The organism is Vreelandella sp. EE27 (assembly GCF_968206495.1).
Window position 1 is genome coordinate 1856797 of sequence record NZ_OZ309109.1, and the last position, 57303, is coordinate 1914099.

Annotated in this window: 47 protein-coding genes, 2 tRNA genes, 1 other RNA gene and 2 pseudogenes (1 of these 52 only partly in view); 19 read left to right on the forward strand and 33 right to left on the reverse strand. The window is 57.3% G+C overall.

What is annotated here, in order from left to right:
- Positions 1–400 precede the first annotated feature (400 nt).
- Complete coding sequence (locus tag ACWHVV_RS08930) at positions 401–1138, reverse strand: Crp/Fnr family transcriptional regulator (protein WP_447929014.1); 738 nt, start codon at positions 1136–1138, stop codon at positions 401–403.
- Positions 1139–1398: 260 nt separating this feature from the next.
- Here ACWHVV_RS08930 and ACWHVV_RS08935 point away from each other — a divergent pair, with 260 nt between their 5' ends.
- Positions 1399–1986: a helix-turn-helix domain-containing protein gene (locus ACWHVV_RS08935; RefSeq protein ID WP_447929015.1), complete on the forward strand. Its 588-nt coding sequence runs from the start codon at positions 1399–1401 to the stop codon at positions 1984–1986.
- Here ACWHVV_RS08935 and nfo read toward each other — a convergent pair.
- Positions 1956–2816, reverse strand: a complete 861-nt coding sequence (gene nfo / locus ACWHVV_RS08940; RefSeq protein WP_447895977.1) for a deoxyribonuclease IV — start codon at positions 2814–2816, stop codon at positions 1956–1958. The two genes, ACWHVV_RS08935 and nfo, sit on opposite strands and share 31 nt — an antisense overlap.
- A 32-nt stretch (positions 2817–2848) precedes the next feature.
- On the reverse strand, positions 2849–3613 hold the full coding sequence (locus ACWHVV_RS08945; protein WP_447929016.1) for a glycerophosphodiester phosphodiesterase family protein: 765 nt from the start codon (positions 3611–3613) through the stop codon (positions 2849–2851).
- A 159-nt stretch (positions 3614–3772) separates the two neighbouring features.
- On the opposite strand from ACWHVV_RS08945, the gene ACWHVV_RS08950 reads away from it, so the two are divergent.
- Positions 3773–4750: an NADPH:quinone reductase gene (locus ACWHVV_RS08950; RefSeq protein WP_447929017.1), complete on the forward strand. Its 978-nt coding sequence runs from the start codon at positions 3773–3775 to the stop codon at positions 4748–4750.
- A gap of 76 nt (positions 4751–4826) precedes the next feature.
- On the opposite strand, the gene ACWHVV_RS08955 is transcribed toward ACWHVV_RS08950, so the two are convergent.
- Complete coding sequence (locus ACWHVV_RS08955) at positions 4827–5474, reverse strand: TenA family protein (protein WP_447929018.1); 648 nt, start codon at positions 5472–5474, stop codon at positions 4827–4829.
- A gap of 263 nt (positions 5475–5737) precedes the next feature.
- Here ACWHVV_RS08955 and ACWHVV_RS08960 point away from each other — a divergent pair, with 263 nt between their 5' ends.
- The 3 genes from ACWHVV_RS08960 to ACWHVV_RS08970 all read left to right on the forward strand — a co-directional run bounded on the left by ACWHVV_RS08960 (position 5738) and on the right by ACWHVV_RS08970 (position 9562).
- Positions 5738–7588: an SLC13 family permease gene (locus tag ACWHVV_RS08960; RefSeq protein WP_447929019.1), complete on the forward strand. Its 1851-nt coding sequence runs from the start codon at positions 5738–5740 to the stop codon at positions 7586–7588.
- 78 nt (positions 7589–7666) lie between these two features.
- On the forward strand, positions 7667–8425 hold the full coding sequence (locus tag ACWHVV_RS08965; protein WP_447528735.1) for a DeoR/GlpR family transcriptional regulator: 759 nt from the start codon (positions 7667–7669) through the stop codon (positions 8423–8425).
- A gap of 912 nt (positions 8426–9337) precedes the next feature.
- Positions 9338–9562 carry a hypothetical protein gene (locus ACWHVV_RS08970; RefSeq protein WP_447929020.1) on the forward strand — a complete coding sequence of 75 codons (225 nt, stop codon included), beginning with the start codon at positions 9338–9340 and terminating at the stop codon, positions 9560–9562.
- A gap of 91 nt (positions 9563–9653) precedes the next feature.
- Here the strand turns inward: ACWHVV_RS08970 and ACWHVV_RS08975 are convergent, their stop codons facing one another.
- From ACWHVV_RS08975 to betI, 5 genes are all read right to left on the reverse strand, one after another.
- On the reverse strand, positions 9654–11294 hold the full coding sequence (locus ACWHVV_RS08975) for a glycerol-3-phosphate dehydrogenase/oxidase (protein ID WP_447929021.1): 1641 nt from the start codon (positions 11292–11294) through the stop codon (positions 9654–9656).
- A 264-nt stretch (positions 11295–11558) separates the two neighbouring features.
- Positions 11559–14048, reverse strand: coding sequence for an acyl-CoA dehydrogenase (locus ACWHVV_RS08980; RefSeq protein ID WP_447929022.1), 2490 nt, complete (start codon positions 14046–14048; stop codon positions 11559–11561).
- 377 nt (positions 14049–14425) lie between these two features.
- Complete coding sequence (gene betA / locus ACWHVV_RS08985) at positions 14426–16117, reverse strand: choline dehydrogenase (RefSeq protein WP_447929023.1); 1692 nt, start codon at positions 16115–16117, stop codon at positions 14426–14428.
- A gap of 48 nt (positions 16118–16165) precedes the next feature.
- On the reverse strand, positions 16166–17635 hold the full coding sequence (gene betB, locus ACWHVV_RS08990; protein ID WP_447929024.1) for a betaine-aldehyde dehydrogenase: 1470 nt from the start codon (positions 17633–17635) through the stop codon (positions 16166–16168).
- Between the two features lie 31 nt (positions 17636–17666).
- Positions 17667–18257 (reverse strand): transcriptional regulator BetI, encoded by a 591-nt coding sequence (gene betI, locus ACWHVV_RS08995; RefSeq protein WP_447929025.1) that lies wholly within the window; start codon positions 18255–18257, stop codon positions 17667–17669.
- A gap of 207 nt (positions 18258–18464) precedes the next feature.
- Here betI and choX point away from each other — a divergent pair, with 207 nt between their 5' ends.
- The 3 genes from choX to ffs all read left to right on the forward strand — a co-directional run bounded on the left by choX (position 18465) and on the right by ffs (position 19745).
- The gene (gene choX / locus ACWHVV_RS09000; RefSeq protein ID WP_447929026.1) at positions 18465–19397 is read left to right on the forward strand and encodes a choline ABC transporter substrate-binding protein; all 933 of its coding nucleotides are present in this window, start codon (positions 18465–18467) and stop codon (positions 19395–19397) included.
- A gap of 123 nt (positions 19398–19520) precedes the next feature.
- A tRNA-Met gene (locus ACWHVV_RS09005) sits at positions 19521–19597 on the forward strand.
- Between the two features lie 51 nt (positions 19598–19648).
- Positions 19649–19745: signal recognition particle sRNA small type (gene ffs / locus ACWHVV_RS09010), an RNA gene on the forward strand.
- A 206-nt stretch (positions 19746–19951) separates the two neighbouring features.
- On the opposite strand, the gene ACWHVV_RS09015 is transcribed toward ffs, so the two are convergent.
- The 6 genes from ACWHVV_RS09015 to ACWHVV_RS09040 form a co-directional block, all read right to left on the reverse strand.
- Positions 19952–22606, reverse strand: a complete 2655-nt coding sequence (locus ACWHVV_RS09015; protein ID WP_447929027.1) for a tetratricopeptide repeat protein — start codon at positions 22604–22606, stop codon at positions 19952–19954.
- A 36-nt stretch (positions 22607–22642) separates the two neighbouring features.
- Positions 22643–23908, reverse strand: coding sequence for an alginate lyase family protein (locus tag ACWHVV_RS09020; RefSeq protein ID WP_447929028.1), 1266 nt, complete (start codon positions 23906–23908; stop codon positions 22643–22645).
- Positions 23909–23937: 29 nt separating this feature from the next.
- Entirely contained in the window at positions 23938–24834 is an 897-nt protein-coding gene (locus ACWHVV_RS09025; RefSeq protein ID WP_447929029.1) for a polysaccharide lyase, read from the reverse strand.
- A complete protein-coding gene (locus ACWHVV_RS09030; protein ID WP_447929030.1) occupies positions 24812–26269 on the reverse strand; it encodes an HlyD family efflux transporter periplasmic adaptor subunit in 1458 nt (485 codons plus the stop codon). Before ACWHVV_RS09030 ends, ACWHVV_RS09025 begins: the two co-directional genes overlap by 23 nt.
- A 127-nt stretch (positions 26270–26396) precedes the next feature.
- Positions 26397–27977 (reverse strand): glycosyltransferase, encoded by a 1581-nt coding sequence (locus ACWHVV_RS09035; RefSeq protein WP_447929031.1) that lies wholly within the window; start codon positions 27975–27977, stop codon positions 26397–26399.
- Between the two features lie 8 nt (positions 27978–27985).
- Positions 27986–29332: a UDP-glucose dehydrogenase family protein gene (locus ACWHVV_RS09040; RefSeq protein ID WP_447929032.1), complete on the reverse strand. Its 1347-nt coding sequence runs from the start codon at positions 29330–29332 to the stop codon at positions 27986–27988.
- Between the two features lie 964 nt (positions 29333–30296).
- On the opposite strand from ACWHVV_RS09040, the gene ACWHVV_RS09045 reads away from it, so the two are divergent.
- On the forward strand, positions 30297–30695 hold the full coding sequence (locus ACWHVV_RS09045; RefSeq protein ID WP_447929033.1) for an antitoxin Xre-like helix-turn-helix domain-containing protein: 399 nt from the start codon (positions 30297–30299) through the stop codon (positions 30693–30695).
- On the forward strand, positions 30689–31396 hold the full coding sequence (locus ACWHVV_RS09050; RefSeq protein WP_447929034.1) for an RES family NAD+ phosphorylase: 708 nt from the start codon (positions 30689–30691) through the stop codon (positions 31394–31396). The genes ACWHVV_RS09045 and ACWHVV_RS09050 overlap by 7 nt, the downstream gene beginning before the upstream one ends.
- Position 31397: 1 nt before the next feature.
- Here the strand turns inward: ACWHVV_RS09050 and mntR are convergent, their stop codons facing one another.
- From mntR to ACWHVV_RS09075, 5 genes are all read right to left on the reverse strand, one after another.
- A complete protein-coding gene (gene mntR, locus ACWHVV_RS09055; protein ID WP_447528751.1) occupies positions 31398–31874 on the reverse strand; it encodes a manganese-binding transcriptional regulator MntR in 477 nt (158 codons plus the stop codon).
- 179 nt (positions 31875–32053) lie between these two features.
- The gene (locus tag ACWHVV_RS09060; protein ID WP_447929035.1) at positions 32054–32401 is read right to left on the reverse strand and encodes a P-II family nitrogen regulator; all 348 of its coding nucleotides are present in this window, start codon (positions 32399–32401) and stop codon (positions 32054–32056) included.
- Positions 32402–32436: 35 nt separating this feature from the next.
- The gene (locus ACWHVV_RS09065; protein WP_447929036.1) at positions 32437–33201 is read right to left on the reverse strand and encodes a DUF1538 family protein; all 765 of its coding nucleotides are present in this window, start codon (positions 33199–33201) and stop codon (positions 32437–32439) included.
- Complete coding sequence (locus tag ACWHVV_RS09070; protein ID WP_447929037.1) at positions 33198–33959, reverse strand: DUF1538 family protein; 762 nt, start codon at positions 33957–33959, stop codon at positions 33198–33200. Before ACWHVV_RS09070 ends, ACWHVV_RS09065 begins: the two co-directional genes overlap by 4 nt.
- A 90-nt stretch (positions 33960–34049) precedes the next feature.
- Positions 34050–35444, reverse strand: a complete 1395-nt coding sequence (locus ACWHVV_RS09075; protein ID WP_447929038.1) for a GntP family permease — start codon at positions 35442–35444, stop codon at positions 34050–34052.
- A 220-nt stretch (positions 35445–35664) separates the two neighbouring features.
- Between ACWHVV_RS09075 and ACWHVV_RS09080 the strand changes: the two genes are divergently transcribed.
- Positions 35665–37011, forward strand: coding sequence for a Na+/H+ antiporter family protein (locus ACWHVV_RS09080; RefSeq protein ID WP_447929039.1), 1347 nt, complete (start codon positions 35665–35667; stop codon positions 37009–37011).
- A 60-nt stretch (positions 37012–37071) separates the two neighbouring features.
- On the opposite strand, the gene ACWHVV_RS09085 is transcribed toward ACWHVV_RS09080, so the two are convergent.
- The 4 genes from ACWHVV_RS09085 to ACWHVV_RS09100 form a co-directional block, all read right to left on the reverse strand.
- Complete coding sequence (locus tag ACWHVV_RS09085; RefSeq protein WP_447929040.1) at positions 37072–37809, reverse strand: RNA methyltransferase; 738 nt, start codon at positions 37807–37809, stop codon at positions 37072–37074.
- 148 nt (positions 37810–37957) lie between these two features.
- Positions 37958–39601 (reverse strand): chaperonin GroEL, encoded by a 1644-nt coding sequence (gene groL, locus ACWHVV_RS09090; RefSeq protein ID WP_447929041.1) that lies wholly within the window; start codon positions 39599–39601, stop codon positions 37958–37960.
- Positions 39602–39660: 59 nt separating this feature from the next.
- Positions 39661–39954 (reverse strand): co-chaperone GroES, encoded by a 294-nt coding sequence (locus ACWHVV_RS09095; RefSeq protein WP_447528761.1) that lies wholly within the window; start codon positions 39952–39954, stop codon positions 39661–39663.
- 236 nt (positions 39955–40190) lie between these two features.
- Positions 40191–40673 (reverse strand): FxsA family protein, encoded by a 483-nt coding sequence (locus tag ACWHVV_RS09100; protein WP_447929042.1) that lies wholly within the window; start codon positions 40671–40673, stop codon positions 40191–40193.
- 126 nt (positions 40674–40799) lie between these two features.
- On the opposite strand from ACWHVV_RS09100, the gene ACWHVV_RS09105 reads away from it, so the two are divergent.
- Complete coding sequence (locus tag ACWHVV_RS09105; protein ID WP_447929043.1) at positions 40800–41561, forward strand: SDR family NAD(P)-dependent oxidoreductase; 762 nt, start codon at positions 40800–40802, stop codon at positions 41559–41561.
- Between the two features lie 15 nt (positions 41562–41576).
- Here the strand turns inward: ACWHVV_RS09105 and ACWHVV_RS09110 are convergent, their stop codons facing one another.
- A complete protein-coding gene (locus ACWHVV_RS09110) occupies positions 41577–42569 on the reverse strand; it encodes a hypothetical protein (protein WP_447929044.1) in 993 nt (330 codons plus the stop codon).
- A 79-nt stretch (positions 42570–42648) separates the two neighbouring features.
- On the reverse strand, positions 42649–43278 hold the full coding sequence (locus ACWHVV_RS09115; RefSeq protein ID WP_447929045.1) for a hypothetical protein: 630 nt from the start codon (positions 43276–43278) through the stop codon (positions 42649–42651).
- 884 nt (positions 43279–44162) lie between these two features.
- On the opposite strand from ACWHVV_RS09115, the gene ACWHVV_RS09120 reads away from it, so the two are divergent.
- The 3 genes and pseudogenes from ACWHVV_RS09120 (at position 44163) to ACWHVV_RS09130 (ending at position 47459) form a co-directional block, all read left to right on the forward strand.
- The gene (locus tag ACWHVV_RS09120) at positions 44163–45362 is read left to right on the forward strand and encodes a reverse transcriptase family protein (protein ID WP_447929046.1); all 1200 of its coding nucleotides are present in this window, start codon (positions 44163–44165) and stop codon (positions 45360–45362) included.
- 15 nt (positions 45363–45377) lie between these two features.
- Positions 45378–46136 carry a retron Ec48 family effector membrane protein gene (locus ACWHVV_RS09125; RefSeq protein WP_447929047.1) on the forward strand — a complete coding sequence of 253 codons (759 nt, stop codon included), beginning with the start codon at positions 45378–45380 and terminating at the stop codon, positions 46134–46136.
- A 234-nt stretch (positions 46137–46370) separates the two neighbouring features.
- A pseudogene (locus ACWHVV_RS09130) lies at positions 46371–47459 on the forward strand (IS3 family transposase).
- Positions 47460–47741: 282 nt separating this feature from the next.
- On the opposite strand, the gene ACWHVV_RS09135 reads toward ACWHVV_RS09130, so the two are convergent.
- The 4 genes and pseudogenes from ACWHVV_RS09135 to ACWHVV_RS09150 form a co-directional block, all read right to left on the reverse strand.
- Complete coding sequence (locus ACWHVV_RS09135) at positions 47742–48098, reverse strand: hypothetical protein (RefSeq protein ID WP_447929048.1); 357 nt, start codon at positions 48096–48098, stop codon at positions 47742–47744.
- Positions 48099–48240: 142 nt separating this feature from the next.
- A pseudogene (locus tag ACWHVV_RS09140) lies at positions 48241–49317 on the reverse strand (IS3 family transposase).
- 164 nt (positions 49318–49481) lie between these two features.
- Positions 49482–49850 carry a DUF2513 domain-containing protein gene (locus tag ACWHVV_RS09145; protein ID WP_447929049.1) on the reverse strand — a complete coding sequence of 123 codons (369 nt, stop codon included), beginning with the start codon at positions 49848–49850 and terminating at the stop codon, positions 49482–49484.
- Positions 49851–50026: 176 nt separating this feature from the next.
- Positions 50027–50111, reverse strand: a tRNA-Leu gene (locus ACWHVV_RS09150).
- A gap of 84 nt (positions 50112–50195) precedes the next feature.
- Here ACWHVV_RS09150 and ACWHVV_RS09155 point away from each other — a divergent pair.
- The 4 genes from ACWHVV_RS09155 (at position 50196) to ACWHVV_RS09170 (ending at position 54384) form a co-directional block, all read left to right on the forward strand.
- A complete protein-coding gene (locus ACWHVV_RS09155) occupies positions 50196–50915 on the forward strand; it encodes a ComF family protein (RefSeq protein ID WP_447929050.1) in 720 nt (239 codons plus the stop codon).
- A gap of 28 nt (positions 50916–50943) precedes the next feature.
- Positions 50944–51930, forward strand: a complete 987-nt coding sequence (locus tag ACWHVV_RS09160) for a serine/threonine protein kinase (RefSeq protein WP_447929051.1) — start codon at positions 50944–50946, stop codon at positions 51928–51930.
- Between the two features lie 318 nt (positions 51931–52248).
- Positions 52249–52800, forward strand: a complete 552-nt coding sequence (gene folE / locus ACWHVV_RS09165; protein WP_447528767.1) for a GTP cyclohydrolase I FolE — start codon at positions 52249–52251, stop codon at positions 52798–52800.
- 123 nt (positions 52801–52923) lie between these two features.
- Positions 52924–54384: an NAD-dependent succinate-semialdehyde dehydrogenase gene (locus tag ACWHVV_RS09170; RefSeq protein WP_447929052.1), complete on the forward strand. Its 1461-nt coding sequence runs from the start codon at positions 52924–52926 to the stop codon at positions 54382–54384.
- A 104-nt stretch (positions 54385–54488) separates the two neighbouring features.
- Here ACWHVV_RS09170 and purH read toward each other — a convergent pair whose 3' ends face one another.
- The 3 genes in view from purH to dusB are tightly spaced (at most 44 nt apart) and all read right to left on the reverse strand, a layout consistent with a single transcriptional unit that may run on beyond the window.
- Complete coding sequence (purH, locus tag ACWHVV_RS09175; protein WP_447929053.1) at positions 54489–56069, reverse strand: bifunctional phosphoribosylaminoimidazolecarboxamide formyltransferase/IMP cyclohydrolase; 1581 nt, start codon at positions 56067–56069, stop codon at positions 54489–54491.
- A 44-nt stretch (positions 56070–56113) separates the two neighbouring features.
- Positions 56114–56410: a DNA-binding transcriptional regulator Fis gene (gene fis / locus ACWHVV_RS09180; protein ID WP_447929132.1), complete on the reverse strand. Its 297-nt coding sequence runs from the start codon at positions 56408–56410 to the stop codon at positions 56114–56116.
- 14 nt (positions 56411–56424) lie between these two features.
- Positions 56425–57303: the 3' portion of a tRNA dihydrouridine synthase DusB gene (dusB, locus tag ACWHVV_RS09185; protein WP_447929054.1), read on the reverse strand. It continues 162 nt past the right edge of the window; only the last 879 of its 1041 coding nucleotides appear in the window; its start codon lies beyond the right edge, outside the window; it ends in the stop codon at positions 56425–56427.

Consider the following 57303-nt stretch of genomic DNA (forward strand, 5'->3'; position numbering starts at 1 on the left):
TCCTTGTCTGATTCTTCTCCGGGTTTGTACTTTGTCGGCAGTGAAGCCGATATAAGCCTAGCAAGTAATGCCGAGGGCGCAAGACGTCCGGTTTTTCGTTCTTAAACGTGCCCAGCCGAGGCGTTTTAAGGGAAAGGTCCTGATGGTTTATCGTGATCATCAATGAATATTAAGGTTATTTAGTGGCTTTGTTATATTAGGTTACTTACAACCCTGGGTTTAAAAGCCAATATGGCCTGGGCGGATAAGGATATTCGCCAGGGAGTATCGAATCAGGAAGATTTCCAGGGAGGCGCGGGCAGGATGCCCGCGATGTTCACACGGACGTCGCAGCAAAGCCCGGCCTTATGGCCGGGCTTCTACGTTATAGCCCTGCGCATTAATTAATGGGGGCAAGGCATCAAATTTCCTTGGCCAGGCTTGGCGGGGCTTGATCCAGGTGCAGGTAAGTTGCATCGAAGCCGCTAAAGGCTTTCATCCTTTCCCAGTCGCGAATTTTCATGCGTTTGCTTTCCCAGAAAATCAGCTCTTCAGCGCGGAGCTTGCTCACGACGCGGCTGGTATGTACCGGGGTGATGCCCATGGCCTCGCCTATTTGCTGCTGGGTCAGCGGAAGGTAAAACGAATGATCGCTCGTCAAGCCGGCCGCCCAGGAGCGAACCAGTAATTCGCAAAACAAATGGGCCATGCGCTGGTCGGCCCGCCTGCCGGCAATGTTGAAAACCCATTCGCGTAAGGTGGATTCATCGACGAGCATCGACCAGAAAAGAGCGCGCGCAATTCGCGGGTGGTGTTCGTATATTTTTTCGATATTGTGCTTGGGAATAGACGTGAACGTCGAGGGCACCACGGCGCATATGGAGTGATCCATTTGCTTTATGAGGGTGATATGCACATCGCACGCGTCGCCGGGTACCAAAAACGCGAGCGCTTGAAACTTGCCTTCTGCACTCACCTTGTAGCGCGTCGCCCAGCCTTCGAGCAAAATGTTTACTTCGTAGGGTTTGTCTTCTTCTTGTATGAGGTTTTCGGACTTTTTCAGGGTTCGGATGGGCGTTACATAACCTTCGAGTGCGCTGACTTCCTCTTTAGAAAAAGATTGGAAGTTTTCCAGTTTCCTAATGAAGTTCTTGAGCAAAAGACGTATCCCTGAAATATTTACTCATTAAATATCCGCATTTATAAGCCTGAAAAATAGTTTTGTAAAAACAAATATTTATTTAAAAAGTTAACATTGTTGAAGGTTTTCTGAAAATGGTTTTTTATTTTTAAAGATGATACATCGATAGTCAGCTCAAGCTGCTGACAGGCCTCGCCTCGGCTCTTTTTTTTAACGCCTGTCGAGATTAGAAAAATGAACAGGGGTGTAGTAAAACGTCGTTTTCACAGGAGAGGTCGATGACACGCGAATCACCCGCCATTGCCGGTTACGTTGCCAGTACCGTTAAACGGCTACGCAATGCACGGGGGTGGAGCCTGGGTCGAGCTGCCACGCAAACCGGTGTGAGCAAGGCGATGCTGGGGCAAATCGAACGTGGCGAATCGAGCCCGACGGTATCGACTCTCTGGAAAATCGCCAGCGGGTTTCGGGTGTCGTTTTCCACCTTGTTCAATGGCTCGAAGCCCGCCCAGGGCGAGCTCGAGCGTGATAGCGGGGAGTCGGTGTGGGGGCATGATAGTGCGGGCATGCAGGCGCGGCTGCTGTTTCCGTTCGATCCGCTTTTGGGCTTCGAGATGTTCATGATCGAGCTTGCCCCGGGGGCAATGAGCGAATCCGCACCCCACGCAAGCGGGGTCGTCGAGCATATCGTGGTCGTCGAGGGGGAAATGGAGCTGCGCATCGACGAACGCTGGCAGTGTCTGAAAGCCGGCGAGGGGCTGCGGTTTTTCGCCGACCGGCCCCACGTCATGCGCAATAGCGGAGCGGCGAGGCTTCGCTTTCACGACGTCATTCACTACCTGCCCGGCGCGGCTTCGGGCAACTGAGTACGCAGCCAGCGGATCTCTTCCGGCCAGTTTTCTGGCTCGACGGTTTCCAGTATCAGGGGGATATCGTCGGTGCGAGCATCCTGGATAATGGTCGTGAACGCCTCCAAACCAATGTTGCCCTTGCCCAGGCTATGGTGGCGGTCCACTCGGCTTGCGAACTCGCTTTTGGCGTCGTTCAAATGCATGCCGCGCAGGTAGTCGAACCCCACGATGCTGCCAAGCGCGTCCAGGGTTTGCTCGGTGGCCTTGGCATCGCGCAGATCATAACCGGCGGCGAATGCGTGGCAGGTATCGATACACACGCCCACGCGGGTTTTGTCCTCGACGTTTTCGATAATCGTGGCCAGGTCCTCGAAGCGCCAGCCCAGGTTGGTGCCCTGGCCTGCCGTATTTTCGATCACCGCGGTTACACCCCGGGTTTGTTCGAGCGCGATATTGACCGACTCGGCGATACGTAAAAGGCAGTCGTGCTCGCTGATCTTTTTCAAAAAGCTGCCCGGGTGAAAGTTCAAAAGCGTCAGCCCCAGCTGCTCGCAGCGCTGCATCTCATCCAAAAACGCCGCCCGGGATTTCTCGAGGCCTTCCGCTTGGGGGTGGCCCAGGTTGATCAAGTAGCTATCGTGGGGAAGAATTTGGTGAGGCCCGAAGCCCTGCGCGTCACAGGCTTTTTTGAATGCCTGGATGGCCTCTTCGGTGAGCGGCTTGCCTTTCCACTGGCGCTGGTTCTTGGTGAACAGTGCAAAGGCGTTGGCGCCGATCTCGACGGCGCGGTGTACGGCCTGGTCCGGCCCGCCGGCGGCACTGACGTGGGCACCGATATACTTCATGACGTTTCCTTACTGGGACGTGGTTTCGCCCATTATGCGTTATCCCGATGATCCAAAAAACGTTTGAAAAGCGCCGGTTGATCGGTAATCGCGCTCGCAATTCCCCAGGCCCAGCGGGGCTCGAAGGCGCTGGGGTCATTGGGTGTGTAGCAAAGAAGCTGATAGCCGGCCCCGACCATTGCCTCGGCCTGGGGGCGTTTCAGGCGTGCCCAGTCCGGGTGAATACTAAACGCCTCGAGCTCTTCGCATACCGCCTGCCACCCCTTGGGGATGCTTGCGAACAGCACGCCCAGCGCGAGCGTATCACTACCGGCGAATTCACGGCAGCGGCGCAGCGCCGCCATATCGAAAGAAGAAACGATAAGCCGCTCGGCGGGGATTTGGTTCAAAAGCGTAGGCATTACCGCGTTGACCAACGCGATCGGGTCGCGACCCTTATTGACCTTGATTTCCAGGTTGACGCCCATGCCGAGCTCGTTTAAAAGCGCCAGCATTTCATCAAGAGTAGCCATTTTTTCACCGGTGAAGCGGTCGCAAAACCAACTGCCCACGTCCAACCGCTTGGCGGCTTGCAGGCTCAGGCTTGCAAGCCCGCCGCGCCCGTCGGAGCAGCGCCGGACATCGGCGTCGTGCCAGATCACCGGCGTGGCGTCGGCCAGTAGCTGCACATCGAGCTCTACCCAGGTAGTGCCGGCGTTGTAAGCTTCGCGCACGGCGGTCAGGGTGTTTTCCGGGGCGGCAGCAGAGTAGCCGCGGTGGGCGATCAGCGCCGGTAACAAAATGCCTGGATTCGACATGGTGTATCCGTAATAGTGGGGAATAAAAGGGCAGTTTAGCATGGGCGTATGACAGCGCGATGGCTTCGCCAGAAGGCTTGATTTATCGCCTCTGACGCGGTTGGATAATGCAAGGTAGTCGATCGTTTAATCATCCAGGGAATATGGGAGTGTTCGTTTATGGCCAAGCGGATCGAGTTTGCAACCACCGGTGACTCGCAAGTGCTCGAGGTAAAGGATGTCGACCCTAAGGCGCCGGGCAAGGGCGAGGTTCGTATTGCCAACAAGGCCGTGGGGCTCAATTTTATTGATATCTACTTTCGTACCGGGCTTTACCCGGCGCCCTCCATGCCCTCCGGGCTTGGCACGGAAGGGGCCGGCGTGGTGGACGCGGTGGGTGACGGCGTGAGTCATTTGAAAGAGGGCGACCGGGTGGCCTACGCCCAAGGGCCGCTGGGTGCCTACGCCGAGCTTCATGTGCTCCCCGCCGACAAGGTCATCAAACTGCCCGACGGTATCGACTTCGAAACCGCTGCGGCGAGTATGCTCAAAGGTCTGACCGTTCAATACCTGCTGTGCCAAACCCAAAAGCTCGAAGGCGGCGAGACGATTCTTTTTCACGCCGCCGCCGGTGGGGTGGGCTCCATTGCCTGCCAGTGGGCGAAGGCGCTGGGCGTGAAGCTGATCGGCACGGTGAGCTCGAAGGAGAAAGCCGAGCTTGCCAGGGCCAACGGCGCCTGGGCGACGATCAACTACGCCGAGGAGAACGTGGTCGAGCGCGTGCGCGAGCTGACCGATGGCCAGATGTGCGACGTGGTTTACGACTCGGTGGGTAAAGATACCTGGGAGATGTCGCTTGACTGCCTGAAGCCGCGCTCGCTGATGGTGAGCTTTGGCAATGCCTCGGGCCCGGTCGATGGCGTCAATATCGGTATTCTCAACCAAAAGGGCGCGCTGTTCGTGACCCGGCCAAGCCTTAACGGCTACGCCGACACCCGGGAGCGCTTCGAGCAGATGTGCAGCGAATTTTTCGAGATGATCGAAAGCGGCAAGATCAAGATCGACGTGGCCAATCGCTACCCGCTCGACGAGGCCGGCAAGGCCCAGGATGCGCTGCAAAGCCGTCGAACCACCGGCTCCACCATTCTTCTTCCCTGAGCCTGGGTTGGAGATTTTCGAGAACAAAAGCCGCCCTGGGGCGGCTTTTGTCGTTTGAACGCGGCGGCTTTGAGGGTTACTGGTCGGTATCTTCGTAGACCCTATCGAAAAAGCGCTGCTCGATGTGGCTGGCTTCGACAAAGGGGGCGCGCAGGCTCTCGAAATCGCGTTCGGCACCGACCCGGTTGAGCTCGGTACGTAAAAAGTCCACCCAGCGCACGAAATCCTCATCGCTATGAATTACGATCCAGTCGCGGTGTTCGGCGCGTTCGGGCAGCGGCTGCTCGGCGCGCTGGGCCCAATCGAGATAGAGCCATTCAGCCACCACCAGTACGACCAGAATCAGCGCGTAGTCCTGGGATTGGCAGGCCTTGTCCATAAGCGCAATGAAGGCCTGGGTGGGTTCGGCATGGGGTGGGTTGCGCCACTGCGCCTCGGCGACGCCGAGTGCCTGAAAGGCGTCGATGAAATAGCGGTACTCGCCCCCGGCCACGATGGCTAGCTGGCGCGCGTGGGTGAGCCGCGCCTCGGGGTCATCCGCGGCGCACACCGCCGCGCCCAGTAAGCGTACGAAGGTATCGCAAAAACAAAAGTCTTGAACCAGGTAGCGCGCGAACGCGGGATCAGCGATGTCGCCGCTGATCAGTTCATCGACGAATCGATGATTGACCGAGGCGTCCCAGTACGGGGCGGCGGCTTCGCGCAAACGTTGACACAAATCCATATAACGTCCTTTCAGTGGTGGGGGCTTTGGATGCTCGTAAGGGGAGCGCTCAGTGCCCGATTGATCGGCTTAAGTGTAAGCGCGGCAATGGGCCCGCGATAGCCGGTTTTAAAGCGGGGCCGCCATTGGCGCCCCGGGTATGAATACCCTATGGCTTCGCCCGCTAATTAATAAGTTAACTTGCGCCGTGTTTTGGGTTAAAAGATCAATAGATTACATACCACGCGGCAACCTTGCCAGGTGGTAAAAGGAGACGTTGTTCAATGGCGATCGAGTCGCTCGGACTGGCCCCCAGTACGCTCATTTTCATCATCCTGGCACTGACACTGGCGGCGTTCATTTGGGGCCGCTTTCGCTATGACCTGGTCGCGCTGACCGCGCTTTTGAGCTCGGTCATGGTGGGCCTGGTGCCGGCGGATGAGGCTTTTTCAGGTTTTGGCCACCCGGCGGTGATTACCGTCGCCGCGGTGCTGGTATTGAGCCGCGGTTTCGAGCGCTCCGGGGTGGTCGATATCATCGCCCATCAGGTCATGAAGGCCGGTGAGCGCCTGATGCTGCAGCTTTTGGTGCTGGTGGGCACGGTCGTGGTGCTCTCGGGAGTCATGAATAACGTCGGCGCTTTAGCGCTACTGTTGCCGGTGGCCATGCGGCTGGCGCGTGAGCATAATACCTCGCCTTCACTTTTGCTGATGCCCCTGGCGTTTGGTTCGCTACTAGGGGGGCTGACGACGCTGATCGGTACGCCGCCCAATATCATCATCGCCGCATACCGGGGCAACATTACCGGCGAAAATTTCAGCATGTTCAGCTTCTCGCCGGTGGGCGTGGCGGTGGCGCTGGCGGGCCTTGCCTTTATCGTACTGCTGGGGTGGCGCTTTACCCCCAGGCGTAATAGCCAGGCAGGCTCTGCGGACATGTTCGATACCGCCAACTACCTGGTCGAGCTAAAAGTCGCCGAGGAATCCAAAGCCAACGGGTTAACGCTTCAACAGCTTCGCGACGAGTTGGACGAAACGATCCCGGTGCTTGCCGTGGTGCGCGATGATAGCCGCCTCGCGGGTTACTCGTTTCACGGCGTGCTCAAGCAGGGCGATATTTTATTGCTCGAAGCCGGCCCGGACGAGCTTCAGCTACTGGAGGACAAGGTCGGCTTGAGTGCCGTAGCGGAGCTTGACCAGGACGCGCCGGAGGAGCAAACAAGCCAGGATGAAGAAGAGCTCGACCCGCAGGACGACGAGCCGGTCGACACCGAAGGCCTGCAGCTTGTCGAAGCGGTGGTACGCAATGATTCGATGATGATCAACCGCAGCGTGCGCCAGCTTCGCCTCAACCATCAGTTCGGTCTTCATCTGGTGGCCGTAGCGCGCGATGGCGGCCGTTTGAAGCAACGCCTTCGCGATATCCGCTTTCAAACCGGCGATGTATTGCTGCTCCAGGGCAGCGAAAAGGAGATTGGCTACAGCCTCTCGACGCTTGGCTGTCTGCCGCTTGCCAACCGCGAGCTACACCTGGGCCAGCCGCGTAAGCTGGCCGTGTCGTTGGGAATTTTTGCGCTGGCCATTGCCGCCATGTTGTTCGACCTGCTGCCCGCCGCGGTCGCCATGAGCTCGGCGGCGCTGGTGTCGCTTTTGATCGGCGTGCTGCCGCTTCGAGAGGGCTACCAGGCCATCGACGGGCCGGTGATCATACTGCTTGCCGCCATGCTGCCGGTGGGCGAGGCGCTCGAAACCAGTGGCGGGGCGGACATCATCGCCAACTCGCTTTTATATTTTGGCGCCGATTGGCCCGTCGTCATCTCCCTCGTGGGCCTTTTCATCCTGTGTATGCTGCTCTCCAACATCGTCAATAACGCCGCCGCGGCGCTTTTGATGGCGCCGATCGCGGTGAGTTTGGCAAACGGCTTCGACGTCTCTTTGGAGCCCTTTTTGATGGCCGTGGCGGTTAGCGCTTCCTGCGCCTTCCTGACGCCTATCGGGCATCAGTCCAATACCCTGGTGCTCGGCCCCGGCGGCTACCGTTTCAGCGACTACTGGAAGCTGGGCCTGCCGCTTTCGATCGTGGTCATGGTCACCGCTATCCCCGTAATTCTGCTAGTGTGGCCTTTATCCGGCTAGACGCCTGCATTTTTGAACCCGTGAACACGGCCAGGCGCGCGATAGCGCGCCTGGCCACCTGTATAAAAGGCTCGGCCCATGAATCAACAGTATCGCCAGGACGCCATTGTCGAACTGGTACGCCAGAACGGCTACGTGAGCATTGAGCAGCTCACCGAACACTTCGCCGTCACCCCGCAAACCGTTCGTCGTGATCTCAATACGCTCTCCGACGAAGGACGTATCCGCCGGGTACACGGTGGCGCCGGGGTGGAGTCGAGTACGGTGAATACCGCTTACAGCACGCGTAAAACCCTTCATCTGGGTGAGAAAGAGCGCATTGCGCAGTGCGTGGCCGCGCACATTCCCGACCACGCGTCGCTTTTCATCAATATCGGTACCAGCAACGAAGTGATCGCCCAGGCGCTTTTGGAGCACAAGGGCCTCGAAATCATCACCAACAATTTGAACGTGGCCGCCATTTTGCAGCGTAAGGAGGATTTCTCGGTGATCATTGCCGGCGGCCAGGTACGCTCGCGCGACGGCGGCATCATCGGCGAGGCGACTATCGACTTCATCAATCAGTTCAAGGTGGATGTCGGCATCATCGGTATTAGCGGTATCGACGAAGACGGTTCACTCCTCGAGTTCGACTATCAGGAAGTGCGCGTCGCCCAGGCCATTATCGCCAACTCGCGGCGGGTGTACCTGGCGGCGGACTACTCCAAGTTTCACCGCAACCCGGTGGTTCGCCAGGGCAACATTGCCCAGCTCGATGCGCTATTTACCGACCGCCAACCGCCAGAGGCCATCATTAAGCTACTGGGCGAGCACGGTGTCGAACTTCACGTTGCCTGAAATACGCATCGGTTTCCTGAAACCCTGTTTCAAATAGTTTTGAAACAGGGCGTTTAAACGCCGCCTCGAAACGACATTGGCCGATTACATTTAAAAAAGTATTAATCGTCGCTCTTCATCCTGATAAAGCCGCCGCGCCAGTGGCTAATGCCGATCAGTTAGGCTTGGCTATCACCTGTGGGACGGAGCTTTAGCTCGCGACGGTGGCTTGGACAAGGCGCCTGACGGCGCCATTCGCCGAATTGTCGGACCACCGCTGAAGCGGGCTCCACAACAACGAAATCTTGCATCCATCCCTTGTAGGAGCAGGCTTCAGCCAGCGATGCAGCGCAACGCGCTGCTGGGGTTGGTGATGATGGCAACCAAAAGTGCCGTCGCCACCGAAGGGCGGCTATCGCCGCCATCGCCCAATGGAATTGGGCTCCTACAATGGAGTCGTGCCCCCTCCCTCGTAAGAGCAGGCTTTAGCCAGCGACGCAGCACAACGCGCTGCTACAATAGATTTACCGCTCGTTGTGGGTAGGCAAAAGCCTTAACTGATCGGCATTACCACCCCAGTGGCGGCTTTTTATTCGATTTAATGACGCGTTAACGCACTTTTTTATAGCACAACGCCAATAAAACGAGCGTTTGAAAGTAATCGACATAAATAGCGCTCAACGAGTGTTGGTGTAGTCGAGTTACAACCCCGGCCCCTGCCAATGATTGATTGTCGGCGTTATCGGCGTCGGCCATAGTCACGTCATGGCTTTGAATAACGCATCCCTCAAAGCCCGGCGCTTGGACTTTATAAGCCAATGCGCCTCATTAGGACACTGCGAGGTCTACCGCCCCGCGGGCGTCGGCGCCTCACCCCAGGCGCTCGAAAACTCTTTTAAACCCGTAAGCGGTAACAACGTCAAGAGGTGGTTTATGAACTGCATCGAATTGAATCAACAAGCCGACCGAATCGCCAGCACGTTCAGTAAGCAAGAGCTTGCCAAACTGGTACTGGCACTTAAAAGTCAGGGCGAGTCACTTCAACAGGCGGTCGAAGTGCTCGACACGATCGATACGCGCGCGGGCTACTCGATGGAACAGGCTTGGGAAGAAGTGCTTGCCCAAGACTCTCAACTAATTGTCGAAGACGAAGAGTAGACGTGTCGAAGGCAAAGAGTCGAGTAGCGACCAGCGCGGTAACTAAAAAAGCCCCTTCAAGGGGCTTTTTTATCGAGCGCTTTATAGGACTTTATTGGGTCAACTCCGCCGGCGGGTGGGTCGTGTCCGGGTTGTTGTCGAAGTAGGCATTGAAGCGCGCCTCGGCGTCGTCGCCAAACAGTACCTCGCAAGCCTTTTTAAGGCCTTCGGAGCGTGCCAGTTCGTCGCGGTGGACCACCAGCGACACCTTGGCGCGGCGGCGCAGGAAGTCTTCGAGCTCGGTGATCATTTCATGATCACGGGCGTACTCGAGCTCGCAGCGGATGTATTCGGTTTTCTCGATGAGGATCTCCGCCTCGGTGGGGTCGGCCTTGATCTTGTCGAGCATGGCGAAGGCATCCAAACCGTAGCGCCGCCACAGCCGTGAAGAGAGCTTCTCCGTCGAGGTGGCCGGGGTCAGTTTGTCGAGCTCCATCTCGCTTGCTTGCTGCATGAACGACGCTTTTACATCATCGCCTGGCTCGCCGTACCAAAGCTTGTTGGGAGCGCTCAGCTCGACCCCGAGCCTGGTTAACTCGTCGGCGATCTCTTCGCCCACGTTCAGGCAATCGGTCAGTTTGCCGCCGAAGATGCTGATGTGGGCGCTCTCTTCGTGGGTGTCGATCACGTGTTTGCGCGAAAGCTGCAGGAAGTCGCGCTCCTCGTCTTTCTCGGCTTTGACCGCCAGCGGGCGTACCCCGCACCGGGTAGAAACCACATCGTCTTGGGTGAGCGGCGTTTTAAGCGTCAAACGCGAGTTGATATTTTCGAGAACGAACTGAATATCTTCCTGGGTGACCTCCGGGTTGGGGTGCTCCATGTGCGTATCCGTGGTCCCGATGCAGGTACGGTTGCCCATGGGAATCACGAAGAACAGCCGCCCGTCGTTGGCGAAAAACGCCAGTACGCGCTTGGTCTTGGTCAGCTGCGGTACGATCAGGTGGATACCCTTGGAGTACATGTGCTGGTGCGAGGTGGTTTGCTTTGTCAGCGCGTTGTGCTCGTCGACCCAGGGGCCGGCGGCGTTGATCAGCACTTTGGAGCGAATTTCGAAGGTGGCGCCATTCATCGCATCGCGGGCTTTCGTGACCCACACGCCGTTTTCGCGCTCGGCACCGAGCGACTCCACGTAGTTGGCCGCCACGGCGTCGAACTTCATGGCCTGACTTACGAAGTTGAACACGAAGCGGGCGTCGTTATCGTAGAGGTAGGCATCCGAGTACTCGAAGCCGCCAACAGCGCCTTCGGTTTGAATGATCGGCTCTTCCTGTTTGATGTTTTTCGGCGATAAAAGGTTGGGGCGTTTGGTGAAGCCGTTACCCATCAGCCAGTAAAGCCAGGTGCCCGCCCATAGGTAGTACGGGGAATGGCGAAAGCCCTTGGTAATGGTCGTGAGAAAGCGAATTTCCTTGACCGTAGACGGGTAGCTTTTGATCAGGTGATTACGGCTTTTACAGAGCTTGCGCACCAGCCCGAAGTCGTTGGACTCCATGTACTTGATACCGCCCCACACCAGGTTGGACGAGTGCATGCTGGTGCTGCCGGCGAAATCCCCGCGGTCGATCAGGGCGACTTTCGCGCCTTTCCCCGAAAGGGCAGCGGCGGCGGCCGCACCGTTGATGCCGCCGCCGATAATCAGCGCGTCATACTCTTCATTGGGCAGCTTTTCGAGATTGCGAGTTCGAAGCGTCATAGCGGTTACCGTCAGGTTTAGGCGTGGGGCCGAGGCGTAAAGCCGCGCTTTATTTTCAATAACGAAACTATAGATGATCGATTCCGAACATTCAACGCGTTTAGCCCTGGGTGGGTCACTTCAATAACATCAGTAAACGAGGCTTCGAAAGTTTTAGATAAGAGCAGCGTACGTCTGGTACGCGACAGCGCGATGACGTGCATAAAAAAAGCCGACCCAGGGGGCCGGCTTTACCGTTTCAGTAGCGTTCGAGCAGCAAGCTTTCTATTTGATGCTGGCCTCTTCGCTAACGGCCGGGGCTGGTTTGGCGGCCGCGTTGTGGTTGATCAGCGTCGACTTGTTGGTCGCGAATTCGTCGTAGGCGAAGTCGTCCACGGTGAGCATCTCCAGCACCTCTTCTTCGAAGATGCGCATGAACTCGGCGTCCTCTTCGCTAACGATACCCGATTCAAGGCCGGCTACGACACGTGCTTCCGGATGAAGCGCGGTTTGCGGTAGCTCGCCTTTGGCGTAGGCCTTGTTGACCGTGCGATAGATCTTCTCGGCGCGCTCGTAGTCCACCAGCAGGGCGTTGTAACGCGCCAAGGGGTTACGCTGTTCGCCGTCGTCCTGATCCCAGGTGTTGTGCAAAAGCTTGGTGCGCAGCGCGCTGTGAGTCGAGACCCGGTGAGCGATATCGCGGGCGAAATCGTCGTGGGGTTTGTCCCAGCGCCGGCCAGCAGGCATCACCACGGCATTGAGCACCTTGCCAAGCGCGCGGTTGGGCAGGTTGTCGAAGATTTCGACGAACGCCTGCTCAGCGCGGTGGAGCAAGAAGCGGCAGCTATAGTGCAAGAGCGCCTCTTCACCTTCGACCTTGTCACCGGCCTGCCACTGCTTGAGCACCATGGAGGCAAGATAAAGGTTGGAGAGCACATCACCCAGGCGCGCCGAGAGCATTTCGCGCTTTTTAAGCGCCGAGCCCAAACTTGCCATGGCGGCGTCGGCGCACAGGCCAAAGCCTGCCGAGAGGCGGGCGATATCCTGGGCATAGGCGGCGGCAGGGGCGTCAAACGGCACGCCGGGTTTGCCAATGCCGATGCCCAGGGTCAGGGCGCGAGCAGCGTTACCGAAAATGAGCCCGGCGTGTTTGAAGAACGCCGTGTCGAACGCCTTCATGTCGTTGGCGTCCTTGGCGGCCAGCTCTTCGAGTACATAGGGGTGGCAGCGGATCGCGCCCTGACCAAAGATCATCAGGTTACGCGTCATGATGTTCGCACCTTCCACGGTGATCGCCACCGGGTTGGCGCTGTAGCCGATACCCAAGTAGTTGCGCGGGCCAAGCGTGACCGCTTTACCGCCATGCACGTCCATGGCGTGGCTTAGAATCTCACGCTGGAATTCGGTCAGCTGGCTTTTCAGAATCGCCGAGGGGACCGCGGGCTTTTCGCCGTGATCGATCAGGTTGGCGGTCTGGTAGACCGTTGCCTGGGCGATATAACCAAGGGCGGCCATTTTAGCCAGCGGCTCCTGCACGCCTTCCATCTCGGCCACCGGCACGTTGAACTGGCGGCGCACGCGGGTGAAGCCGCCGCTCCAGCCCAGCGCATAGCGCGCGGTACCGGTAGCGCCAGAAGGCAAGGTGATGCAGCGCCCAATGGACAGGCACTCGACCAGCATGCGCCAGCCCTGACCGATCATGTCCTGGCCGCCAATGATGGTGTCCAGCGGTACGAACACATCGTGTCCCTTGATCGGCCCGTTCATGAAGGGGCTGCCGATCGGATGGTGGCGACGGCCGATTTCCATGCCGGCGGTGTCCCGGGGGATCAACGCCAGGGTAATGCCGCGATCTTCTTCGTCACCCAGCAGTTTTTCCGGGTCGAACAGGCGAAACGCCAGGCCCACGACGGTGGCGATCGGTGCCAGGGTGATCCAGCGCTTTTCGAAGTTCAGGCGTACGCCGAGCACTTCCTGGCCATCGATGGTTTGTTTGCAGACCACGCCGGTATCCGGAAGCGAGGTGGCGTCAGAGCCCGCGCGCGGGCCGGTCAGGCCAAAGCAGGGGATTTCGCGGCCATCGGCCAGGCGCGGCAGGTAGTGATCCTTTTGCTCTTGAGTACCGTACTTGAGCAGCAGCTCACCCGGGCCGAGCGAGTTGGGCACGCCCACGGTGACCATCAGAGTTTCGTTGGCCGAAAGCTTTTGCAGGGCCATGGACTGCGCCTTGGCCGAGAAGCCTAGACCGCCATACTCTTTCGGGATGATCATCCCGAAGAAGCCCTCTTTTTTCAGGTAGCCCCAAAGCTGCTGGGGAAGATCAGCACGCTCGATGGAGATATCCCAGGCATTACACATGCCAGCGGCCTTGGCGCACTGCACGTCCAGAAACGCCTGCTCGTCTTCGCGAAGGCCTTCGTCTTTATAGTTTAACAGCGTGTTCCAGTCGGGCTTGCCGGAGAAGAGCTGGCCATCCCAGGCAACGGTACCCGCTTCGAGGGCGGTGCGCTCGGTGGCGGACACTTTCGGCGCGACTTTTTTGAACGTGGCGAAAATGCGCGGCGTGAGCCATAGCCGACGAAGCGGGGCCAGGCCCGCCGCCGCGACCAGTAGCGCCGCGATAATGAGGATAAAGCCGGTGACCGGTGCCTCGAACACCAGACCTACCAGCCCTAATACCGCGAGTACGCCAATGGCCGGGGCCGCACCGGCCTCGCGGCGCATGACCACCAGCAGGCCTATCACGGCCAGCACTATAAGCAGTAGCGTGAGCATGGAATTTCTCCTTTTTGTTTATGCAGAGTCTTCAAGCGTGGTTCGTTCAGGGCTTTTTGTACAAACCTGTTTTTGAAACCGGGGGTTTGGGGCAGCGCCCAGGGTACGTATTTAAACGAATGTTTGAATAGTGGCAGACTAGCGCTGCTTTGCGCAAGTACTACGCCAGTACTGCGCCAGTACTATGTAAGTACTACACGAGCGCTACGCCCACGGCACTCAAGTACTGCGCCATTACTGCTCGCCTGCCATGAGTCGTGCCGATAACCTGGCGGTGGCTTGGTTTCTTTATAGTGGGCCCGATGGTGGCTACTTGCTTGATGGCGTGTCGTAGGTAGGTAAGCGAAAGAGGGCCACGCAGGGGAGCCTCGCGGACATCAGCAGGGTAATCGTTGGGCTCGTTGCCTGGCCGGGGCGTTACCGGCCACGAAGTATTCGACGTTTTCCCGCGGCAACGGCGCGCGGCCGCGAATACGGTCGGCGATTTTCTCGGCCAGCATGATCGTCGGCGCGTTGAGATTGCCGGTCGGAATCAGCGGAAAGAGCGAGGCATCGACCACGCGAAGCCCTTCGATACCATGGACCCGGCCTTGACCGTCGGTCACCGCATCGTCCCCTTCGCCCATCCGGCAACTACCGCAGGGGTGGTAGGCGGTTTCGGCGTGCTCCTTGATGAACCGGTCCAGCGCCGCATCGCTTTGCGCGTCTACCCCCGGGGCGACTTCCCGGCCACGGTAGCGGTCGAACGCCGGCTGGGCGATGATCTCGCGGGTCAGTCGAATGGCGTCGCGAAACTCCTCCCAGTCCTTCTCTTTGGACATGTAGTTGAACAGGATGCTGGGCGAGGCGGCCGGGTCTTTCGAACGCACCTGGACACGCCCGCGGCTTTGCGAGCGCATCGAGCCGACGTGGGCTTGAAAGCCGTGAGCCTGAACCGCGCTTTTGCCGTTGTAGCTGATGGCAATGGGTAGAAAGTGATACTGCAGGTTGGGCCAGACTTGCTGGTCATTGGAGCGGATGAATCCGCAGGCCTCGAACTGGTTGCTGGCACCGGTGCCGGAGCCTTTAAAGAGCCACTCGGCGCCGATTTTGGGCCGGTTGTACCATTTGAGCGCCGGGTAGAGCGAAATCGGTTCCTTGCATTCGTACTGAATGTACATCTCCAGGTGGTCCTGTAGATTCTCGCCGACGCCGGGCAGGGCGTGAACGACCTGGATATCCAGGGCTTTCAAAAGTGCCGGGTCGCCTACGCCGGAGCGCTGGAGTATCTGCGGCGAGGCGATGGCGCCGCCGCACAATAGTACCTCGCACTTGGCGCGCACGCGTTTCTCTTCGCCTTTTTGCCGATAGCGAACGCCCACGGCGCGCTTGCCTTCGAATTCGATCACATCGGTCAGTGCGTGGGTTTCGATGGTCAGGTTGGCGCGTTTTTTGGCGATATCCAAATAGCCACGGGCGGTGGAGGCGCGCCGCCCTCTGGGCGTGACGAAGCGGTCCATCGGGCCAAAGCCTTCCTGCTGGTAGCCATTGACGTCTTCGGTCTCCGGGTAGCCCGCCTGTTTGGCCGCCTCGATGAAGGTGCGGTAGAGCACGTTATTGCCCGGCCTCGGCGTGGTGATGCTGACCGGGCCGTTGTCACCGTGATAGGGGCTTGCGCCGGTGTCCCGGGTTTCGCACTTTTTGAAGTAGGGCAAACAGCTCAGGTAGTCCCACTCCGCAAGGCCCGGCTCTTTCGCCCAGTGGTCGTAATCCAGGGCGTTGCCCCGGATATAGCACATGCCGTTGATCAGCGACGACCCGCCCAGGCCCTTGCCACGACCGCACTCCATGCGCCGGTTATCCATATAGGGCTCCGGGTCGGTCTCGAACGCCCAGTTGTAGCGCTTGCCCTGAAGCGGAAACGCGAGGGCGGCCGGCATCTGAGTGCGAAAATCGAGGCGGTAGTCCGGCCCGCCCGCTTCCAGCAGCAGCACACTGACGCCGTCGTCTTCAGTCAAGCGTGTGGCCAGCACGTTGCCCGCCGAGCCCGCACCGATGATGATGTAGTCAAATTCGCGTTGCCAAGCCATGCATACCTCCCGAAAGTCGAGTAACGAAGCAGGATTAAAACGCCGTATTCAAAACACCGACTCGAACGGCCCCATCTCGATCTGCACGGATTTGAGTTGGGTATAGTGGTTAAGCGTTTCGACCCCGTTTTCACGGCCGATGCCGGAGGACTTATAGCCGCCGACCGGCATCTGGGAAGGGGAGTCGCCCCAGGTGTTGATCCAGCAAATACCCGCCTGCAACTGGTGAATCACTCGGTGGGCTTGGCTGAGCCGTTCGCTGAAAACCCCCGCCGCCAGCCCGTAAGCGGTATCGTTGGCACGGCGAATGACCTCGTCTTCGTCATCGAAAGCGAGCACCGACATCACCGGGCCAAATATCTCCTCCTGGACGATGCGCATGTCATCGGTACAGTCGGTGAAAATGGTCGGCACTGCCCAGGCGCCTTTGGTGAACGGCTTGTGATCCCAGGCGTTGCCGCCCACCAGTACCCGCGCGCCTTCCCGTTTGCCAAGCGCGATGTAGGCGAGCACCTTCTTTTGGTGCTCGAAGCTTACCAGCGGGCCGAAGTTGACCGTGGGGGTGAGCGGGTCGCCGGCGCGGATACGCGCGACGCGCTCGAGTAGTTTGGCTTCGAACGTTTTTTTGACCGAGCGCTCGACGAAGACCCGCGTGCCGTTGGTGCATACCTGGCCGCTGGAGTAGAAGTTCGCCATCATCGCAGCGTCGGCGGCGCGATCAAGCTCGGCATCCGCGAAGACGATCAGCGGCGACTTGCCGCCAAGTTCCATGGTGACGTCTTTGAGGGTGGAGCCCCCGGCGGCGGCCATTACCTTCTTGCCGGTCTCGACCTCGCCGGTGAACGAAATTTTGGCGATCCCCGGGTGCTCGGTCAGCATAGCGCCCACGCGGCCGTCGCCCTGCACCACGTTGAAAACGCCGTCGGGCAGACCCGCTTCGGTCAAGATTTCGGCCAGTTTGATGGCCGTGAGCGGGGTGATCTCGCTTGGCTTGAAAACCACGGCGTTACCCGCGGCGAGGGCCGGAGCGGCTTTCCAGCAGGCGATTTGGATCGGGTAGTTCCAGGCGCCAATCGCGCCGATAACACCCAGCGGCTCACGCCGTGTATAAACGAAGGCGCTTTCGCGCAGCGGAATCTGGCTGCCTTCGATCGCCGGGGCCAGACCTGCGTAGTACTCCAGCGCATCGGCGCCGGTGACGATATCGACGCTCGATGTCTCGCTGATCGGCTTGCCGGTGTTGAGCGTCTCCAGTTCAGCGAGTTCATCGTTACGCTCACGCAGTAGCGCCACCGCGCGCAGTAAAATCCGTGCGCGCTCCATGCCGGTCATGGCCGCCCAGACGCGCTGGCCCATTTGGGCCGCCTCGACGGCGCTATCCACGTCGCTCTGGCTTGCCTGACCAATGGTGGCAAGCGTTGCGCCATCGAACGGGTTAGTGACGCTAAAGACTTCGCCGGAAGAAGCCTCTTTCATACGACCGTTGATATATAGAGGGCCGGTGGGATGCACGTTCATGGAAGACTCCTGTGGGTAGGGCGCTATCGAATCAGTGGGGTAGGCCAAGTAAGCGGTCTCGCTGGGCCAGCGCCAGGTCGCGGGCGCTTTCGACGTCGAGCCCATCCGGGGTAAGGGCGCCGCGTAGCCAAAGCCCGTCGATCAAAGCGGCCAGGGTGCGCGCGGCGTTTTGCGCCTGCTCCCGGGGCATTGCTTTACGAAACTGGCTGCACAGGTTGGCGTAAAGTCGCCGGTCGTTGACGTTTTGTAGGCGAGCCAGCGCCGGGCGGTGCATGCTGCTGGCCCAAAACGCCAGCCAGGTTTTAGCCGCGGGGCCACTGACCTGAGAGCGGTCGAAGTTACCTTCGATGATCGCGCCGATATGTGCGCGAGCACTACGCTCAATCAGTCCCCGGCGCCGTTTGGCGACCGCCTGGCTCAGGTCGGTCAAAATCTGGCGCATGGTGGCTTCCAAAAGGCCATCCTTACCGCCGAAGTAGTGGCTGATAATGCCCGCAGATACCCCCGCATGGCGGGCGATACGCAGGATAGTGACCTCGGCGAGGCCAACTTCGTCGATCGCGGTCATGGTGGCCTCGATCAGCTGCTGACGGCGTATTGGCTCCATTCCCACTTTGGGCACGATGACCTCCTGGATGACGATTTAGACCGGCGTTATTTAAGGGTGGAGCACGTGAAAGCCCCAGAGCTTCGTCTTGAAATCCCCGTTGGGGCATGGTTACCTGAATATCGTGGCATTTATTAATTGAACGTTCAATCAATAAAAACGAAGTGACCAACGCCCCCCAACGCTACTACGCTAAGACCCTCACCCATCAGGAGATAAGTCATGAGCTACGCAAACAAGGCTAAATGGAGCGCGCTTGCAGTGCTGACCGCACTGCCCGCCGCCGCGATGGCCGATGAGTGCACGGCCGTACGTTTTGCCGAAGTGGGGTGGACCGATATTACCGCGACCACCGCCATGGCAAGCGAAGTGCTCGACGCGCTGGGCTACGAGCCCCGGGTCGATACGGTATCGGTGCCGATTGCGTATGCCGGTATGCGTAATAACGACTTCGACGTCTTCCTGGGGAACTGGATGCCCTCCATGGCCTCCATCAGCGACCCCTACGTTGAAGACGGCGACGTGGTGCGCCTGGTGGCGAACCTGGAAGGGGCGAAGTACACCCTGGGCGTTCCGCAGTACGTTTATGACGCCGGGGTAACGTCGGTCGAGGACCTGGCCGAAAATGCCGAACGGTTCGACTCCCGCATTCACGGCATCGAAGCCGGTAATGACGGTAATGAAATGATCGAGCAGATGATCGAAGACGACGCCTATGGCTTGGGTGAATGGCAGGTCGTCGACTCGAGCGAGGCGGGCATGCTCTCCGAGCTCAACACGCGGGTGCCCAACGAAGAGTGGATGGTATTTTTGGGTTGGGAGCCGCACCCCATGAACACCAACTTCGACATGGCGTACCTTTCTGACGCCGACGACTACTTCGGCCCGAACCTGGGCGGGGCAACGGTGCACACCAATACCCGAGCCGGCTTCATCGAAGAGTGCCCCAACGTGGGCGAGCTTTTAGGCAACATGACGTTTACGCTGGAAATGGAAAACCAGTTGATGGCCGAGATCATGGATGAAGGCACGGACCCCCGCGAGGCGGCCCGGGCGTACCTTGCCGAGCACGACGACGTTCTCGAGCAGTGGCTCGAAGGCGTTACCACGCGCGAAGGCGACGAAGCGCTGCCCGCTGTTCGTCAGGCGCTCTAATGTTCTTGCAGGGCAAAAAGCAGAAGTGCCCATGATTTTAAACATTTAGTGTAAAAGGCAGGCCGTTATGGCTTGCCTTTTGTCATCGATGTGGGCATAATCTGCACCCGCTGATGAGGCAAAGGCTACGTAGCTCAGCTGGTTAGAGCACATCACTCATAATGATGGGGTCCCCTGTTCGAATCAGGGCGTAGCCACCACATCGCGCACGATAAAGCTAGCACGCCAAGGCTTTATCGCTATGGTGGCCCCTTAGGTCCTCCCGCAACGCGAAACTGCAAACCCCGCCAGGCCCGGAAGGGAGCAACGGTAGTGGTGGATGCGTGTGCCGGGATGTGGCTTTTGGGGCCGCCTCCATTTCTGACGTTCTCCCCCGTTATCAAGACCTCGATCCTTGGCGCTATAACGCCCTCGCGACGCTTATCCGTACATTGGCAACGTCTGCCTGTGTGCGATCGGCGAAACGCTTTATGCGATCGCACACAAGGTTATTCATCGAAGCTCAAAACCGTATGTCGTGCCATTTCTAACGATTTTGTGAGTACGTTAACGCCTCACTCGTCAAAGACGGCGTCCAGTTCATTATCTATGGAGGCAAACGCGGCCTCATCCGTTAGCAATTGGCGTAGCGTTTCGACGGCCAGTTGGCCCTCGTCATCGATCAGGTTATTTAGCCATAGCAAGGCCTGCTGCTGATTGGGATTCTCGAAGCCCCGCGCCAGAAGATAGGCTCTGGCCAGGGCGAGGCGAGCAGTGCGGTGTCCCTGACTTGCTGCCTCATAGAGGTAGCTGGCACCCCGCTCGACATCCTGCTCTATGTTGTCCCCGTTGAGGTATTCACGGCCAAGCGATGCCTGGGCGCCCGCGTGGCCCCGATTGGCGGCGTCCAGCAGTAGCTCATGGCCTTTCGGTACGTCCTGGTCGATAGCACCCTGACCCCGCATATAGGCAATACCCAGTTCGGCGCGGGCATAGAGGGCGCCCGCATCACTGGCCTGTCGATACCAGCGCTCGGCAAGCTCGGCATCCTGTTCGACCACGTCACCGTGCTGGTAGGCATCGCCCAGCACGTAGGCGGCGTACGGGTTGCCGGAGGCGGCCGCCTCGTTGAGCAGTTCAAGACCGCGCGGCACATCTTGCTCAGTGTGCCTGCCGGTCAAGTAGGCTTCCCCCAGGTCCTGGCGCGCACCCGCGTGCCCTCGGGATACAGCGGTTTCCAGGTAGTCGATACCGCGCGCGCTTTCGCCCCGATCCAGATACATGCGGCCAAGGGTTGCCCCGGCACCGGCATGGCCTGCCTGATAGGCCCGGTCCAGCCAGCGCTCGGCCTGGTCCTGGTCACGCTCCACGCCATTGCCGTCGAGATAGGCGCGACCAAGGTTGGCCATGGCGCTGGGATGCCCGCTTCGGGCGGCGGCGATGAGCGCCTCGATATCGCCTTCGGCCCCCAGGTCGCGCTGCACGTAGGCGAGGGCGTCGGCGGCGGAGGGGTGGCCTGCCTCCTGCGCCCGGGTCAGCCATCGTCTGGCGTCATAGAGGTCTCGCCGGACGCCGTTTCCCTCTCGATAGGCACGACCCAGCAATACCATGGCATAGCCATCCCCCTGTTCGGCGGCTCGGGTGATTAGTCGAATGCCCTGGGAGGCATCGCCTGGCAGCGCGCCGTCCAGATAGGCTTCACCGAGGATGGTCATCGCGGTGGTATCGCCGCTCTGGACGGCGCGTGTCAGCAGCTCCTGGCTTTGGTCAGGCCGTGAGGGCAAGACATCGCCGGCCAGGTAGGCCTCACCGAGCAGCCGCATGGCGCCGGTCTGGCCTTGCGCGACCGCCTCCTGGAGTAGCGCCTGGGCGCGTTCGGGGTCTCTTGTCACGCCCCGGCCCGCCAGGTAGGCGGCGCCGAGTTGCTGGGTCGCCCAGGGGTGGCCTAGTTCATGGCCACGCTCCAGATAGTCCGCGGCGACACCGGGTCGGCTTTCGACTCGCTCGTCATCCATGAACAGTGCCCCTAGCTGGGCCAGGGCCAGCGGGTCGTCATTTTCGGCCGCTTGTTCGAGCAGGTCGATGCCCCGGGAAAGATCGTCAAGGCCTGCCTGGCCTTCGACGAGGGCACGACCGAGAATCACCCGAGCATCGTTGGAGCCGGCCTGGATGGCCTCGCTCAGCCATCGTTCAGCGCGATCCGGCGCCGGGGGGCGGCCGTCGCTTCCGGGCGTCAACAGTGCCTGGCCGAGGTAGGTCATGGCGTCGACGTCACCCTGGCGCGCGGGTTCTTCCAGTAACGAGATACCCAACCGGTATTCGCCGGCGTTGGCCAGCGCTTGCCCGGCGCGGGCCCGGTCTTCAAGATCACCCAGCTGCGCGGCTTGCTGCAACCACTGAATGCCCTGATCGGACTGGTCACTGAGCAGGCCGTCCGAGGAGTAGAGCGATGCCAACCGAAACATGGCGTCGACATCGCCCTGGCTTGCATTGGCTTCGAGGCGCCTGGCGTAACGCTTGGCGTAATCCATCGACCGAGCGGAGTCTTCTTCTAACCAACCGTCGGGTGCGTGCGCCTGGGCCAGCGCCAGCAGCGCCTGTTCCTTGTCCTGAGAAGCCGCTTGCTCGTAAAGCTCGCGGGCCAGTTCCGGGTCCGCTTGGACACCTTCGCCGCCTTCGGACAGCAGGGCGGCAAGGTCGACTTCCGCTGTCCGGTCGAGATCGGCCTCTTTGGCCTGCCAAAGCAGGTGATAAGCCAGCACATCGTTACGTTCTACGCCGCGACCCTCTCGGTAGAGCTGTGCAAGGTTGAGCGAGGCATGACCGCGGGTCGAGGAAGGCCGGTTGATCACTTCGCCATAAAGGCGTGCCGCCTCGGTGAAATCCTGTTCGACGCCGAGCCCTTGTTCATAAAGCTTGGCCATCTCGTAAAAGGCCGGTGGCACATAGCGCTCCATCAAGGGCTTGAGGTACGCGATGGCTTCATCGAAGCGGCCCTCTTCGATGCGCTCCTGGGCGAGGTTGATTCTCTCCCAGTCCGAGCCACCCGTATCGACTTCTGGCGCATTGGAGAACCAGCCGACATAGTGGGCAGGAACCGGGCCTGCATGTTCTCCGACAGGCGCCTTCTCGGTGGTGACGGCGCAGCCAGCGAGCCATGCCGATAAGGTTAGCGCTGCGCTTAGCTGCAGCGTAGGTCTACGGAGTATCCGGGTCGTTGTCCTCGTCATATGCTTCCTGTCGTTTTTGTGTGGCGCGATGACCGCTTAGCTATCCAGGCCCCGAAAGGCGTCGGTATCCTGGCGCTCTTCGTCTCTGCGAATGTGCTGCTGGGCATCGGGGGCCATGAAGTAAAAAGTGACGGGGCCTCCCGCACTGCGACTATAGGTGGGGCGTACGCGGGTAATGAAGCTTTCCATACGTGGATGGTCGAAGTGGGAAAGGTACATCTCCATCCAGGGGAAGTACTGGGGGTCTCGCAGAAAACCGGAGTACTGTTCGCGAGGCGCGTAATCGCCCAATGCTTCCGGGTCGTCGAGGATCTCGAACAGGTAATCGACGCCTTCATGAATGGTGCTGTTCTCATACTCCAGATCGAAGATGTCATAGCCCTGGCGATAGACGATTTGCATGTTGGGGATGAGGTAGCTAAGTGCGTAGTTCTGGTAGTGAGTAGCGCGTCGTCCGCGGCGCACCTCGAGGGGAAGGGCGCCTTCCTCGGTCATGTCGTGCAGGGCCGAGTAAATAGCGCCAACACCAAAACGAAACAGGTCGTCGTCTTCGACCAGTACGCCGATCATGGTGGCGTAAAGCGCGCGACGATATAAATGGTTGTTACAGCAACTTTGCTGCGCGACACCCGGCACGTTGGAGTGCTCCCGGGCCAGGCGTTGCAACCACTGTTCGATCTCGGCCCGTTCCTGCTCGAGGCCATCGATAAAAGGGCGCACGATGGAGTAAGCCAGGCCCGCGGCGAACAGCATCGACTCGGAGGCGAACCAGGCTTGGGGTTGCGCGGGGGCATAGACGAAGTCCGTCATGGCTTCAGCCTCGGCCCAGCGATGCAAGTAATGCACCAGGCATTCGCCGTAGTAAATATCGCCACTGGCCACGAACGCACCGGCAAGCTCCGATACGCTATCTTCGAAGGCGAATAATGGCCTGGTCGCCACCTCCCATTCGTCAGGACTGGGATAGAAGCCGGGTATCGCGCCCCGGGTCGTGATGGGCTCCGCGTTGGTTTTTTGACGGCAACTGGGGCCCATCGAGAACTCGTCTTTCAACTGGAGCAAGATGGTGCTTTCGGTTTGCTCGAGTAGCGCCATGCGCGCTTCTACGTCAAAGTAGCTGGCGTTGGTATCGGTGACACGGTAGTCAGAAAGGTCAAGGTTTTGCCGCTCCTCGTTAGAGAGCGTCTCGTCCAGATTCACACTAGCCGATAAAGCGGTGCTGCCCATTGCCACCAGGGCGACGGGCAATGCAAAGAGAAACCGGGCGGGAAGTCCTTTTGCTAAGCCAAGAGGCATGATCATTATTGCTCCGAAAGCGTGGCGGCTCGCGCTCAAGATCCTGGGGTATAGAAGCGGAACTCGGCAAAATCCACGTACTGGTCGCGGGGCGTGCGCCAGCCTTCTCCCGTACCACCAAAGAAAGTGGAAAACATCAAACCATCGATGGTGAGAGCCGGGGTGGTACGAAAGACGATGTTGCTTTGTTCAAGCACGGGCTGACCGTCTATCCAGATCCGCGCGACACCGTTCTCCCGATCCGGGTCGTTAAGCAGGATTTCCTGTTCGATGGTCGCCCAGGACCCGGCCGGGTAGCGCCAGGAGCCGCGACCTACCGATTTTCCCTCGAAACCGACGACGTAAGGGTAGAGCTCGCCCTGGCCCTCTTCGCGCCACATCAAACGCATGGAGAAGCCGTGCTCGCCATCGACGCTATCGCCGCCGGAGGGGGCGTCACCGCCATAAAGCCCCGGCAGTTTGCCGCCTTTTACGAAATCGAAGTCGGCCGGGAAACGTACCTTGTAGCTCAGGCAAGCGCGCTCGGCGTTTTGAAACGAAGCGGGGTCGCTGTAGAAGCCGGCGCCCCCAAGAGGCTTCTCCCCGGGCGACGAGCTGCCCGCGGGATAGCGGACACGCAGACCTGCTTCATTGAGGCCATTGTCCTCGGAGGCCAGGTACGCAACGTTCTCTTCGGTACCCCAGTGCCGCGTGGTATCGAACGCCTGGCGAATGGCGCTGTAAGCGTCCTCGGTGGGCGCCAGGTGCGGAGCTTCGGCCAGGTGGTAGCGCTGAGAGCAGGGCGCCTCCTGGGGCGTGCTAACGACGGCATTCTCGGCCTGGGCGGCCTGGTTTGCCGAAAACGGCAGCAGCGCCAGCACGCCCACTAGTAGAGGCGTGGGCCGTAACCCGATAAATGGCTTGGAGTATTTACCCTTCAGTGCTGATGGCATCGGTATCGTCCCAGTAGTGGTTGATTTCATCCCGGACCGTGTCGTAGAGGTCGTGGCTTGTCTGTGCAATCCAGTTCACGCCTTGCCATATCGTTTCCGAGGCGTCACTAAGAAGCTGTGTTTCGCTAAAGCGAACGTCGATCGGTTGGCCCACGCTTTCTGGCGGCAAGGGCTCCTCGGGAAATAGCAATACACTGGCCATGTTTTGCTGCTGGCGTACCCAGCTGGGGAAACCGGCCCGGGGCTGAGATTCGATATCAAGGGCGACGTTGCGCACCTGAGCGCGAATCGGTTGAGTGGCATTGGGCAGTGTGACGTAGGCCTGCTGATTGGGCTGGATGCGGCTAATGTCATCCATGTGCACCAGCGCCTCGACCATCACGTCGCCTTCATCGGTACGCACCAGGGTCATGATCGGCTCGCTCTCGTCGATGTAGACGCCGGCGGCACTACTCAGCGCCCAGGCAACGAGGCAGTTGCAGGGGCTGTATATCTCGTTTCTGGCCTGAACACCCTGGAGGGCGGCGATGCGCGAGCTCTCGTAATCGCGCACCTGCTCGAACTGTTCGATACGCGCCTCGGCGATCGCCGGCGATACCGTATCGAAGCTGGTCGTGTCACCGCTGGCGGGCCTTGCCGAATCCGCCAGGCTGATCTCTTGGGTATCCTCTTCGAGATAGCCTCGCAGGTTCTCGATCAGTTGTTCGTTATAGCTGATGGCGGCTTCTGCGAGAATCAGTTCCGATTCGAGGTCGCGGTCGATCACGTGGGTCAATAGCTGGTCGCGCTCGACCTGGTCACCCGCGTTGAAGTCGTGCTCGCCCAGCACGCCGGGGCTGGGGGCGCGGATATCGATACGCGGTGCCGTCACGGCGGCGAAGCTTGGCTCGATCAGCACGAAGTTACGATAAGCGGTTGCAGCCGCTACCAATACCAACAAGCCGATCGCAAGGAATAGCAGAACGTAGCGTCCGATAGGCTTGGGCGGGCGTTTGGCAGGCGCTGTCCTGGCGGCTTGACGCTTGCGAGGCGTCTGCGGATCGTCGCTGACCATTTGGCCTTCGATATTGGGCGCACGGCCGCTCAACCAGCTACGAATGATTTGACGTAGCGACTCCTGGTGCTGCGGGTCCATCTCGTTGAACTTGAATCTGACATCGAATCCCTTGCCGTTCTCTCGGGGAGTGGTGTCGATGCATTCGGCCGTGGCCGGCACGATGACATCAAAGGTGCCCGCCGCCATGATCAGTGACACGTCAACGCGCTCACCAGCTTCAAACGCACGGCTGCTTTGGGCAGAAAAGCCGCCGAGCGAGACATCGTTGCCGTCAAGCTCGGTATCGCTATCGGCGAGGGTCACGCGAAACAGGGTCGGAACCCGGATATAGCCTCTTTCGTCACGCTTCTCATGCTGGAGTGGGTTATCCTGGGTCATACGTTCGTTTTCTTGATGTAAAGGATCATCTTTCATCCGTAGGTGGTTCCTTGCGTCAGGGATGAGTCGTCGACAACTTTCAGGCCGCCTTTATAAGAAATAGTCAGTAGGCGCCTGTTGGATCGGATTACCGGGCGTCATTGCCTGCCCCCCATAGCTGTTCGATGGCGATATGCATCGAAGTCCGATCCGGAAGCAGAGTGTCGCCGGTCGAGATCACCAGGATGAGGAAAAGCGTGCCATAGAAGAGCCCGTGCAGCGCATGGCCGATGCGTCGCTGTCGGCGCACCGCGACCGGGTCGTCCGGTTCGCCCGCCGAGATGCCCTGGCGCGACCACTGCTGACGATTGAAGCGAAAGCTGACATAAGTCTTGAGGATCGCGCCCCACACCTGGTTGTAATAAATCAGCGGAATCCACAGCCAGCTGAATCGCCCGCGTTGCCACGCCAGAATCGACACGGCAATGCCACGGGTGAACATGATCCAAAGCACGTAGGTGAAGAAAAACGAGGGGCGTATGAAAAGCGTGACCAGCAGGACCACCGTGGGGCCCACCAGGGTCGTCCACATGGAGATACGCTGGTCGACCAGGCTCCACCAGGTGAACATTCCCATGGGGCGAGGGCCCAGGGCGATGGCGCGATGGCTGATGCGCAGCATGTTGCCAAACCAGCGCCGCATCAGATCGGTGGATGATGCAAAGAAGCGATGCCGGTTGGGCAGCTCCTCGAATCCCGTGACGAAGACATCGGGTACATAGAGCATCGACCAGCCGTTTTTCAGCAGCCAATACCAGGAGGACTTATCGTCGCCGGACAGGAACTTGAAACTACCGAAGCGCCAGTGATCGACGTGGTCGCTCTCGATCAGCTCGATGAAGTCCGGCTTGGTGGCAAGGTCAGTGCGAAAAACGCTGTAACGACCGGTGAGAACGAGTAGCCGCCGGGACAGCGACATCGAACTCATCATCAGGTGGCGCTGGGCATAGCGCAGGTCGTACCATTCCCGGGTGGCGTCACCCCCGGTTACCCGGGCACGGTTGTTGGTCGTCAGTGCTCCCAACTCGTCCTGGGCAAGGAAGAAGGAAAGCGTACGTGACAGGGTATCGGGCTCGATGAGGATATCGCCGTCCATCGAGATCAAAAGCGAGCCCGGCGCTGGCAGGCACCGGGAGATCGCCCGCAGCACCTCGGCCATGGCCGAACGCTTGCCGTCACCCTTTTGAAACATGTAGCGCACGCTGACATTCTGTGGCCAGTCGTTTTCTTCCAGCACGTGCGTGATGATATCCACGTCGGTACGGTCCGAAACGGACGCGAAGATCGTCGTTGGAACCCCGTACTGATGGGCTTCGCGTATCAAGGCATCGTAGACCTGGAAGTTGACGCGCTCGTCGATACGATAAGAGGTGCAAAGCACGAAGAGCTCAGGCGGTTTTTCCTGGTTGCCGGCCTCATCGGCGTCGGCACGCAAGTTCGGAAAGACTACCCGGTTGTACAACAGCGAGCGAACGGCCTGTACCGTCCACCAGGAGTAGCGCCAGATAGCGATCGCTCCAATGATGAAAAAGAAACTCTCCGACTCGGGCGAGAGGACATCCGCCGGCAATTGGCTAATGGCAAAGATCAGCAGTGCCAAACCGAACAGGAAGGTGGTGAGTTCCGCTATACGGCTGGCCGAGGAGTGCTTTTGGCGATTAGCGAACATTGAAGGCCTCAAGCCGGGACGGCGCGTACGGAGTCACCTCGGCCGATGGCATAGTAGGCAAGCCCTGCCGCTTTGACAGTGTCGGGATTGAAGAGATTGCGCCCATCGACGACGACGGGTTCGAGTAACGTGTTGTTCAGTCGCGAGAAGTCGACGGTGCGAAAGGCTTTCCACTCGGTGCAGATGACCAGTGCATGGGCGCCTTCCAGGGTATCGTCGCGTTGCTCGGCAAGGATGAGGTCATCGCGCTCCCCGTAGAGACGACGGCACTCGTCGCTGGCTTCCGGGTCGAACGCCTGCACGCGCGCACCAGCGTTCCACAGGGCTTCTATCAAGGTTCTGCTGGGCGCCTCTCGCATGTCATCGGTGTTGGGCTTGAAGGCAAGCCCCCACAAGGCGATGGTTTTGCCCGCCAGTTGACCATCCAGGGCCTGAGAGAGTTTGTCGAACAGCGTGCTCTTCTGGCGCGTATTGACCTGTTCCACCGCCTTGATCACATGCGCGGGCTGGCCGATGTCGTCGGCGGTATTGGCAAGCGCTCTGACATCCTTGGGGAAGCAGGAACCCCCATAGCCACAGCCGGGGTAGATGAAGCTGTAACCAATGCGCGGGTCGGACCCGATCCCGTTGCGAACCTCTTCGATCTCAGCACCCAGGTGCTCGGCCAGGTTGGCGACTTCGTTGATGAAGCTTATCTTGGTCGCAAGCAAGGCATTGGCCGCGTATTTGGTCAATTCGGCGCTGCGTACACCCATGAACATCAGCTTGTCGCGCTGACGGTTGTAAGGGCCGTAACACTCCCGCATGGCGTCCTTGACGCGCTCGGATTCGGTGCCGACGATAATGCGAGAACCGCGGGAGAAGTCTTCGATCGCGGCTCCTTCCTTGAGAAACTCCGGGTTCGAGCAAACGTCGAAATCCAGCGCGAGGCCCCGCTTTTCGAGCTCGGTAGCCACCGCTTGCTCCACCTGGGTGGCGGTCCCTACGGGCACGGTCGATTTGTCGACGATGATCGTGTAGTCATCCATATGCTGGCCGATCGTCTGGGCCACCTTGAGGACGTACTGAAGATCGGCACTGCCATCTTCGTCGGAAGGGGTGCCCACCGCGATGAACTGAAGCGAGCCGAATTTGACCGCTTCTGGCGCATCGGTGGTAAATTTCAACCGGCCAGCGGCTTGATTATCTTGCACCAGGCGCTCCAGCCCCGGTTCGAAAATCGTTAAATTACCCGCTTTAAGACTGGCCACTGTCTTCTCGTCGACATCGACGCACATAACGTCATGACCGACATCGGCCAGGCAGGCGCCCGTTACGAGACCCACATAGCCACAACCGAAAATACTAATTTTCATGTTCCCTGTTACTCCTTGGTGAAGTGTCGTCTTATATTTTTATGTCAAAAAGTTTCGATGAGCATTAGCTTCATTAGCTAAAAAAGCTCATGGCCTTAATGCTGGAATATTTCAATTCAAATAAATTAATGCATTCTTATATTAATAGTTTCGATTAAAAGTTGGCCACTATGGTGGTATTGATTTTTAGTATTTTCAAGGCGTGTCACGAATCCAAATGGAAAGTTGGACAGGTCTACTATCGACTATAAGAGTTGCTTTGATGGCTTTGAGTCGATCGATACGGGGCATGTTTTTAGCGAGGAATCGCGTTTATTAAACGATAGGTAGGGCGGGGTTTGTCGGGTGTAAAGCCCGGTCTGCCGGACCTTATGCGGTATTTAGGCCCGATTGATGAGTGTCGAATATATCGGGCGCTCTCTGGCTTTCGTGATATTCAAAATGAGGCCATCGTATTGCCCAATTCTTTGCCAAAGAAAATATTTTTATTTAATCCATGTTATTAAGAAAATAAAGTCTGTAGATCGATCCTTTATCATTAAATAATAAATATACTTTAATTTATGTTGTTGATGACTGAGGTTGAGGTGCCATTTTGAGGGGAGGTATTAATATAAATAATTTTTTAACTTGAGTTATTTGCATGACTTTTCGATTTAAGTTAAAGCGATAGTTTCTAACGTCGCTTTTTCTTTCCTCTATCTCCCTGTTCTCGTTCGTGACCTGCGCGCCGCTATTTCGTTAAGGTGTCATTGACGCATTTGAGTGGGGATTGTCGTGAGGCGGCTTTGCATGAATTTTAGCCTTGTGATGCTGCTGGCGCTATTTTCAAGCTGCCGGGAATCGGCCGGGTTGGCCAGGCGCGCCAGGTAAGTCTGCGCGAGCGACCCTAAACGACGTCTCAACATATTTGCAGATACTTTATTAAAGGATTAGTATTTGTAAATAATAGTTGGGGATGGTCATGCAAACAGCACCTGAGTTAGCGAACGACAAAGCCGCCGCGGCGGCCGGTTTGAAGGCCGCGGTCCGTATTCTGGATAAATGGCAGGCAAGCGGTGAGCAAGGCGAGGCGATTCTACGTGTTTCGCATTCGACCTACGCCCGGGCGCGGCGTGGGGAGCTTGCCGAAATCAAGCTCGACAGCGACCAGCTCACCCGCATCAGCTATCTGCTCAATATTCACGCGGCGCTGCGTACCCTGTTTGAAAACCCGGAGAACATCTACGGGTTTGTCTCCATGGCCAATCATAACCCTTACTTTAATGGCCGTACGCCGCTTGAGGTGATCGCAAGTGGCGACTTCGCCGCGCTTTACGAAACGTTCAAGCGCATCGATAGCCTGCGAGGCGCCCAGTGGTAGCGGTCGAGGCGCTGGCGCAGCGCGTGCCCAATCGGGTCGAAGGCTACCGGTTGATCAATAGCAAATTCCCGCCGATCGCACTTTTCGACGACGTGGCCGATGCGGATGAGTTCGAAGCGCTTTTCAAGCTTCAGGCGCTGACCAATCCCCGCATTCGCAACGAGCTGGGGGATTTGGCGCTGCTACCCACCGAGGAGATTCCCTTCGGGATTCGCGGGTGTTCCTACGCCGCCGGGGCATTTACCCACGTCAATCCGGATGGTTCGCGCTTTAGCGACGGGCATTTTGGCGTGCTTTATATCGCGGATACGTTAGCCACGGCGATCGCCGAGGTCAGCCACCACCAGCAAGCCTATTGGGAGAAAGTGCCCGCGCTTCATTATGAACGCTTCGTGTTTCGAGGACTGCGCTGCACGTTCGATGAGAAAAATTGCCGCGATGGGCTCGCCCTTGAGCAGGATCATCCGGTTTATGACCCGGACAGTTACCGCGCTTCCCGCGTACTGGGCAGAGAACTTCGTCAGGCCCGGGAACCAGGGCTTCGCTATCGGTCGGTGCGAAATCCCGGGGCGACCTGCTGGGCGCTAATGACCCCACGCTATGTGAAAGGTGTCGTGCAAACCACGCATATCGAGATGGTCTGGAATGGCCGACTGACACAGGTCAACCGGCTTTCGGCGCTGGCGGGAAAAGAGAAGTAGGCTAGCGGCGGTGCTGTTCAGTAAAGCGCTGCATAATGGCGAGGGTTTCGTCGCTGACGTGGTGCTCCATACCTTCGGCATCGATGCGCGCGGTGCTGTCGGTCACGCCCAGCGCGCGCAAAAAGTGCAGCACGACATCGTGGCGGCCCCGAGAGGTCTGCGCCATTTTCTTGCCTTCTTCGGTCAAAAAGAGCGAGCGGTAGGGCTGGCTGGTGACAAGGCCCAGCTCGTTGAGACGGCGGATCATTTTTGAAACGGTCGCCTGGCTTACCGCCATGCGATTGGCGATATCCGCTGCCCGCGCTTCACCGCGATGATCGAGCAAGTCGCCAATGAGCTCTACGTAGTCTTCGATCAGCTCGGTTTCATGAGCGTTGCGCACTGTTTCGTACTGGCGAGCGTGTTGCTCGACCGGCGGAAGCGCATCGTTGCTATGGCCGCCCCGTAGAGGACGTTGCGGCGTTTGGTCATCACTCATTGGCAAAACTTACTGGCAGTAGATGGAAACAGCGTCATAAAGCTAGCGTATCGCACCGGCGATTGTTAGCCAAGGCTAAATTGTTTACCCGTGGCTTTTACCGGCCAACGCCTGCACAGGCGCATACTAGCATACCCCTAACGCCTCTAACGCCGTTCGCGGCAGGGCGGCCGCCGCGGTTAGCGCTTGGCTTCACCTGCGGCCAGCGAGTTGATCTGGCTCTGTACGCCCAACGCATCTTCTACATCCAGTTGAAAGGCGATGCCGGTGCCCGGCGTTTCATCGAATTCGCCCACCCGGGCAATTGCTTCGAGTATTGCCCGGCTGGCGCTCGCCTCGCTGAGAAAAAGCAGCACATCGCGTTGAGCGGTGATCTCCATGCCCAAAAAGCCATGCACCGGATGATGGCCTTCGCCGCGGGCATTGTTGATCACGGTTGCTCCCGTCGCACCGGCCTCGCGGGCGGCGTTCAATACTCTATCGCTCAGCTCGTCTTCTACTAACGCGACGATCAGTTTGAAGCGCATGGTGGTCTCCTTTGCGCGCTGCTATTAACGGTTGCCTAATGGCTTCTGGCGCTTTTGCGTCGATAAAGCCACTGGCTGATCTGGGCGTAGCCCATAACGGTCATGATGGGAAACAGACATGCCAGGGCGATCATGCCAAAGCCGTCCGCCAGCGGGCTGCGTCCGGGAATGGCGCCGGCGATTCCCAGGCCAAGTGCCGTGATGATCGGCACGGTAATGGTCGAGGTCGTCACCCCGCCGGAGTCGAAGGCCAGCGGTATGATGGCGCGCGGCGAGCGCAGTGTTTGCACGATCACCAGACAATAAGCACCCAGAATGAACCAGTGAAGCGGCAAGCCCATGACGATACGCCAAACCCCGAGCGTAATGCCCATGGCCATCCCCAGGGCGACTGCGATGCGCAGCATCAAGGGGTTGAGCGTGCCGCCGGAAATCTCGCCTGCCTTGAGGGCCACGGCCATGAGCGCGGGTTCGGCAATGGTGGTGCTTGCGCCGATAGCGAAGGCGAACAGGTAGATCCAGTAATAGTCCGACCAGTGGCGCGTAGCCCCTGGCGAAAGCGCGGGTAGAAAGTCCGGGTCGGTCAGCTGGATGGCCATGAGCTCGCCCAGCGGAAACAGCGCGCTTTCCAAACCTACCAGAAATAGCGCAAGCCCCAGCCATACCATGATAAAGCCTACGGCGACCTGGGCCGGGCGTTTGATGGGTTTGCGGATTACGCCAAACTGGAAGCCAAAAATGATCAAAATGATCGGCGCAATATCGATCGACGTACTCCAGAGGCTTTGCAGTATCGTCATAGCACGCCTCCCGCCGAGATTCCCAGACTTAGGATGCCGAATACCAGCACGAAGATGATGGGCATGATGGAGGCCAGCGCGATCAGTCCAAAGCCATCAAGCATGGGGTTACGCCCCTTGATGCTGGAAGCAAGCCCTACGCCCAGCGCGGTGACCAGCGGCACGGTAATGGTCGAGGTGGTCACCCCACCGGAGTCGTAGGCAATCCCGATCAGCGCCTCCGGGGCGATCAGTGTAAGCAGCAGTACCAGCACGTAGCCGGTAATGATCAGCGGCGGCAAGCGCCAGCCCTTGATGATGCGTACCACGCCAAGAATCACCGCCACGCCGACCGACACCGCCACCACCAGGCGAAGCGTCAACGCAAAGCTTGCCTGGGCGCCGGGCTCGATCATGGCGCTTTCGGAAAGTACCAGCGCCGCCCGGGCGGCCACGGCGATAAGCGCCGGCTCGGCCACGGTAGAGCCAAACCCAAGGGCAAAGGCAAAAACGATCAGCCAGATGATCGAGCCCTTTTTCACGAAGGCGTGGGCCAGGCTTTCGCCAAGCGGGAAAAGCCCCAACGACAGCCCCTTGATAAAAAGCGTCAGGCCAATCAGTACGCAGAAAACGCCCACCGCGAGGTCCGCCAGGGCAATGGTATCCGGCAGCGGCTGGCGAATGACCACGAGCTGAAAAAAGCCCATCACCAGCACGATCGGGGCAAGATCGCGCAGGCTGCTTTTGAGCTGGTGCAAAAGTGATAGAACGAAAAGCATGAAGTCACATTGGGTAGGGCGCGTCGGGCCATATTACCGTGGGCGCGGGTTGCGGGTTTGATATGAAGCAAGCTTTTCGAATCAAGCGTTCTAAAAACTCCCCAATAACGTGCCCAGGGTGATGACGCTGACCAGTGCCGCGATGGGTAGCACGATAGTGACCATGGCTACATTGGCGTAGGACTGGCGGTGGGTGAGCCCGCAGATGGCCAAAAGCGTAATGACCGCGCCGGAGTGGGGCAGAGTATCCATGCCGCCCGCGGCAATTGTTGCCACCCGGTGCATCAGTTCCGGGTCGATACCCGCCTGCTGCGCCATGGCCAAATACTCGTCGCCCAGGGTTTCCAGCGCAATCGAGAGCCCGCCGGAGGAGGAGCCGGTGATACCCGCCAGCACGCTCATGGCAAGCGCCTCGGAAATCAGCGGGTTGTTGGGGGACACGTTCAACACCGCGTCGCGAATGATGGCAAAGCCAGCAAGGCTTGCGATCACCGCGCCGTAGCCCACTTCGGACGCCGTGTTGAAAATAGGCAACAGCGAGCCAAATACCCCCTTGTTGACGGTCGTTTTAAGATTGGCCCAGTGGCGCCAGCGGGTCACCATTAGCCAGGCAGAGGCGCTCAAGAGCGCAATCAGGATGGCCCAGAGGCCCGCCTGGTTATCCGCGGTGACGTTCTCGAAGGCGGCGTCGATAAAACTCAAATCCAGGGCGGGAAAGACACCGTAGGTAAATAAAGCGTTCAGCCCGATCACCATCACCAGCGGGATCAGCGCAAGCGGCAGTGCCATGGTAGCGAGAGTGGCTTCATCAGTGCTCTCTTCGGTCTCTTTATCGGTATGTACGCCGTAGCCTTCGCCAGCTGCTTTGGCCTTGTGCACGCGCGACTGAATATAGGCGATCCCCAATCCCAGCATGATGAGCCCGCCGATCACCCCAAGGCCCGGGGCTGCGAAGCTGTTGGTGGCGAAGTAAGGAATGGGAATGGCGTTCTGGATGGCCGGTGTGCCGGGCAGGGCGGTCATGGTAAAGGTGAACGAGCCAAGTGCGATGGAAGCGGGGATGAGCCGCTTGGGCACGTTGGCCTCGCGGAAAAGCTCGCGGCTGATCGGGTAGATCGCAAACGCGACCACGAACAGCGATACGCCGCCGTAGGTGAGTACCGCGCAGGCCATGACCACGGTCAGTACCACGTGTTGGGTACCCAAACGCTTGACGATACCGTTCGAAATCGAGTGGGCCGCGCCGGAATCCGCCATTAGCTGGCCAAACAGCGCGCCGAGTAAAAAAAGCGGGAAGAACTGGGTGACGTAACCGCCCAGCGCCTGCATGAAGGTGTCGGTGTACACTGGCAGCAAAAAAGCGCCATCGCCGGAAAGCAGCACGGCAAGTGATGCCATGAGCGGCGCCAGCAGCAGGACCGAGATGCCCCGATAGGCCAGCAGCATCAACAGTACGAGGGAAACGATAATTGCCAGCATACTCATGGGAGTGCCTTGTTCTTTGTTGTTAATAGAGTGGACAAGCGAAAAAGAGTAGGCCCGATGTTGCAAAGCAGCAATGCCTTAGTGACTAAAGTTGTAGCGAGTAATGCCGGGGCCGGGCGATGAATTTAGCCTGCTAAAAGCCGTGGGCATCTGCTAATATTCGTCACCTTTAGCGCTAGTGCCAACGTCCACAAAACCCTTCAAGGCTTTAGGTAACTCGATGAATGCAGTGATTATTGCAGTGCTCGTCATGGTGGCGCTGTCGCTTTTACGTGTCTCGGTGGTATTCGCCTTGGTGGCGGGCGCCATTGTGGGTGGTTTGGTAGGTGGGCTCTCCCTGGAGGATACCCTAGGCGCATTCAACGACGGCGTGGGCGGTGGTGCCCAGGTGGCGTTGGCCTACGCTACACTGGGCGCGTTCGCCGTGGCGATTTCCCGCTCCGGGCTGCCCGATATGCTCGCCGAGCGCTTGATTCGGCTTTTGGGCAAGGAGTCCACCGCTGCGCACCAAACCCGGGTCAAGTTTATTTTACTAGGCGCTATCCTGATGGTGGCGATCTTCTCGCAAAATGCCATTCCCGTTCATATCGCCTTCATCCCCATTTTGATCCCGCCGCTGCTGGCGCTGATGAACCGCCTTCAGCTCGACCGCCGTGCAATCGCCTGCGCGCTCACCTTTGGCCTGACCGCCCCCTATATGTTGTTACCGGTGGGGTTCGGGGCGATTTTTCTCAACGATATTTTGCTCGCCAATTTGAACAGCGCCGGCGAAGCACTGGGGTTGGAGATCACGCGGGCCATGGTCCCCATGGCGATGGCCATTCCCGTGGGCGGCATGGCGGTGGGCCTTTTGGTGGCCCTGTTTTTCAGCTACCGGGGCCAGCGCCGCTACGCCGATAAAGAGGTGGCGGCCAATAGCGCGCAGGTCAGCGCTACACCGGCCACGCCCCATGCGAAGGGGCTTATCATGTCCGGGGTTGCCATCGTCGCTGCACTGGGCTTGCAGCTTTATACCGGCTCGATGATTCTGGGCGGCCTGGTGGGCATCGGTCTTCTCTCGATGGGCGGTATCTTCAAGTGGCGCGAAGCGGACGACCTGTTCACCAGCGGCATGCGCATGATGGCACTGATTGGTTTTATCATGATTTCCGCAGCGGGCTTTGCCGAGGTAATGAAAGCGACCGGCGATATCGAGGCGCTGGTCAGTGGCGCCTTCGAGCTTTTCGGCGATAACCGGGGCCTGGCGGCGCTGACCATGCTGCTGGTGGGGCTTTTCATCACCCTGGGGATTGGCTCGTCGTTTTCGACCATCCCAATCATTGCCGCGATCTTCGTGCCCCTGGCCGTGCAGTTTGGCTTTTCGCCCATGGCCACGGTGGTACTGGTCGGCACCGCCGCCGCCCTGGGCGATGCGGGCTCCCCCGCGTCGGATTCGACCCTTGGCCCAACCTCCGGGCTCAACGTCGACGGCCAGCACGACCACATCTGGGACAGCGTGGTACCCACCTTCATCCACTACAACCTGCCGCTGATCGCCTTTGGCTGGCTCGGTGCGATGTGGTTCTAGGTATCGCTTGTTACGTAAAAAGGCAGCCTCGGCTGCCTTTTTTTATGACGCTTTAGTGGGTTATTCGTTATCCGGAAGGAGGGATTCGAACGCGCTTAACAAGCCGCGTAGTAGCGAAAGCTCCTTGCGACTCGGCTCGGCGCGAGTGAAGAGCGTTTGCAGCTGTTCTTCGGTGCGGGCGTGGGGCTGGGTCAAAAAACCGCTTTGGCGCATCAAGCGGCCTAGATGGTCCTGGAAGTAATTGAGCTGCTCGCGGGTAGGGGGCGTGGCCTCGAGCGGGCGCTGATAGGAAAAGTCGCTTCCGGCTCGTTTGCGCCAGGCCCGGTGAACCTCATAGGCGAGTATCTGCACGGCCTGGGAGATATTCAGGATACCGTACTCCGGGTTGGCCGGAATACTCACCTGATGGGTGCATTCGCGAATTTCGTCGTTGGTCAGCCCCGAGCGCTCGCGCCCGAATACCAGCGCCACCGGCGCCTGCTGGGCATTTTGCACCGCGCTCTGGGCCATCTCATCGGGTTCGTCGAAGTGGGGCAGTGGCAGGCTTCTCAGCCGGGCGCTGGCGCCGATCACCTGTACGCAGTCGCTGACGGCTTCGTTGAGGCCATTCACGACCCGGGCGTTTTCCAGCACGTCCGTGGCGCCGGCGGCCAAACGGGTTGCTTCTTCGCTTGGAAACTCCCGCGGATTGACCAGCACCAGGTCCACAAGACCCATGGTCTTCATGGCCCGCGCCGCGGCACCGATATTACCAGGATGAAAGGTTTGAACGAGCACGATACGAATACGAGAAAGCACGGTAAGAACGACCCAAGTAAAGCCTGAATAAAGCGCGCATGGTAGCACGCTTTGGCCTCAAAAAGCCGTCTCGCGGCCCCAAACGACAAGAACCCCGCACAGGGCGGGGTTCTTGTCGACGTCAAACGTCAAAGCGGTGGGGCAAGGCTTACATCATGCCGCCCATGCCACCCATTCCGCCCATGCCACCCATATCCGAGGCAGCTTCTTTCTCGTCCGGGTCGTCGGCGATCATGCACTCGGTGGTGATCATCAGACCCGCCACGGAACCGGCAGACTGCAGCGCGGTACGCGTGACTTTCGCCGGGTCGAGTACGCCCATTTCGAACAGGTCGCCGTACTCGCTGGTTTGCGCGTTGTAGCCGAAGTTGCCTTCGCCATCTTTAACGCGGTTGATCACGACCGCCGGCTCTTCACCTGCGTTGGTGATGATTTGACGCAGCGGCGACTGCATGGCACGCAGCGCCATGTTGATGCCATGGTTCTGGTCTTCGTTGTCGCCGGTCAGGCCCTGTACCTTGGCCATGACGCGAACCAGGGCGGTACCGCCGCCAGGTACGACGCCTTCTTCGACCGCGGCGCGAGTAGAGTGCAGCGCGTCTTCGACACGTGCTTTCTTCTCTTTCATTTCGACTTCGGTCGCCGCACCCACACGGATGACGGCAACGCCGCCAGCCAGCTTCGCGACACGCTCCTGAAGCTTCTCTTTGTCGTAGTCGGAAGAGGTCTCTTCGATCTGGGCACGAATCTGGTTAACCCGCGCTTCGATGTCGTTTTCCTGACCGGCACCATCGATGATGGTGGTGTTCTCTTTGGACATGGTCATGCGCTTGGCGGTACCCAGATGATCCAGGTTCGCTTGCTCGAGCGTCAGGCCCACTTCTTCAGAGATCACGGTGCCGTTGGTCAGGATCGCGATGTCCTGCAGCATGGACTTACGACGGTCGCCAAAGCCAGGCGCCTTGGTCGCGGCGACTTTAACGATACCGCGCATGTTGTTGACGACCAGGGTCGCCAGCGCTTCGCCTTCGATATCTTCAGCGATGATGGCCAGCGGCTTGCCTTGCTTGGCAACGGCTTCGAGTACCGGCAGCAGTTCGCGGATGTTGGAAACTTTCTTGTCGACGAGCAGGATGTAGGGGTCCTCGAGCTCGACGGACATGGTTTCCTGGTTGGTGACGAAGTAGGGCGAGAGGTAGCCACGGTCGAACTGCATACCTTCGACCACTTCCAGCTCGTCTTCGAAACCACGGCCTTCATCGACGGTGATCACGCCTTCTTTACCGACTTTTTCCATCGCTTCAGCGATGATTTCGCCAATGCGCTTGTCGCCGTTGGCAGAGATCGTACCGACCTGAGCGATAGACTTGGTGTCGGTGCAGGGCACGGCCATTGCCTGGATTTCTTTGACGGCGGCGTTGACGGCCTGGTCGATACCGCGCTTGAGATCCATCGGGTTCATGCCGGCGGTCACGCCCTTCAGGCCTTCGGCAACGATCGCCTGGGCCAGAACGGTGGCGGTGGTGGTACCGTCGCCGGCGGCGTCAGAGGTCTTGGAAGCAACTTCCTTGACCATTTGTGCGCCCATGTTTTCGAACTTGTCTTTCAGTTCGATTTCCTTGGCAACGGAAACACCATCTTTGGTGACGGTCGGTGCGCCGAAGGATTTGTCGAGTACCACGTTACGGCCTTTCGGGCCCAGCGTGACTTTTACCGCGTTGGCCAGCGTATCAACGCCACGTGCCATACGTTTGCGGGCATCATCGGAAAACTTGACTTGCTTAGCTGCCATGTTCGTTACTTCCTAAATTGAAAGTGAATAGATGAAAGTAAATAGTCGAGACAGTCGAATTAGCCTTCGACGACCGCCAGGATGTCGGCTTCGCTCATGATCAGCACTTCTTCACCGTCGATCTTTTGCTTCTCGACGCCGAAGCCGTCCTTGAAAATCACGTTATCGCCTACTTTTACGTCCAGGGCGCGCACTTCACCGTTTTCCAGAATGCGACCATTACCGACGGCCAGGATTTCACCACGAGTCGGTTTTTCCTGGGCGTTGCCCGGTAGCACGATGCCGCCAGCGGTTTTCTGTTCTTCTTCCACGCGACGAATTACGACGCGATCGTGCAAGGGACGGATATTCATGCTTTCGTTCTCCTGAGTATCGTCAAAGCCCAACGGGCCGTTTTAAATGAATTCTCGCGGTCTTGCCCCGAGAAGTGAAGGCCTGCTGCCTTCCTGTCGAAGGCAAAAGCCACTGCTTTTGCCGAAGTCTGTGCTGATTCAAAAAGTGGGGGCTTACGCCTGCCTTTCAAGGGCCTGGAGCCAAAAAATTATCCTAAAGACCTCGACTTAAGTCGTGATCGCGGGGGCGGATCTCACTACCGGCGGCCTTCGTCTTCACGGCTAATGAACTCGCCCTCGATGGTGGTGGAGTCGCGTTGGCCGCCGCGCTGATCACTCCAGCCGGTATGAGGCGGCTCTTGTGGGCGCGGGCCCGACTGATGGAGCGTGGTTTTCAAGCCAAACCAGGTCAGCGCCTTTACCATCAGCTGCCGCGCGTTGGGCAGCAAACAGGCAAGTCCGAGCGCATCGGATAAAAAACCGGGGGCCATGAGTAGGGCGCCGCCGAAGATCAACGCCGCCCCGGTGAAGATCTCTGAAGAGGGAATTTCACCCGACTGCATCCGCGCGCGTGCCCGGGCCAGTGTCGAGATACCTTCGCGGCGAATGAGGTGTAGGCCGACAAAGCCGGTGAGCACCACTAAAGCCAGCGTGGTGAGCAGGCCGATATGGCTGCCTACCGAGAAAAGCACGACAAAATCGAGTAGGGTGAAGATCGATATGAAAAGTAATACGGGCATGGCTGCCTCCAGCACTAACGTTAGTACCCTCTATGGTGCCAAAAATTACAATTACAAGCAGCCTCGCGCGCAGTACGGGCAAAAGCGCCGCGCGCTCAATCATTAATTTTTACCTGGGAACGAGCAATGGACGTAGATCATAAAGTCATCGCGATTACCGGCGGCGCCCGCGGGTTGGGGTTTGCCGCCGCCGAACACCTGGGCGCCCGCGGTGCTCGGCTTGCGTTACTGGATACCCAACCTCAGGCGCTGAGCGAGGCCGTTGCACGCCTGGCCGAGCGCGATATTCAGGCTAACGCGTTTGAGGTGAACGTCGCAGACGAACGCTCGGTCGAGGAGGGGTTTGCGGCGATCAAGCGTACGCTCGGCCCTGTCAGCGGGTGTATCAATAATGCGGGTATCACCGACGACGCGATGCTCGTGAAGGTCAAGGAGGGCAAGGTCGAAAAACGCATGTCGCTTGACGCCTGGCAGCGGGTGCTCGACGTGAACCTGACCGGGGCGTTTCTTTGCGGACGTGAAGCCGCCACCCAGATGATCGAGGCGGGCCACGCTGGGGTCATCGTCAATATTTCGAGTATTTCCAAAGCGGGCAACATGGGCCAGAGCAACTACGCTGCCGCCAAGGCAGGAATTCACGCGTTGACCGTCACCTGGGGCAAAGAGCTTGCCCGCCATGGTATTCGTACCGGAACCGTCGCGCCGGGCTTCGTTTCGACGGAAATGACCGCGGCGATGCGCCCGGATATGCGCGAGCGCATCGCGGAAAGTGTGCCACTGAAAGCGCTGGGCGAGCCTTCGCATATCGCCCAGAGCGTGGCGTTCATTTTCGAGAACGACTACTTCACCGCGCGTATCATCGAGTGCGACGGTGGTTTGCGCCTTTAACCCACGCGTGTCGGCTTAAAAGTAGTCGCGGCTGATCTCGCGCTGGAAGTACATTTCCAGGCGCATCGTCATCGCCCAGCGCGGGTCGTAGCTGACATCGCGCTGAAAATGCAGCTCCGGAATCACATCCGCAAACAGAATACCCTTGTGCAGGTCGCGGCGGTAACGGGTTTGCAGGTAGTAATCGGTCATGCGCGGGGTCGAAACGCTCTCGCCTATGGCAATCGCCGAGTAGCGCAGCGCGCTGCGGTCGTTGATGCGGTGGTTGAGCTCGGCCACTTCGCTGTACTCGAGAGTGTCTTCTTCTTCGCGCCACTGCACGGTGCTGATAAAGCGAAGGTGGCGGCGCTCGCTCAGCGCTCGGCCGATGTCCCAGCGGGTGCGGGCGTTGTACCCGGAATTGTTGAACCAGGAGAGCCGGTTGAATGACTCGAGCTGCCAGGGCCCATCGCCTATATCCCACAAGCGTTCGCTGGTGAAGCGCACGTAGGGGTCGATGGGCAGGCGCAGCCGGACACCGGCGCCAAACCGGTTGCTCCAGTTTTCACGTTTGTCGCGGCTTTCGAGCCAGTCAAGGCCGAGTATCGAGTTGCTGCGATCGCGCTGGTCGTTATAAAGCCGCCCCGAGCCCTCTTCGGCAAGCGTGCCCTGGCTCTCGTCCGGGTCGCTCTCGATGACCAGGCGCAGGCGCTCTTCGGTAGTGGGTAGATCGATTCGGTAGCGGATGCTGGTATCGCCATCGACGCCTTCACCTTCCATCCAGTCTATTTCCTGGCCAAGGCGCAGGTAGGAGTCGTTTTCAGCGGTGGCGGTGTAGTGGTCGCCCCCAAAAAAAGCGTCCACGTTGCGTGAGGTATTGTCGACCCAGTTACCCACACTGGCGCGAAAGGGCTCTACCCGCTCCGTCGCCCAGTCGGACAAGTCACTCTCTTCCTCTTGTTGTGCATGGGCGGGTAGCGAAAAAGCGACGAACGAGCCCATACAAAGAGAGGCAATAACTAACTTCATGAAAAACGTCCCTGAATGATGATGCGGGCAGGCAGCCGCTAAGTCAGCTGTCTTGCCGGTGTTATGTTGTTTTACGGTGTTATTTTGCCTTGTGCAGTTCGACCTCTTCGGCCCACTTGATCACTTTTTTACGCTGGCGGTAGCTGGTCATGCGTTGGGTATCGATGCCTTGAGGAATAAGCTGGCGGTTTGGCTCGGCGTTGACGTCCAGGTCGAAACAGCGTGAGGCGCCAAAAGGCTTGTCTTCCGGCCCGTAAATGGCGATCACGCGTATTTCCATTTTAAGGTTCGACTGCTCGATGGTTTGCTGATCGATGTTCCAGTACTTTTGAACCTGCTCGATGATCGAGCCAAAGCTTTGAATATGAATATTGTTGCCGGAGGTAAGCGGTCCCTGGTGGGTGCGGTAGCTATCTTCGCCTTCGTCATCGCTTTGCTGCTGGTATTCCACTACGTCGAGCTCATAGGAGTGGCTGTCCGTATGCAGGACCGCAATGACATGCTGAAGATAAACCGATTCGGTGCTCATGTTGCTCACCAGACAAAGCGCTTCGGTACCGATACCTTTACCGCGGTTGATGATGATGCGAGGGCGACGCTGGCGGGAGTAACTGTGAAAAAGCAGTTGGGCGTAAAAAAGCCAAACAAAAAGCGTTAAAGAGCTGGTAAGCGCCGAAATTGCCTGCGCATTCTCATCGAGCCATTCCATGGCAGATCCCTTGAATGAAGTCATTTGTAGCGCGCTAATTTAGCCTGGCAGGCGCCAAAAGTCATTAGCCCAGGGTAAGGCGTAATAAAAAGCTGTGCGGATTAGAGGCGACGAGTTGTCAGCCACCAAAAGGTACTTTAGTTTGGAGAGCGAGCAACGGAATTTGAAAGACGAGCAACAAGGGCTGGGCGTCGAAGAAGTGCGTTAAGCCGTCAATTGGCCAAGTCACGATCCGGTCACACGGGATAATCTAGTGAGTAGCAAGGGGGGAATACTTGATTATAAAAATCTTTATTTTTAATAACTTAAGTAGTTGTTCTGCCTCAGTCCTGGCCGCCGCCAAATATCTCGACCGCTTGCGAAACTAGCTCTGTTGAGTTGTTGGGTATCCACTGCGCATACGTATGTGCGGTAAAACCACATTACGATGTTCCATTTACTTGCTTTGCTGGCCCAGACGAGCGATTCGCCGGCGGAAAGCTTCATTGAAATGAGGGAGTGACGAGTCAGTTGTCGCTCTTGGCAGTTGAAGCCTAATGGAATGGCGGAATAATGGCGGCGCTGACACAGCTCTTTTTCCGCAGTATTATGCAATGAATTCGATTTCGGACTATCCGTAACACACAAAAAAATTGACTATTCAAGATTACGAAGTTAATTTTATAAGCACACAAGCGTACCGCTTGTTTGTGACAGCTAGCTCTTCTTGCACTGGAAATGCCTTAGGGCGCCTCACTGAGGTACGAGGGGAGAGGGGAAGGACCTTGAAATCCGAACCTGGATCACCTTTGGACGGTAGGCACGACTTGCTAGAATGTGGTAGTTACCAGTGCTTTGCTAGCGCAAACAACGCTTTCTAGTAAACCTTTTAGTATAGGTAGGTCGTGCCTTCATTAAATAAATATAATTACGAAAAAGTTTCACAGGAATCTATCGCTTCAGTTGAAAATTTAGCTATAGCTTTAGGCCTTAGCTATGATCAACTTGAGAGAGCCATCACTCTAGATGAAGATGTTAAGTACAAAAAAGTTCCTGTTGATAAATCTGATGGAGGTATACGTTTAGCTTTAAATCCTCATAAGTATATTCGTCAAGTTCAACGTAAGATTAATTCTAGAATTCTATCTGATTTAGACACTATTGAGTGGCCTGATTATATTTTTGGTTCTATTCCTAATACAAATGTAGGCTTGGATGATGAGGTGAGAAGAGATTATATCAGCTGCGCAAAAGTTCATTGTGGGAAAAAGAGCCTTTTGAAGGTTGATATTAAAGAATTCTACGACAATGTGCATGAAGAAGTAGTATATGACGTTTTTAACAAATTTTTATGTTATCCGGAGTCTGTTTCAAATGCTTTAACAGAACTGTGTACATTTAGAGGCGTTCTGCCTCAAGGTGCACTTACATCAGGCTATTTAGCTTGCTTGTGCCTTTATGATTTAGAACCTAAATTAGTGAGACGGCTAGAGCGTAAAGGGTTGTCTTACACACGATACATTGATGATATCACCGTTTCTTCAAATCGTATTGATCAAAACTTCGAGTATTCTTTGAGTATAATAAGCTCGATGTTGGCAGATAAAGACTTGCCCTTGAATAATAAAAAAACTGAAATATTAAGAGCATCATCTACACCTTTAATGGTTCATGGCCTAAGAGTCGGGTTTGAGCAGCCGCGTTTGCCTTCTAAGGAGGTTAGAAATATAAGAGCTGCTGTGCAATCAATTGAAAAGGTAGCGAAAATACCTGGCTACAGAACGACGAGGGTCTATAGAAGATCCTTTTCAAAATGTTTAGGTAGGGTTAATAAGCTTAAAAGGGTTGGTCATAATAAGCATGCAGTGCTGTTAAAGCGTCTAAAAGTTGTCAGGCCTTTAGCCCATGAAGATGATGTTGAGCGCGTAAAAAGTATGATTCGACGCTTAAGGCATGACTATGAAAGCAAGAGAGCAACATATTTATATCATAGACGTTATCATAGAGCGCACCAAAGGTTGAATATTATAAAAATAAACTTTAGAAATGTCGCTACCCAATTAAGAACTCAGTTGAGGAGTTTGAAGTCAGAGTATACTCACTAATCTTAAGGTCGATATATGCTTAATTTTATTAAGAATTTTTGGGTTTCTTTGAATGTTGGAAGTATTAAAGGTGAAGAGAGCTGGTATATTTTAAGGTTTTGTGCTGCATTTATTCTTATAGGTTCAAGTATGGCAGTTTTTATATTCTTCATCACTATGATATCTCAGCGCATATACGAGCAAAGTTTTTGTTTATCTAATGATTGTTTTAAGCAGTTCTATTCTTTTTTTGATGTTTCTTTCTTGATCATTGAGTGGAGTTTTAAAGCTTCAATAGGGCTTTTCGCCTTAGGGTCATTTGGTTTAGCTTGTAAAAATTATATGCATAATAAAAATGCTAATGCGTTTTCTTCCCATATAGCCTATCTTTCACTTTTTCAAAATTATTTAGATATAGAAGTTGGTAAAAGAATTAGAGTTAATCGAAGCAGCATTGATGCGCTTCATTGGTATAATATTATTTATCCTAACTCAAGTTTTGGCGATATAAAGCCTTCAGAAGAATATATGAGGTTGTTAGGAGAGATTAATGGTTGCATATTGAAGTCTAATGAAGAATTTATGGGTCCATCTTATAAACACTATGATTATAATATTCATCAACAAAGATTGATCTCGAATCTAAGTAATATTGGAATTTATTTAGAGCCTTTGCCAAGGGCTAATTTTTGGAGCGTTGAAGAAGAGGTGGTATCTTTGATTGAGGTCATTAATACTTCTTTTTGTAGATTAGGCACTACTTTTGAAAAGTTTTCAAAACCTACTTATCGTTGATATTGTTTTTAATAAATCAGCCGATTTAGATGATGTTCTTGATTTTACATATTCTAGATGATGTTATGCCCATTATCATAACCCCTTTATCAGTAGAAACGGAGTTTAGAGTCTGAAATTACTTTATCGGTTTTTACTTCCAATTGCTCGGCATAGATAGATGGGGAATTCCCCCGAAAAACCAGAGTGTTCAAAAGTAGAATTTTCCGTAAGCTAAGCGCAGGGAGATTCTGCATGAAAAAATCACGTTTTTCCGACAGCCAAATACTGTCAATTCTCAAGCAAGCCGAAGGCGGCGCACCTGTTCCAGATCTGTGTCGTGGGCATGGCGTCAGCGGTGCGACTTTCTACAAGTGGCGAGCTAAATTCGGTTGCATGGATGCGTCCATGATGGCACGGCTGAAAGAGCTAGGGGATGAAAACCGACGGCTCAAGAAGATGTACGCTGAGGAACGATTGAAAGGGGACATCCTCAAGGAAGCCATCGAAAAAAGTGGTGAAGCCGTCTCGACGCCGTGAGATGGCGCAGAAAGCCTTCAATGAGAAGCGCATCAGTATTCGACGGGCTTGTACTGGATGTTCAGCATCAGCGAGACCTGCTATCGCTACCAGGCCAAGCTCAGCAGCGAGTATGCCGAGATCGCTGACTGGCTGATCCAATTGACCCATAACCAGCAAAATTGGGGCTTCGGCCTGTGCTTTTTGCACCTGAGAAACGTCAAGGGGTTTGGCTAGAATCACAAATGGGTTTACCGGATTTATCGGGAACTGGAACTGAACCTGCGGATAAAACCCAGTAAACGCCTGGTTCGTGAAAAGCCGAAGCCATTGGTGGTGCCGGCAATGATTAATGACAGTTGGTCGATGGACTTCATGCACGACCAGCTCAACGATGGTCGCACCTACCGGCTGCTGAATGTGATTGATGACTTTAACCGCGAAGGTCTTGGCATCGAAGTAGACTTCTCGCTTCCGGCAGAGCGTGTTATTCGATCACTGGAGCAGATCATTGAGTGGCGGGGCAAACCGCGCTCTATTCGTTGTGATAACGGCCCTGAATACATCAGCGGCAAGTTGGCGCACTGGGCGGAAAACGAAGGCATTATGTTGGCGTTTTTCCTGCTTGGCAAACCCCAGAAGAATGTCTATATCGAACGCTACAATCGCACGGGGCGTTACGATTGGCTGGCACAGTATCTGTTCGACAGCAGCGAAGAAGTCCAGGATTATGCTACTCGCTGGCTCTGGCACTACAATCACGTACGACCCAATATGGGACTCGGAGGAATTACTCTTCAACAGAAGTTGGCCATGATGGCCTGAGGTCTACTTTTGAAGCCCTCTAAAAATGGGAGGATTACCCTTATGCTTTCGTTTGGCCTTCTATTCTAGCCCCATCAGTATTGATCCGTAACCCAGTTTAAAGCATAGTTCTTAAGTCATGAATGGTCGCACACTGCATGTAAGTAACGTGTTGTGTGTAAGAAAGGTAAAAATAGAAAGTTTTGATTTTATGGCAAAGCTTTATGCAAGCGCGGCCCGCTAGAATTGCAAAACGGATTCAAAACCCGCCGCCTAGGCCGGGATATGCTATCAGCCATGGCATTAACGAGGAGGCGAGCTGATGCAAGTGCCGTGGTAGGTTAAAGAGTTAGAGTTACTACCTGAAACGGTCACGTTTGCAGGGATTTGAAGCGAAAACACGTAGCTTTGGCCTTGGAACTCTGCATTCATGAGGCTTGAGCCAATCGAAAGAGGGACAGGATCATTATCTCCAATCTGTAGAGTATTGTTTTGCCCGCCCATTCCGTCTCTACTGATAAGAAGCATCAGAGGGTGATGTTCAAACTGGCACGCAATTGGTGTCAAATTATCTTCAGAAAGAGCTCCATGAGAAGCTGTGAGTGAGATAAGACCAGCTATCAAACCGATGCCTTTATTACTAAGCTTTTTTTCTTTCATAAATACTACCCTTGGCACGGAAATCGAACCTGATATGCATCCAGTGTATCGCGTTCGACTGTAACTGTGGCCAAAAGGAGGAGGAAATTGGGTTTGACCTTTCCCCTGGATTAGTACCGCTGATTCAATGAGATTTTCCGCATTATGCCGCCCTGTGGGCATATTCAGTGGGCGGCAGATAATTGAGTGAGCTGTGAGGGCGAACGTGATTGTAATAGTCTCGCCACGCCGCTATCTCTGCTCTTGCCTCATCTATTGTCCTGAACCAGTGACGATTCAGACATTCGTTTCGGAACTTGCCGTTTAAGCTCTCCACAAAGGCATTTTGAGTAGGCTTGCCCGGCTAGATAAAGCCCAATGACACCGTCGCTTCCTTGCTCCAAAAGAACATCGCCTTGCTTGTAAACTCGGTATTATTGTCGCAAATAATCTTGTGCGGCTTATCTCTTGCCTCGCACAGCTGCTCCAGAAACCGGGCTACCTGTCGTCCACTAATCGATACAGAGATCAACTGCCCCACCATTTCTCGTGAGAAGTCGTCCACCACATTCAGTACTCGAAAGCGCCGCCTTAGCTAGCTGATCAGAGACCAAGTTCATTGACGACCGTTCGTTGACCCTGGCTGGCACATCCAGGCACTGCCGTGGACGATGCAGCTTTTTGCGCCGTTTGGTGCGTACTTGCAGGCCTTCTTCGGTATAAATTCGATAGGTACGCCTTCGGTTAATGACCAGGCCTTCCGCTTTCAACAGCGCGTGCAACAACAAATTACCATGGGCAGACTGCTGTGCAGCCAGTTCCTTGAGGCGCACTCTCAACACGCCGTCCGGGTTACTCTGAGCCGGATACCGATACGCCGTTCGGGAAATGCCTACAAGTTGGCAGGCGGAGCGCTCACTGATCTGGTGGCCATTGACCAGATATCGAACAACCGCTTTCCGGGCTGTAGGCGTTACCACTTTTTTGACAGCACATCCTTCATGGCTTCGGCTTCCAGCAGCTTGTCAGCGAGAAGCTTTTTCAGCTTGTTGTTTTCCATTTCAAGCTCTCGCAAGCGCTTCGCCTCACTTACTTCCAGGCCGGCGTACTTGCTGCGTCAGTTATAGAAGGTACCGTTGGAAATACCCAGCCTGCGGCACAGGTCGTCCACTTTGGCACCCACCTCGTGCTCCTTGATAGCGCCAATGATCTGCTCTTCGGTGTAGCGTGTCTTTTTCATAATGAGATCTCCGTTGATCAAGATTAGCTGGAAATCTCATCGAGTGCATGGTGTTAACTTCGGGGAAAGGTCACAGGTCATAGGCACAAAAAAGGCACCCGTAGGTGTTTGATTTGTAGGCGTGCATGGTGGAGGTGGCGAGAATTGAACCCGAGTCTAAGAGCTTAACTCTCCAATCCAAATTGCTGTCGGGCCGTATGAACCAGCAGATCCTTGATAATCCCTATAGTCATAGAGCCTCCAGCATTGGAAACCTTGCCCATGGCTTTATTCCAAACTGTTTCACTCCGAGCCGCATCAATGAACTCATGACCTTGCCAAGTCACGGATAGCAGCAGAGCTTGAGGGCTGGGGCTTTCGCTATCTGAAGTGTCTGCTGCTTCTACTAGACCTGCTTTCCACATTAAATACACGTGGTGCGCTACTTGATCGGGAGTATAGTCATCAATATTAGGCGATTCTTTAACATACCCGTTTTCTTGGCTAGTAGCATCTAACAGTATTGCTCGAACCAAATTCATATCGCGCTTCATAGCGTACGCCCTAAATTGTTAAAAACAAAAGAGAGCTTAGCTTTTTGACGATATATTTGGGACACTGGATAAGAAAAGCTGACTAGGAAAGCGACCAAATTATGACATATATAGGTCGTTAGGAGACAATCTATGGGAAAGGATGAATATATGATATTGAAAAATAAAAAAGTAATTGGTGCGGATGGGGAGACTCGAACTCCCACACCTTACGGCACTAGAACCTAAATCTAGCGTGTCTACCAATTCCACCACATCCGCAGAAGACGAGGCGTATATTATCAATATTTGGCGCTAAGTCAATAAGCTGCCAGAAGAAATTAGTACCGAACAGGTGAGATTGCCATGGGGTTAATGCAGTGGGGCAGGGCAGCCAACGCGGCGTTTAAAAAGGCGCTGCCGGGGTACTGCGCTTTCTGTTTGTCGCCTCAGGCTGGAGTAGAAGGGTGGTGCGACGAATGCTATTCACTGCTTGCGCTTAACACCTGCGCCTGCCCCCGGTGTAAGGAGCCGCTGCCATCTTCTTATGCCGGCACTGAAAACGCGCTTTGCGGCCACTGCCTGGTCGAGCCGCCCGCGTTCACCGCGACCACCGCCGAGTTTCTCTACCTGGCAAGCGTTAAAGAGCTCGTGCGCGATTTTAAGTTTCACGCCTCGCCCCGGGCGGGCATGCTGTTGGTGGAGCTGATGCTGACGCGCCCACCGGCGGCGGTGGGCGATGCGCTCATCGGCGTGCCTATGCACCCGGCTAAAGCGCGCGAGCGCGGCTTCAACCAGGCACACTGGCTTGCCCAGCAGCTCGCCAGGCGTTTGGGGCGGCCCTTGCTCACCGGTGAGTGCATTAAAAATCTGCCCTCGCAACGCACGCTCAACCGTAAGCAGCGCGCGGCCAATTTAAAGGGCGCCTACAGGCTTCCCCCAAAGCTTCCGCCCCACGTAACCGTTATCGACGATGTCGTTACGACGGGTGCCACCGGGCACGAGCTGGCGCGCAGGGCGCTAAGCGCCGGCGCAAGCCGGGTCGATCTCTGGGCGCCGGCGCGTACACCTCTGGGAAGTAACTGATAGAATGAGCGATTTGCAGGAGCTGCGTATGGCCCACGCATTTAGCGCGCTTTCCCCGGATGCGGTGATGTCCGCCGCCGAATCCGTTGGCATCTATCCGGGCGCCGAGCCCTTTGCGCTCAATAGCTACGAAAACCGCGTGTTGATGTTCCAGGACGATGGTCAAAAACGCTGGGTGGTGAAGTTTTACCGCCCCGGGCGCTGGAGCGAGGCGGCGATCGAAGAAGAGCACGACTTTCTTGCCGAGTTAGAGGCCGCCCGCGTACCGGTCAGCGCCCCCTGGCGCGATGGCCAGGGCCGCTCGCTTCACACCTACGTGCATGGCGACCAGCCATTTCGCTTTGCACTATTCCCCCAGTGCGTGGGCCAGGCACCGGAGCTCGATAATCCCGAGCATCTTTTCGCGCTAGGCGAGCTATTGGGCCAGCTGCACGAGCAGGCCGCGAAGGGCAACTTCGAGCACCGCCACACGCTTTGTTTCGAAAAAGACATAAAGGACGCCGAGGCGCGGGTGCTGGCCAGTGGCCGGTTAGGCGAGCACCAGCAAAGAGCCTACTGCCAGGTAATCGATAAAACGCTTGCGGCCTTGGCGCGGCTTGGCGTCGCCAAAACACCCCTGGTACGAACCCACGGCGACTGCCACCTGGGTAATATTCTGGGCCGCGACGAGCGCTTTCACCTGGTCGATTTCGACGATTGCCTGATGGCGCCCGCCATTCAGGACCTGTGGATGCTGCTGCCCACCGGTGAGCCCGATAGCTGGCAAGCCCAGTTGAGTGAAATGATCGAAGGTTACGAGCAGGTTAGGCCCTTTCCCCGCGAGCAGCTTGGCGTGATCGAGTCGCTAAGAGCCTACCGCTTGATTCGCTACACGGCGTGGCTGGTGTCGCGCTGGGAGGACCCGGCTTTTCCCCGGGCGTTTCCCTGGGTGGCCGAAAGCGGCTATTGGGACCAGCACATTCGCCAACTGGAGCAGCAACTGCTTCAACTAAGCGAGCCGCGCTGGCTTGCATGAAAGACGCCCGTTAAGGCGCGGCGCTTGGGTCGGGCAAGGGCAGCGGCGTTTGAATGTCGGGATGTGGATGTTTAACCACGGTTTTTGGTCGGTTTTACCCTGCCACCCAAGCCCCGGGTAGGGTAAAATGCGCGCACTCCATCGCTTTTAACTTTTCGCTTTTAATGATTCAAACGTTCATGGGCCTGGCGGCTTATGGCGTAAAAGCGCCTGAAAGCAGTTTGCCATGGGGCGGCACGCATCCCCGCGCTATCGATGAACCCGCAAGTGTGTTCTAAAGCCCGTGCCGCCCATCAGTTAGGTTGAATGAGGCTCGTCATGACCGATGACATTGCAAAGAACTACCGCGACATTATTACCGCCCTGGGCGAGGACCCGGACCGGGAAGGGCTGCGGGATACGCCCACCCGCGCCGCCAAGGCGATGCAGTTTTTGAACGCGGGCTATAAAACCTCGCTCGATGAGATCGTCAACAACGCCGTGTTCGAGTCGCAAACCGACGAGATGGTGCTGGTCAAGGACATCGAGCTCTACTCCATGTGCGAACACCACCTGCTGCCGTTTATCGGCAAGTGCCATATTGCCTACCTGCCCGATGGCAAGGTGCTGGGGCTTTCAAAGTTCGCACGTATCGTCGATATGTACGCCCGGCGTATGCAGATCCAGGAGAACCTGACCCGCGAAATCGCTGAAACGGTGCAGGAAGTGACCGGCGCGAAAGGCGTGGGCGTGGTGATCGAGGCGCGCCATCTTTGCATGATGATGCGCGGCGTCGAGAAGCAGAACTCGAGTATGACCACCTCGGTGATGCTGGGTCGCTTTAGAAGCAGCCAGGCAACGCGCCAGGAGTTTTTGACGCTGGTGAACTAAGCGAGGAAATTTCACTACCTGAAAGCAAACATTTGGTCAAACGGGCAGATTCGTCTTAGCATGAAACGATTGAAATGAATCGAACATGGAAATCACCGACGACCTTCGGGTCAGGAGACTGTCATGGAAGCGCTCAAGGAAACCGAACTGTACTGCCCGTTTGCCTATATAGACGGTAGCTGGGTCGCCGCCGACAGCGGCGAGCAGATCAGTGTCATCAACCCCGCTACCGGCGAAAGCATGGGCGACATGCCGCGCCTTGGCCGCGCGGAGACCGAGCGGGCGATCGACGCCGCGGACCGCGCGCTGCCCGCCTGGCGTGCGCTGACCGCCCAGGAGCGCTCGGATTTGCTGTTCAAGTGGTATGACCTGATGATGGAGCATCAGCACGACCTGGCCGTGCTGATGACCCACGAGCAGGGCAAACCCGTCAAGGAAGCCGAAGGCGAAATCGCCTACGCGGCGAGTTTCATTCGCTGGTTCGCCGAAGAGGCGCGCCGGGTTTACGGGGAAACCATCCCGGCGGCGAAAGCCAGTCAGCGTATCCTGGTGACCAAACAACCTGTGGGCGTGGTCGGGGCGATCACCCCCTGGAACTTCCCGGCGGCGATGATCACCCGCAAGGCCGGGGCGGCGCTGGCCGCAGGCTGCACGATCGTCGTCAAACCCGCCAGCCAAACGCCGTTTTCCGCCACCGCGCTTGCGCTTTTGGCCGAGCGTGCGGGCGTCCCTCGCGGCGTGTTCAACGTCGTGCCGGGCAGCGCTTCCGAAATCGCCAAAGCGCTGACCGACTCGCCCAAGGTGCGCAAGATTACCTTCACCGGCTCCACCGAAGTCGGCCGCGAGTTGATGGCGCAAGCCGCGCAGCACGTGCAGAAAATTTCCCTGGAGCTGGGTGGCAACGCGCCCTTTATCGTCTTCGAAGACGCGGATCTCGACGCTGCCGTCGAAGGTGCGATGGCGGCCAAGTTTCGCAACGCCGGACAAACCTGTGTGTGCACCAACCGCTTTTTGGTGCAGTCCAGCGTGATCAACGCCTTTTGCGAAAAGCTGGCCGTGGCGATGAATAGCGAGCTGCACGTCGGTGACGGCACCGAGGCCAATGTCAACGTGGGCCCCTTGATTAACGAAGACGCGGTCAAAAAGGTCAGCGAGCACGTTCAGGACGCCGTGGATAACGGCGCCGAGCTGCTGTTGGGGGGCCAGCCGCACCCGCTGGGCGGCAACTTCTTCACGCCGACGTTGATCAACTTCGCCAACGACAAGATGAAGGTCGCCCACGAAGAGACGTTTGGCCCGCTGGCGGCGGTGTTCCCCTTCGATGACGAAGAGACCGCCATCGAGATGGCCAACGATACCCAGTACGGTCTGGCCTCCTACTTCTATTCGAAGGATCTGGCCCGGGTATGGCGTGTCTCCGAGGCGCTGGAGTACGGCATGGTGGGGATCAATACCGGGCTGATCTCCAACGCCGCCGCGCCCTTTGGCGGGGTGAAGGCCTCCGGTCTTGGCCGCGAAGGTGGCCATCAGGGCCTCGAGGAGTACCTGGAGACCAAGTATCTGTGTATCGACCTGGGTAGCTAATCGATCGGTCGATAGCGGTCAGCGTAAAAAGCCCGGGCAAATGCCCGGGCTTTTTAATGGGTGAGCCGCTCGGCTAATGAGCGGCGGCTCTTGCCCCGTCGTACTTAGTGGCGGAAATGGCGCATGCCGGTAAAGACCATGGCGATATCCGCCTCGTCGGCGGCGTCGATCACTTCCTGGTCGCGCATGGAGCCACCGGGCTGAATGACCGCGGTGATGCCCGCTTTAGCGGCGGCGTCGATGCCGTCGCGGAAGGGGAAGAAGGCGTCCGAGGCCATGACCGAGCCTGGCACGGTGAGGCCTTCGTCCGAGGCCTTGATGCCGGCGATCTTCGCCGAATAGACGCGGCTCATTTGACCGGCACCCACGCCGATGGTCTGGCCATCCCTGGCGTAGACGATCGCATTGGATTTGACGAACTTGGCGACCCGCCAGGCAAACAGGAGATCACCCAGCTCTTGCTCGGAGGGCGCGCGTTTGCTGACCACGGTGAGCTCGTCCCGGGTGACCGCGCCCTGGTCGAGCTCCTGCACCAATAGGCCGCCGTTGACGCGCTTGTAGTCCAGCGCGGCTTTTATGTTCCGGCCCTCTAGGGCAGCGGTTTCCAGCAGGCGTACGTTCTTTTTCTCGGCCACGATGGCGGCGGCTTCGTCGCTGACGCCGGGGGCGATGATGACTTCGACGAACTGGCGCTCCACGATGGCGCGGGCGGTGTCGCCGTCAAGCGCTACGTTGAAGGCGATGATACCGCCAAAGGCGCTGGTTGGGTCGGTGGCGAAGGCCTTGTCGTAGGCTTGCAGGGCCGTGGCGGCGGTGGCCACGCCGCAAGGATTGGCGTGCTTGACGATCACGCACGCCGTTTCATCGAAGGCCTTGACGGCTTCGAACGCCGCGTCGGTATCGGCCACATTATTGTAAGAGAGCGGCTTGCCCTGGCGGATTTTGGCCGTAGCGACGCTTGGTTCACAAGCGTTCGGGTCGACGTAGAACGCCGCCTGCTGGTGCGGGTTTTCGCCGTAGCGCATGTCCTGCTTTTTGTTCAGTTGCAGGTTGAAGGTGCGCGCGAAAGTAGCGTCGCTTTCGCTGACCTGGCGGCCGAGGTAGTTGGCGATCGCACCGTCGTAGCCGGCGGTGTGCTCGAAAGCCTTGACCGCCAGATCGAAGCGGGTCGCTTGGCTCACGGCGCCATTCTGAGCGGCCATCTCACCCAGCACCCGGGCGTAGTCGCTGGTGTTGACGACGATGGTGGTGTAGGCGTGGTTCTTGGCGCAAGCGCGCACCATGGTCGGGCCGCCGATATCGATGTTTTCGATAGCGTCTTCAAGGGTGCAGTCGTCCTTGGCCACGGTAGCCGCGAAGGGGTAGAGATTCACCACCACCATATCGATGGGGTCGATATCGTTTTCCGCCATGACCGCATCGTCCTGGCCCCGACGCGCCAGAATGCCGCCATGGATTTTGGGATGCAGCGTTTTGACTCGGCCATCCATGATTTCCGGAAAGCCGGTATGCTCGGATACTTCCTGCACCTCGATGGCGTTTTCCTTGAGTAGACGAAACGTACCGCCCGTCGAGAGCAGGGCAACGCCTTGCTCGCTCAGCCCGCGGGCGAAGTCGACGATACCGGTTTTGTCAGAAACGCTCAGGAGGGCGCGGCGAACGGGAGTGTGGGTGCTATCTGCCATTGGATGCTCGTAAGAGTCAGGGATTAAAAACGACAACGCCCCATTTAAGGGGCGTCACTTTCGATTAGGCTGTACTGCTTAAGCTTCTTGCGCAGTGTGCCTCGGTTGAGTCCCAGCACGTCGGCGGCTCGCGTCTGGTTGCCGTCGGTGTGGTCCATCACGCAGGCAAGAAGCGGTGCCTCTACTTCGGCCATCACCATGGCATAAAGGTCAGTGGCCTGACTGCCATCGAGATGCTCGAAGTAACGGCGCATCGCGCTTTCCACGGCTTCTCTCAAGGGTTGAGGGCCCGCTTGCGGGTCCGGGCTCTGGGCACCGAGAGAAGTCACTTCGCTATTCATTATAAAACGTTCGTTCATGCAGCATGGCTTCCTTTTGCTAGCAGGTGCGCCGCGGCGTCAGGCGTCATCGCCTCGTTGATCCATTCAAACTGTGCCTGAGGGGTGCTGAGCGCATTGAATTGTTGTTTTAATGACTTGCGTTGGGCCTCGTCGAAGCGCGTGTCCTCGTCGAGATACCAGCCCAGATGTTTGCGCGCAATGCGCGCGCCCATGGTGTCACCGTAAAACGCATGCAGAGCGGCGATGTGCTCGTCGAGCACGATGCGACGCGTGGCCAGCGAAGGTGGTGCAAGGCGTTCACCGTGGGCCAGGTAGTGATTGATCTGTTCGAATATCCAGGGGTTGCCCTGGGCGCCTCGACCTACCATGAGCGCATCCGCCCCGGTGTAATCGAGCACGAAAGCGGCCTTCTCGGGGGTGGTGATATCGCCGTTGGCGATCACTGGAATCGACAGATGAGAGGCGACCTCGGCGATGGTGTCGTACTCGGCACAACCAGTATAGCGCTGTTCCCGGTGTCTTCCATGTATCGCCAATGCCTGGATTCCGGCGGACTCGGCAAGCCTTGCGATGCTCAGCGCGTTGTTGGAGTCCTGACACCAGCCGGTACGGATTTTAAGCGTCACGGGGATATCCACCGCGCGCACCACCGTGTCCAGTATCTCGGCCACCAGCGCTTCGTCGCGCATCAACGCCGAGCCCGCCGCTTTATTGCACACCTTCTTGGCCGGGCAGCCCATATTGATATCGATCACCTGGGCGCCAAGCTCAGCGTTGAGCCGGGCGGCGTTGGCGAGCATCGCGGCGTCACCGCCGGCGATTTGCACCACCCTGGGCGAGGGCTCGCCGGTATGGTCCATGCGCAGCTGAGATTTGCGGGTGCGCCAAAGCGA

Bases quoted from the DNA above. Each gene is read 5' to 3' on its own strand.
- ACWHVV_RS08935 (WP_447929015.1), top strand. From the start codon at position 1,399: ATGACACGCGAATCACCCGCCATTGCCGGTTACGTTGCCAGTACCGTT.
- nfo (WP_447895977.1), bottom strand. From the start codon at position 2,816: ATGAAGTATATCGGTGCCCACGTCAGTGCCGCCGGCGGGCCGGACCAG.
- ACWHVV_RS08945 (WP_447929016.1), bottom strand. From the start codon at position 3,613: ATGTCGAATCCAGGCATTTTGTTACCGGCGCTGATCGCCCACCGCGGC.
- ACWHVV_RS08950 (WP_447929017.1), top strand. From the start codon at position 3,773: ATGGCCAAGCGGATCGAGTTTGCAACCACCGGTGACTCGCAAGTGCTC.
- ACWHVV_RS08955 (WP_447929018.1), bottom strand. From the start codon at position 5,474: ATGGATTTGTGTCAACGTTTGCGCGAAGCCGCCGCCCCGTACTGGGAC.
- ACWHVV_RS08960 (WP_447929019.1), top strand. From the start codon at position 5,738: ATGGCGATCGAGTCGCTCGGACTGGCCCCCAGTACGCTCATTTTCATC.
- ACWHVV_RS08965 (WP_447528735.1), top strand. From the start codon at position 7,667: ATGAATCAACAGTATCGCCAGGACGCCATTGTCGAACTGGTACGCCAG.
- ACWHVV_RS08970 (WP_447929020.1), top strand. From the start codon at position 9,338: ATGAACTGCATCGAATTGAATCAACAAGCCGACCGAATCGCCAGCACG.
- ACWHVV_RS08975 (WP_447929021.1), bottom strand. From the start codon at position 11,294: ATGACGCTTCGAACTCGCAATCTCGAAAAGCTGCCCAATGAAGAGTAT.
- ACWHVV_RS08980 (WP_447929022.1), bottom strand. From the start codon at position 14,048: ATGCTCACGCTACTGCTTATAGTGCTGGCCGTGATAGGCCTGCTGGTG.
- betA (WP_447929023.1), bottom strand. From the start codon at position 16,117: ATGGCTTGGCAACGCGAATTTGACTACATCATCATCGGTGCGGGCTCG.
- betB (WP_447929024.1), bottom strand. From the start codon at position 17,635: ATGAACGTGCATCCCACCGGCCCTCTATATATCAACGGTCGTATGAAA.
- choX (WP_447929026.1), top strand. From the start codon at position 18,465: ATGAGCTACGCAAACAAGGCTAAATGGAGCGCGCTTGCAGTGCTGACC.
- ACWHVV_RS09015 (WP_447929027.1), bottom strand. From the start codon at position 22,606: ATGACGAGGACAACGACCCGGATACTCCGTAGACCTACGCTGCAGCTA.
- ACWHVV_RS09020 (WP_447929028.1), bottom strand. From the start codon at position 23,908: ATGATCATGCCTCTTGGCTTAGCAAAAGGACTTCCCGCCCGGTTTCTC.
- ACWHVV_RS09025 (WP_447929029.1), bottom strand. From the start codon at position 24,834: ATGCCATCAGCACTGAAGGGTAAATACTCCAAGCCATTTATCGGGTTA.
- ACWHVV_RS09030 (WP_447929030.1), bottom strand. From the start codon at position 26,269: ATGACCCAGGATAACCCACTCCAGCATGAGAAGCGTGACGAAAGAGGC.
- ACWHVV_RS09035 (WP_447929031.1), bottom strand. From the start codon at position 27,977: ATGTTCGCTAATCGCCAAAAGCACTCCTCGGCCAGCCGTATAGCGGAA.
- ACWHVV_RS09040 (WP_447929032.1), bottom strand. From the start codon at position 29,332: ATGAAAATTAGTATTTTCGGTTGTGGCTATGTGGGTCTCGTAACGGGC.
- ACWHVV_RS09045 (WP_447929033.1), top strand. From the start codon at position 30,297: ATGCAAACAGCACCTGAGTTAGCGAACGACAAAGCCGCCGCGGCGGCC.
- mntR (WP_447528751.1), bottom strand. From the start codon at position 31,874: ATGAGTGATGACCAAACGCCGCAACGTCCTCTACGGGGCGGCCATAGC.
- ACWHVV_RS09060 (WP_447929035.1), bottom strand. From the start codon at position 32,401: ATGCGCTTCAAACTGATCGTCGCGTTAGTAGAAGACGAGCTGAGCGAT.
- ACWHVV_RS09065 (WP_447929036.1), bottom strand. From the start codon at position 33,201: ATGACGATACTGCAAAGCCTCTGGAGTACGTCGATCGATATTGCGCCG.
- ACWHVV_RS09070 (WP_447929037.1), bottom strand. From the start codon at position 33,959: ATGCTTTTCGTTCTATCACTTTTGCACCAGCTCAAAAGCAGCCTGCGC.
- ACWHVV_RS09075 (WP_447929038.1), bottom strand. From the start codon at position 35,444: ATGAGTATGCTGGCAATTATCGTTTCCCTCGTACTGTTGATGCTGCTG.
- ACWHVV_RS09080 (WP_447929039.1), top strand. From the start codon at position 35,665: ATGAATGCAGTGATTATTGCAGTGCTCGTCATGGTGGCGCTGTCGCTT.
- groL (WP_447929041.1), bottom strand. From the start codon at position 39,601: ATGGCAGCTAAGCAAGTCAAGTTTTCCGATGATGCCCGCAAACGTATG.
- ACWHVV_RS09095 (WP_447528761.1), bottom strand. From the start codon at position 39,954: ATGAATATCCGTCCCTTGCACGATCGCGTCGTAATTCGTCGCGTGGAA.
- ACWHVV_RS09100 (WP_447929042.1), bottom strand. From the start codon at position 40,673: ATGCCCGTATTACTTTTCATATCGATCTTCACCCTACTCGATTTTGTC.
- ACWHVV_RS09105 (WP_447929043.1), top strand. From the start codon at position 40,800: ATGGACGTAGATCATAAAGTCATCGCGATTACCGGCGGCGCCCGCGGG.
- ACWHVV_RS09110 (WP_447929044.1), bottom strand. From the start codon at position 42,569: ATGAAGTTAGTTATTGCCTCTCTTTGTATGGGCTCGTTCGTCGCTTTT.
- ACWHVV_RS09115 (WP_447929045.1), bottom strand. From the start codon at position 43,278: ATGGAATGGCTCGATGAGAATGCGCAGGCAATTTCGGCGCTTACCAGC.
- ACWHVV_RS09125 (WP_447929047.1), top strand. From the start codon at position 45,378: ATGCTTAATTTTATTAAGAATTTTTGGGTTTCTTTGAATGTTGGAAGT.
- ACWHVV_RS09135 (WP_447929048.1), bottom strand. From the start codon at position 48,098: ATGAAAGAAAAAAAGCTTAGTAATAAAGGCATCGGTTTGATAGCTGGT.
- ACWHVV_RS09145 (WP_447929049.1), bottom strand. From the start codon at position 49,850: ATGAAGCGCGATATGAATTTGGTTCGAGCAATACTGTTAGATGCTACT.
- ACWHVV_RS09155 (WP_447929050.1), top strand. From the start codon at position 50,196: ATGGGGTTAATGCAGTGGGGCAGGGCAGCCAACGCGGCGTTTAAAAAG.
- ACWHVV_RS09160 (WP_447929051.1), top strand. From the start codon at position 50,944: ATGGCCCACGCATTTAGCGCGCTTTCCCCGGATGCGGTGATGTCCGCC.
- folE (WP_447528767.1), top strand. From the start codon at position 52,249: ATGACCGATGACATTGCAAAGAACTACCGCGACATTATTACCGCCCTG.
- ACWHVV_RS09170 (WP_447929052.1), top strand. From the start codon at position 52,924: ATGGAAGCGCTCAAGGAAACCGAACTGTACTGCCCGTTTGCCTATATA.
- purH (WP_447929053.1), bottom strand. From the start codon at position 56,069: ATGGCAGATAGCACCCACACTCCCGTTCGCCGCGCCCTCCTGAGCGTT.
- fis (WP_447929132.1), bottom strand. From the start codon at position 56,410: ATGAATAGCGAAGTGACTTCTCTCGGTGCCCAGAGCCCGGACCCGCAA.